Annotated in this window: 59 protein-coding genes (2 of these 59 only partly in view); 35 read left to right on the top strand and 24 right to left on the bottom strand. The window is 70.0% G+C overall.

The annotated features are described in order from the left end of the window. The 4 genes from ACRXBZ_RS24850 to ACRXBZ_RS24865 all read right to left on the bottom strand — a co-directional run. Positions 1-262, bottom strand: the 5' portion of a protein-coding gene (locus ACRXBZ_RS24850) for an LppA family lipoprotein (protein ID WP_433881150.1). It extends 176 nt beyond the left edge of the window; 262 of the gene's 438 nt are visible here — the first part of the coding sequence; the start codon lies at positions 260-262; the stop codon falls past the left edge of the window. Between the two features lie 181 nt (positions 263-443). After that, positions 444-974: an LppA family lipoprotein gene (locus ACRXBZ_RS24855; protein ID WP_168586684.1), complete on the bottom strand. Its 531-nt coding sequence runs from the start codon at positions 972-974 to the stop codon at positions 444-446. Further along, entirely contained in the window at positions 971-2,746 is a 1,776-nt protein-coding gene (locus ACRXBZ_RS24860) for an alpha/beta hydrolase (protein WP_433881151.1), read from the bottom strand. The genes ACRXBZ_RS24855 and ACRXBZ_RS24860 overlap by 4 nt, the downstream gene beginning before the upstream one ends. An 8-nt stretch (positions 2,747-2,754) precedes the next feature. Then, the gene (locus tag ACRXBZ_RS24865) at positions 2,755-3,060 is read right to left on the bottom strand and encodes a hypothetical protein (protein WP_433881152.1); all 306 of its coding nucleotides are present in this window, start codon (positions 3,058-3,060) and stop codon (positions 2,755-2,757) included. Positions 3,061-3,265: 205 nt separating this feature from the next. Here ACRXBZ_RS24865 and dapE point away from each other — a divergent pair, with 205 nt between their 5' ends. Beyond that, entirely contained in the window at positions 3,266-4,342 is a 1,077-nt protein-coding gene (dapE, locus tag ACRXBZ_RS24870) for a succinyl-diaminopimelate desuccinylase (RefSeq protein ID WP_433881153.1), read from the top strand. A gap of 58 nt (positions 4,343-4,400) precedes the next feature. Here dapE and ACRXBZ_RS24875 read toward each other — a convergent pair whose 3' ends face one another. Further along, positions 4,401-5,393, bottom strand: a complete 993-nt coding sequence (locus ACRXBZ_RS24875) for a slipin family protein (protein ID WP_433881154.1) — start codon at positions 5,391-5,393, stop codon at positions 4,401-4,403. Between the two features lie 223 nt (positions 5,394-5,616). Between ACRXBZ_RS24875 and ACRXBZ_RS24880 the strand changes: the two genes are divergently transcribed. The 3 genes from ACRXBZ_RS24880 to folP all read left to right on the top strand — a co-directional run bounded on the left by ACRXBZ_RS24880 (position 5,617) and on the right by folP (position 8,148). Further along, positions 5,617-6,402 (top strand): LOG family protein, encoded by a 786-nt coding sequence (locus ACRXBZ_RS24880; protein ID WP_168590115.1) that lies wholly within the window; start codon positions 5,617-5,619, stop codon positions 6,400-6,402. After that, on the top strand, positions 6,399-6,983 hold the full coding sequence (locus ACRXBZ_RS24885) for an LOG family protein (RefSeq protein WP_433881155.1): 585 nt from the start codon (positions 6,399-6,401) through the stop codon (positions 6,981-6,983). Before ACRXBZ_RS24880 ends, ACRXBZ_RS24885 begins: the two co-directional genes overlap by 4 nt. A 325-nt stretch (positions 6,984-7,308) precedes the next feature. After that, positions 7,309-8,148, top strand: coding sequence for a dihydropteroate synthase (gene folP, locus ACRXBZ_RS24890; RefSeq protein ID WP_433883962.1), 840 nt, complete (start codon positions 7,309-7,311; stop codon positions 8,146-8,148). Positions 8,149-8,230: 82 nt separating this feature from the next. Here folP and ACRXBZ_RS24895 read toward each other — a convergent pair whose 3' ends face one another. Continuing rightward, positions 8,231-8,566 (bottom strand): hypothetical protein, encoded by a 336-nt coding sequence (locus ACRXBZ_RS24895; RefSeq protein ID WP_433881156.1) that lies wholly within the window; start codon positions 8,564-8,566, stop codon positions 8,231-8,233. 213 nt (positions 8,567-8,779) lie between these two features. On the opposite strand from ACRXBZ_RS24895, the gene ACRXBZ_RS24900 reads away from it, so the two are divergent. The 4 genes from ACRXBZ_RS24900 to ACRXBZ_RS24915 are packed head-to-tail and all read left to right on the top strand — an operon-like array spanning position 8,780 to position 10,542. Next, positions 8,780-9,112, top strand: a complete 333-nt coding sequence (locus ACRXBZ_RS24900) for a PadR family transcriptional regulator (protein WP_168590117.1) — start codon at positions 8,780-8,782, stop codon at positions 9,110-9,112. Positions 9,113-9,155: 43 nt separating this feature from the next. Continuing rightward, positions 9,156-9,506 carry a DivIVA domain-containing protein gene (locus ACRXBZ_RS24905; protein ID WP_433881157.1) on the top strand — a complete coding sequence of 117 codons (351 nt, stop codon included), beginning with the start codon at positions 9,156-9,158 and terminating at the stop codon, positions 9,504-9,506. Between the two features lie 3 nt (positions 9,507-9,509). Then, a complete protein-coding gene (locus ACRXBZ_RS24910) occupies positions 9,510-9,968 on the top strand; it encodes an SRPBCC family protein (RefSeq protein WP_433881158.1) in 459 nt (152 codons plus the stop codon). Continuing rightward, a complete protein-coding gene (locus tag ACRXBZ_RS24915) occupies positions 9,961-10,542 on the top strand; it encodes a DNA-3-methyladenine glycosylase I (RefSeq protein WP_433881159.1) in 582 nt (193 codons plus the stop codon). The genes ACRXBZ_RS24910 and ACRXBZ_RS24915 overlap by 8 nt, the downstream gene beginning before the upstream one ends. Positions 10,543-10,830: 288 nt before the next feature. Here ACRXBZ_RS24915 and ACRXBZ_RS24920 read toward each other — a convergent pair whose 3' ends face one another. Continuing rightward, positions 10,831-11,619 carry an enoyl-CoA hydratase gene (locus tag ACRXBZ_RS24920; protein ID WP_433881160.1) on the bottom strand — a complete coding sequence of 263 codons (789 nt, stop codon included), beginning with the start codon at positions 11,617-11,619 and terminating at the stop codon, positions 10,831-10,833. 404 nt (positions 11,620-12,023) lie between these two features. On the opposite strand from ACRXBZ_RS24920, the gene ACRXBZ_RS24925 reads away from it, so the two are divergent. Next, positions 12,024-12,191, top strand: coding sequence for a DUF3117 domain-containing protein (locus ACRXBZ_RS24925; RefSeq protein ID WP_009949794.1), 168 nt, complete (start codon positions 12,024-12,026; stop codon positions 12,189-12,191). Positions 12,192-12,540: 349 nt separating this feature from the next. Continuing rightward, positions 12,541-14,121, top strand: coding sequence for a leucyl aminopeptidase (locus ACRXBZ_RS24930; RefSeq protein WP_433881161.1), 1,581 nt, complete (start codon positions 12,541-12,543; stop codon positions 14,119-14,121). Positions 14,122-14,216: 95 nt separating this feature from the next. On the opposite strand, the gene ACRXBZ_RS24935 is transcribed toward ACRXBZ_RS24930, so the two are convergent. Then, positions 14,217-15,167: a LysR family transcriptional regulator gene (locus tag ACRXBZ_RS24935; RefSeq protein ID WP_433881162.1), complete on the bottom strand. Its 951-nt coding sequence runs from the start codon at positions 15,165-15,167 to the stop codon at positions 14,217-14,219. A 66-nt stretch (positions 15,168-15,233) separates the two neighbouring features. Here ACRXBZ_RS24935 and ACRXBZ_RS24940 point away from each other — a divergent pair, with 66 nt between their 5' ends. Beyond that, positions 15,234-16,436: an MFS transporter gene (locus ACRXBZ_RS24940; RefSeq protein ID WP_433881163.1), complete on the top strand. Its 1,203-nt coding sequence runs from the start codon at positions 15,234-15,236 to the stop codon at positions 16,434-16,436. Between the two features lie 34 nt (positions 16,437-16,470). Here the strand turns inward: ACRXBZ_RS24940 and tatB are convergent, their stop codons facing one another. From tatB to sigE, 4 genes are all read right to left on the bottom strand, one after another. Further along, entirely contained in the window at positions 16,471-16,878 is a 408-nt protein-coding gene (gene tatB, locus ACRXBZ_RS24945; RefSeq protein WP_190818494.1) for a Sec-independent protein translocase protein TatB, read from the bottom strand. A 388-nt stretch (positions 16,879-17,266) separates the two neighbouring features. Then, positions 17,267-19,033, bottom strand: a complete 1,767-nt coding sequence (locus ACRXBZ_RS24950) for a S1C family serine protease (protein ID WP_433881164.1) — start codon at positions 19,031-19,033, stop codon at positions 17,267-17,269. 168 nt (positions 19,034-19,201) lie between these two features. Beyond that, complete coding sequence (locus ACRXBZ_RS24955; protein WP_433881165.1) at positions 19,202-19,936, bottom strand: zf-HC2 domain-containing protein; 735 nt, start codon at positions 19,934-19,936, stop codon at positions 19,202-19,204. Positions 19,937-19,939: 3 nt separating this feature from the next. After that, positions 19,940-20,518 carry an RNA polymerase sigma factor SigE gene (gene sigE / locus ACRXBZ_RS24960; protein WP_168590120.1) on the bottom strand — a complete coding sequence of 193 codons (579 nt, stop codon included), beginning with the start codon at positions 20,516-20,518 and terminating at the stop codon, positions 19,940-19,942. Between the two features lie 347 nt (positions 20,519-20,865). Between sigE and ACRXBZ_RS24965 the strand changes: the two genes are divergently transcribed. Then, on the top strand, positions 20,866-21,420 hold the full coding sequence (locus ACRXBZ_RS24965) for an O-methyltransferase (protein WP_433883963.1): 555 nt from the start codon (positions 20,866-20,868) through the stop codon (positions 21,418-21,420). Between the two features lie 98 nt (positions 21,421-21,518). Here the strand turns inward: ACRXBZ_RS24965 and ACRXBZ_RS24970 are convergent, their stop codons facing one another. After that, on the bottom strand, positions 21,519-22,658 hold the full coding sequence (locus ACRXBZ_RS24970) for an Mrp/NBP35 family ATP-binding protein (RefSeq protein WP_433881166.1): 1,140 nt from the start codon (positions 22,656-22,658) through the stop codon (positions 21,519-21,521). A 275-nt stretch (positions 22,659-22,933) separates the two neighbouring features. On the opposite strand from ACRXBZ_RS24970, the gene ACRXBZ_RS24975 reads away from it, so the two are divergent. Both ACRXBZ_RS24975 and ACRXBZ_RS24980 read left to right on the top strand, forming a co-directional pair. Beyond that, entirely contained in the window at positions 22,934-23,380 is a 447-nt protein-coding gene (locus ACRXBZ_RS24975; protein WP_223839536.1) for a MarR family winged helix-turn-helix transcriptional regulator, read from the top strand. A 4-nt stretch (positions 23,381-23,384) separates the two neighbouring features. Continuing rightward, a complete protein-coding gene (locus tag ACRXBZ_RS24980) occupies positions 23,385-23,831 on the top strand; it encodes an NUDIX hydrolase (RefSeq protein ID WP_433881167.1) in 447 nt (148 codons plus the stop codon). 264 nt (positions 23,832-24,095) lie between these two features. On the opposite strand, the gene ACRXBZ_RS24985 is transcribed toward ACRXBZ_RS24980, so the two are convergent. Together ACRXBZ_RS24985 and ACRXBZ_RS24990 are read right to left on the bottom strand one after the other, a co-directional pair. After that, on the bottom strand, positions 24,096-24,623 hold the full coding sequence (locus ACRXBZ_RS24985; RefSeq protein ID WP_433881168.1) for a DUF1003 domain-containing protein: 528 nt from the start codon (positions 24,621-24,623) through the stop codon (positions 24,096-24,098). Continuing rightward, positions 24,623-25,909 (bottom strand): magnesium transporter MgtE N-terminal domain-containing protein, encoded by a 1,287-nt coding sequence (locus ACRXBZ_RS24990; protein WP_168590121.1) that lies wholly within the window; start codon positions 25,907-25,909, stop codon positions 24,623-24,625. Before ACRXBZ_RS24990 ends, ACRXBZ_RS24985 begins: the two co-directional genes overlap by 1 nt. Positions 25,910-26,050: 141 nt before the next feature. On the opposite strand from ACRXBZ_RS24990, the gene ACRXBZ_RS24995 reads away from it, so the two are divergent. The 7 genes from ACRXBZ_RS24995 (at position 26,051) to ACRXBZ_RS25025 (ending at position 36,485) form a co-directional block, all read left to right on the top strand. Beyond that, positions 26,051-27,025 carry an HpcH/HpaI aldolase/citrate lyase family protein gene (locus tag ACRXBZ_RS24995; RefSeq protein WP_433881169.1) on the top strand — a complete coding sequence of 325 codons (975 nt, stop codon included), beginning with the start codon at positions 26,051-26,053 and terminating at the stop codon, positions 27,023-27,025. A 367-nt stretch (positions 27,026-27,392) separates the two neighbouring features. Next, complete coding sequence (locus ACRXBZ_RS25000) at positions 27,393-30,947, top strand: patatin-like protein (protein WP_433881170.1); 3,555 nt, start codon at positions 27,393-27,395, stop codon at positions 30,945-30,947. Between the two features lie 420 nt (positions 30,948-31,367). Next, entirely contained in the window at positions 31,368-31,889 is a 522-nt protein-coding gene (locus ACRXBZ_RS25005; protein WP_010694064.1) for a YflT domain-containing protein, read from the top strand. Positions 31,890-32,225: 336 nt separating this feature from the next. After that, complete coding sequence (locus tag ACRXBZ_RS25010) at positions 32,226-33,524, top strand: ABC transporter substrate-binding protein (RefSeq protein ID WP_433883964.1); 1,299 nt, start codon at positions 32,226-32,228, stop codon at positions 33,522-33,524. Then, a complete protein-coding gene (locus ACRXBZ_RS25015; RefSeq protein ID WP_433881171.1) occupies positions 33,524-34,462 on the top strand; it encodes a carbohydrate ABC transporter permease in 939 nt (312 codons plus the stop codon). Before ACRXBZ_RS25010 ends, ACRXBZ_RS25015 begins: the two co-directional genes overlap by 1 nt. Then, positions 34,462-35,307, top strand: coding sequence for a carbohydrate ABC transporter permease (locus ACRXBZ_RS25020; protein WP_190818461.1), 846 nt, complete (start codon positions 34,462-34,464; stop codon positions 35,305-35,307). Before ACRXBZ_RS25015 ends, ACRXBZ_RS25020 begins: the two co-directional genes overlap by 1 nt. 5 nt (positions 35,308-35,312) lie before the next feature. Further along, entirely contained in the window at positions 35,313-36,485 is a 1,173-nt protein-coding gene (locus ACRXBZ_RS25025; protein ID WP_433881172.1) for an ABC transporter ATP-binding protein, read from the top strand. A gap of 148 nt (positions 36,486-36,633) precedes the next feature. Here ACRXBZ_RS25025 and ACRXBZ_RS25030 read toward each other — a convergent pair whose 3' ends face one another. The 4 genes from ACRXBZ_RS25030 to ACRXBZ_RS25045 all read right to left on the bottom strand — a co-directional run bounded on the left by ACRXBZ_RS25030 (position 36,634) and on the right by ACRXBZ_RS25045 (position 39,732). Continuing rightward, positions 36,634-37,113, bottom strand: a complete 480-nt coding sequence (locus tag ACRXBZ_RS25030; RefSeq protein ID WP_433881173.1) for a CAP domain-containing protein — start codon at positions 37,111-37,113, stop codon at positions 36,634-36,636. 331 nt (positions 37,114-37,444) lie between these two features. Beyond that, positions 37,445-37,636, bottom strand: coding sequence for a hypothetical protein (locus ACRXBZ_RS25035; protein ID WP_168586708.1), 192 nt, complete (start codon positions 37,634-37,636; stop codon positions 37,445-37,447). A gap of 143 nt (positions 37,637-37,779) precedes the next feature. Continuing rightward, positions 37,780-38,859 carry a magnesium/cobalt transporter CorA gene (corA, locus tag ACRXBZ_RS25040; RefSeq protein ID WP_190824210.1) on the bottom strand — a complete coding sequence of 360 codons (1,080 nt, stop codon included), beginning with the start codon at positions 38,857-38,859 and terminating at the stop codon, positions 37,780-37,782. Positions 38,860-39,324: 465 nt separating this feature from the next. Beyond that, positions 39,325-39,732, bottom strand: coding sequence for an NUDIX hydrolase (locus ACRXBZ_RS25045; RefSeq protein WP_433883965.1), 408 nt, complete (start codon positions 39,730-39,732; stop codon positions 39,325-39,327). Positions 39,733-39,897: 165 nt separating this feature from the next. Between ACRXBZ_RS25045 and ACRXBZ_RS25050 the strand changes: the two genes are divergently transcribed. From ACRXBZ_RS25050 to ACRXBZ_RS25070, 5 genes are all read left to right on the top strand, one after another. Beyond that, positions 39,898-40,059, top strand: a complete 162-nt coding sequence (locus ACRXBZ_RS25050) for a hypothetical protein (RefSeq protein ID WP_010694016.1) — start codon at positions 39,898-39,900, stop codon at positions 40,057-40,059. A 26-nt stretch (positions 40,060-40,085) separates the two neighbouring features. Further along, positions 40,086-40,658, top strand: coding sequence for a PH domain-containing protein (locus ACRXBZ_RS25055; RefSeq protein ID WP_168586709.1), 573 nt, complete (start codon positions 40,086-40,088; stop codon positions 40,656-40,658). Between the two features lie 85 nt (positions 40,659-40,743). Continuing rightward, on the top strand, positions 40,744-41,625 hold the full coding sequence (locus tag ACRXBZ_RS25060; RefSeq protein ID WP_433883966.1) for a PHP domain-containing protein: 882 nt from the start codon (positions 40,744-40,746) through the stop codon (positions 41,623-41,625). A 46-nt stretch (positions 41,626-41,671) separates the two neighbouring features. After that, positions 41,672-42,505 (top strand): RecB family exonuclease, encoded by an 834-nt coding sequence (locus ACRXBZ_RS25065; protein ID WP_433881174.1) that lies wholly within the window; start codon positions 41,672-41,674, stop codon positions 42,503-42,505. A 25-nt stretch (positions 42,506-42,530) separates the two neighbouring features. Next, positions 42,531-42,923 carry a hypothetical protein gene (locus ACRXBZ_RS25070; RefSeq protein ID WP_433881175.1) on the top strand — a complete coding sequence of 131 codons (393 nt, stop codon included), beginning with the start codon at positions 42,531-42,533 and terminating at the stop codon, positions 42,921-42,923. A gap of 58 nt (positions 42,924-42,981) precedes the next feature. Here the strand turns inward: ACRXBZ_RS25070 and ACRXBZ_RS25075 are convergent, their stop codons facing one another. Continuing rightward, the gene (locus tag ACRXBZ_RS25075; RefSeq protein ID WP_433881176.1) at positions 42,982-44,184 is read right to left on the bottom strand and encodes an Rv3212 family protein; all 1,203 of its coding nucleotides are present in this window, start codon (positions 44,182-44,184) and stop codon (positions 42,982-42,984) included. A gap of 196 nt (positions 44,185-44,380) precedes the next feature. After that, positions 44,381-45,946 carry a DEAD/DEAH box helicase gene (locus ACRXBZ_RS25080; protein ID WP_433883967.1) on the bottom strand — a complete coding sequence of 522 codons (1,566 nt, stop codon included), beginning with the start codon at positions 45,944-45,946 and terminating at the stop codon, positions 44,381-44,383. Here ACRXBZ_RS25080 and ACRXBZ_RS25085 point away from each other — a divergent pair. From ACRXBZ_RS25085 to ACRXBZ_RS25095, 3 genes are all read left to right on the top strand, one after another. After that, the gene (locus tag ACRXBZ_RS25085) at positions 45,887-46,432 is read left to right on the top strand and encodes a hypothetical protein (RefSeq protein WP_433881177.1); all 546 of its coding nucleotides are present in this window, start codon (positions 45,887-45,889) and stop codon (positions 46,430-46,432) included. The two genes, ACRXBZ_RS25080 and ACRXBZ_RS25085, sit on opposite strands and share 60 nt — an antisense overlap. A 72-nt stretch (positions 46,433-46,504) precedes the next feature. Beyond that, positions 46,505-47,191 carry a ferritin-like fold-containing protein gene (locus ACRXBZ_RS25090; RefSeq protein ID WP_168586712.1) on the top strand — a complete coding sequence of 229 codons (687 nt, stop codon included), beginning with the start codon at positions 46,505-46,507 and terminating at the stop codon, positions 47,189-47,191. Positions 47,192-47,414: 223 nt separating this feature from the next. Next, on the top strand, positions 47,415-47,642 hold the full coding sequence (locus ACRXBZ_RS25095) for a DUF3107 domain-containing protein (RefSeq protein WP_010693996.1): 228 nt from the start codon (positions 47,415-47,417) through the stop codon (positions 47,640-47,642). A 296-nt stretch (positions 47,643-47,938) separates the two neighbouring features. Here ACRXBZ_RS25095 and ACRXBZ_RS25100 read toward each other — a convergent pair whose 3' ends face one another. After that, positions 47,939-48,559: a TetR/AcrR family transcriptional regulator gene (locus ACRXBZ_RS25100; RefSeq protein ID WP_168586714.1), complete on the bottom strand. Its 621-nt coding sequence runs from the start codon at positions 48,557-48,559 to the stop codon at positions 47,939-47,941. Between the two features lie 195 nt (positions 48,560-48,754). Between ACRXBZ_RS25100 and ACRXBZ_RS25105 the strand changes: the two genes are divergently transcribed. The 5 genes from ACRXBZ_RS25105 (at position 48,755) to ACRXBZ_RS25125 (ending at position 54,039) form a co-directional block, all read left to right on the top strand. Next, entirely contained in the window at positions 48,755-49,705 is a 951-nt protein-coding gene (locus ACRXBZ_RS25105; RefSeq protein ID WP_433883968.1) for an alpha/beta fold hydrolase, read from the top strand. 100 nt (positions 49,706-49,805) lie between these two features. After that, positions 49,806-50,894: a DUF3152 domain-containing protein gene (locus ACRXBZ_RS25110; protein WP_433881178.1), complete on the top strand. Its 1,089-nt coding sequence runs from the start codon at positions 49,806-49,808 to the stop codon at positions 50,892-50,894. Positions 50,895-51,070: 176 nt separating this feature from the next. Further along, positions 51,071-52,243: an adenylyltransferase/sulfurtransferase MoeZ gene (gene moeZ, locus ACRXBZ_RS25115; protein ID WP_433881179.1), complete on the top strand. Its 1,173-nt coding sequence runs from the start codon at positions 51,071-51,073 to the stop codon at positions 52,241-52,243. Between the two features lie 140 nt (positions 52,244-52,383). Beyond that, positions 52,384-53,181 (top strand): TIGR02569 family protein, encoded by a 798-nt coding sequence (locus ACRXBZ_RS25120; RefSeq protein WP_433881180.1) that lies wholly within the window; start codon positions 52,384-52,386, stop codon positions 53,179-53,181. Between the two features lie 36 nt (positions 53,182-53,217). Then, positions 53,218-54,039 carry a uroporphyrinogen-III synthase gene (locus ACRXBZ_RS25125; RefSeq protein ID WP_433881181.1) on the top strand — a complete coding sequence of 274 codons (822 nt, stop codon included), beginning with the start codon at positions 53,218-53,220 and terminating at the stop codon, positions 54,037-54,039. 39 nt (positions 54,040-54,078) lie between these two features. Here ACRXBZ_RS25125 and ACRXBZ_RS25130 read toward each other — a convergent pair whose 3' ends face one another. Then, positions 54,079-54,366 (bottom strand): MGMT family protein, encoded by a 288-nt coding sequence (locus tag ACRXBZ_RS25130; RefSeq protein ID WP_168590132.1) that lies wholly within the window; start codon positions 54,364-54,366, stop codon positions 54,079-54,081. 205 nt (positions 54,367-54,571) lie between these two features. Continuing rightward, positions 54,572-55,555 carry a chitinase gene (locus tag ACRXBZ_RS25135; RefSeq protein ID WP_433881182.1) on the bottom strand — a complete coding sequence of 328 codons (984 nt, stop codon included), beginning with the start codon at positions 55,553-55,555 and terminating at the stop codon, positions 54,572-54,574. A gap of 199 nt (positions 55,556-55,754) precedes the next feature. Here ACRXBZ_RS25135 and ACRXBZ_RS25140 point away from each other — a divergent pair, with 199 nt between their 5' ends. Continuing rightward, positions 55,755-56,013: the beginning of an ATP-dependent helicase gene (locus ACRXBZ_RS25140; RefSeq protein WP_433881183.1), read on the top strand. It continues 2,912 nt past the right edge of the window; only the first 259 of its 3,171 coding nucleotides appear in the window; it begins with the start codon at positions 55,755-55,757; its stop codon lies off the right edge, out of view.

The following is a 56,013-nucleotide window of genomic DNA, read 5'->3' on the forward strand; positions in this document are numbered from 1 at the left end:
GGACGATCTCCACGGCCAGTGGCCAATCCGCGTCCGGCAGGTTGCCGGGCGCCCGCCACGACTCCAGCACCCGGCTCTCCGCGTCGAAGACGTCCGGGAACTCGGTGCAGACGGCCCGGCTGACCGGGTCCGACACCGCCCACGACAGCGGCCCGACCTCGGTGTTGAGGCGGTCCAGCAGTCGCTGCTGCATCTGTTCGTAGCGCTCGCTGATCTCCTCGATGCTGGGGCGCTGGCGGAGCAGGCTGCGCGGGTCTTTCACGATTCCCCCGTCGGGTCCGGTGCTGGCGGCGGTCGCCTCAGGAGATGATGCCGGAGATCATGTCGCCGATGTCGCGGCCATTGTCCTTGACCGCCCGATCCGGCACTCCGGCCACCACTGCGCTCACGTTGTACTGGCCGCAGCAACCCGAAGGACTCACGGCCGGCGGCCGCTACCAGCGTCAGCCCTTGGCGGACTGGAGCAGGTGACAGCCGGTGCGGAGGCTCAAGATCGTGTTCACCTTGGTGCCGAACTGCAGCTTCGCGCCGAAGTCGTCCCGCATCTCGACCTTGTGGTCGCCAGGCCGGTTCACCACGATCTCCAGCTCCTTGAAGCCGTACTCCTTGGTGACGTCGATGGCGATCTGCTGAGCCCGGTCCCACTGGCCGTCCGGGATGTTGCCCTCGTAGACCCAGGTGTCCAGGCTGTGCTCTTCGGCGCCGTCGACGTGCGAGAGCTCTTCGCCCTGGCAGGCAGCCTGACCGGGGTCGCCCTTGTTGATCCACGGCGCCGCGAGGCCGGGATCGGCGGACAGCCGATCCCGCAGCTTCTGCTGCATCTCCTCGTAGCGCGCGGTGATCTCTTCCATGGATGGTCGCTGCCGCAACATGCTGAGAGCGTCTGACACGTTTCCCCCGTCGGACGGTTCGGGCCCGCTCGCGCACCCGGTGGCGAGCAGACCGCAGAGGACGAACAGGATGAGTTTTCTCATGAGAAGAAGTCCTTGATGCCGGATAACGTCTTCTCGCCCAGGTCCTTGGCGCCGGATACCGTCTTCTCGCCGAAGTCGTAGACCGCGGAGCCTGCTTCCTGGGCCTGGTGCGGTACGTAGGAGATCACATCGCCGACGCCGTCGGTCTTGCCCTCCACGGTGTTGTCCGGCAAGCCCGCGACCACTGAAGCCATGTTGTGCTGGCTGGTGGTGTCGGGATCCAGGTAATCGCTGTGGCCCTCGACGCCCTTGCCCTCGGCCGATTTCTCGGTGGACAGGTCCATGAACCCATCCATGTGGGACGGGTCGCCGCCGAACCGGGCGAAGTCCGCGACCGGGTCGTCCTTGGCTTCCAGCCGGTAGGCGTGCCCGTCCGGGACGTGCAGGTCCTCGATGTCGTTGGTGCCGACGCCGGGGGAGCCGAAGATGATCGCGTCATCGACGCCGTGGCCGCCGCCCTGCAGGGCGTAGCCGGTGGTGGTGGAGCCGTAGGAGTGCCCGATCGCGGTCAGGTGCGGGTCGGTGTCGCGGGACTCGTTGATGCCTTTGTAGAAGTTGTTCAGCTTCTCCCCGCCTTCCTGCGCGGAGTTGGAGCTGACCACCGAATCGCCGAAAACGTCCGTGTCCTCGGACTTCTGCGGGGCCTCGTAGCCCAGCCAGGCCACCGCGGCGACGCTGTCGTCCTTGCCGTTCCGGTTGAGTTCGGCCTTCGATTCCTTGACCAGTTCCTGCATCTTCGAGTCGTAGTCGCCGAGGCTGCCCTGGACCGTCGTCGTGTAGCCGGGGGTGAACACCGAGACGTGGTCGGCGGTGTCCACATCGCCCACCGCCACGGCTGCCTTCATCCGCTCGCCGCTGCTGTCGAGCACCAGCAACTGGCGCGGCGGGTTCTCCTTGGCGATGGTCTTCTCGACCTCGTCGAGGGACTTGAGCTTGTCGTTGACCTGCTGGAGCTTTTCCTTCTCGTCCTCGGAAACGCCGCCCTGCTCCAGCCGCGCCTTCTCCGCCTGCAGGTCGCCGCGCATGTCGTCGATCCGGCCGCGGTTGGCCTCGTCGCGGACCTCCGCGGGGAGGCCGTCGCGGTTGCCCAGCCATTCGGGCGGGTTCTCGCGCAGCGCCGCGCGCTGCTCGTCGGACAGCGACTTCCACCACTCCGCCGCGGCTTTCGGCGAGTCGCCCGCCGGTTTCCCGGCGGACTCCGCGAGGGCCTTGATGTCGTCGGTGTTCGCGGCGTCGGCCAGGGAATTGCCCTTGCCGGGTGTGATCTCGTCCTTCTCCGCCGAGGTCAGCGCCTTGGCGAGTTCGGCGTCGGTGCGTTCGGCCTCGTCGAGGATCTTCTCGATCGTCTCGACCAGCTTGTCGCGGACCTGGATCCGCTGCTGCTTGACCTGCTCCAGCTGGTCTTCCGGCACGTCCTGCGGCGGCTTGACGTCCTTGACGCCGCCCTCTTCGGTGATCTCGAAGCCGTTGGCCTGTGCCTCGTGGTCGGCCTGCTGGATCTGCTGCTTGATCCTGGCGACGTCGTCGGCCGCCGCGGCGACCGCGACCCGCATGGTGGCGACCTCGGCCACCAGCGAGCGCATGTCCGACGTCAGCTTCTCGTGCTGCTTGGCCGAGCCATCGGCGGCTTTTCCGGTCCAGCCCTCGGGGTTCTTGGCGCCGTCCAGCTCGTCCTGCAGGTTGATCAGGTCGTCGCGGCGCTTGCCGAGGTCGTTGTGGACGGCGTCGAGGCCCTCCGGTTTCCAGCGACGCACATCGGCGAAGGACACCATCTCGCTGCCTACCTTCCGGCCGGTGCTTCGAGGCGGCCAATGCCGACCGCGCTGGACTCGTCGGATTTCTGGTACTCGTCGGCGGTCGCGTTCAGCGAATCGCCGTGCTGGATGGCGGCCTCGCTCCAGGACTTGATCGCCTTCTCCCAGCTCTGCGCGACCTGTTTCGCCGCGCCCTCGGACTTGCCGCCGGGCATCGCCTCGGCGATGTCCTCGGTCGGGGGTCCGAGCTTGACCTGCCCGGCCTGCTCGCCGACCGATTTCGCGCTCGCCCCAGCCTTCCTGAGCGCGTCGGGATTTGCGGTGTAATCCATGCCCACCTCCAGCGGCGGCTGCCTAGCGTGATGATCACGCGTTGGACGGTGGTTGCGCGGATCCGGTTCCCATCCGTTCCCGACTCCTGGCGAACTCCGTTTCTGCTGGTCAGGTCCCGTGAGTGCTTTCCGGTGCGATAGCGCCCAAAAGCGCTCACGGGCCGCTACCAGCGCAAACGGAGCCCTCCCGGGTAGCCTCCGGGGCGTGACTGCGTTGTTCGATATCACCGCTGACCCCGTCGAGCTCACCGCCGCGCTGGTGGACATCCCCAGCGTTTCCGGCAAGGAGAAAGCCATCGCCGATGCGGTGGAGCAGGCGTTGCGCGCCCAAGCGCCGCACCTCGAAGTGGTGCGCAACGGCGACGCGGTGCTGGCGCGGACGAACCTCGGCCGGGACTCGCGGGTGGTGCTGGCCGGACACCTGGACACCGTGCCGATCAACGACAACCTCCCGCTGCGGCGCACCGGGTCGGGCGCCGACGAGGTACTGCACGGCTGCGGCACGGTCGACATGAAGGGCGGCGACGCGGTCATGCTGCACCTTGCCGCGACCCTTACCGAACCGCGCCACGACCTGACTTTCGTGTTCTACGACTGCGAGGAAGTGGAAGCCGAGCGCAACGGCCTGAACCGCATCGAGCGGGAGCTGCCGGACTGGCTGGCCGGCGACCTCGCGGTGGTGTGCGAGCCGTCGAACGCCGCGATCGAGGCGGGCTGTCAGGGCACCATGCGTGTGGAGGTCCGTACCACGGGCACCCGCGCACACACGGCTCGCGCGTGGATGGGGGTCAACGCGATCCACGCGGCGCACCCGGTGCTGCAGCGGCTGGTCGACTACACGCCGCGCAACCCGATGATCGACGGCCTGCAATTCCGGGAGGGCCTGCAGGCGGTGCGGATCGACGGCGGTGTCGCGGGGAACGTGGTGCCGGACGAGTGCGTGGTGTCGGTCAACCACCGGTTCGCCCCGGACAAGTCGCCGGCCGAAGCCGAAGCGCACCTGCGCGAGGTATTCGACGACTTCGAGGTCGCGGTGGTCGACGGGGCCCCGGGCGCGCTGCCCGGCCTGACCGCCCCGGCGGCGGCGCAGCTCGTCGAGGCCTCCGGCGCGCAGCCGGTCGCGAAGCTCGGCTGGACCGACGTGGCCCGCTTCGCGGCCCGCGGCCTCCCGGCGGTGAACTTCGGCCCGGGCTCGCCGACCCTGGCCCATACCAAGCAGGAGCACGTGGCGACGGCGGAGATCCGCCACTGCGCCGAGGTCCTCCACCGCTTCCTCTCGTGATGCTGAGGGGCGCCCGTGATTAATTCACGGGTGCCCCCACTCCGCCCAACGCGCGGGATCAGGCGATGCCGAGCATCGACTCCTCGCCGCTCCCCGAGCTCCCCGAGCTCCCCGAGCTCTCTGCCGGCTTCGCCGTGCTCGCGCTCCGGCCGTCGGTTTCTTCGCGTTGCTGCGGCAGATCCGCTGCCTCCGGCCCCGCCGCGGGCAGCTCCGCCACCTCCCGGTCCGCGTCGGTGAGCTCCACCGGCTGCTCTGCGGGCTCCTCGCTCGCGGCTGCGCCGCCGCTCATCGCGGCGCCGGCGTGCTTCGCGGTGTCGACGAACTGCAGGAGCTCGACCGGGAAGGGCAGCACCAGCGTGGAGTTCTTCTCCGCGGCCACTTCGACGACCGTTTCCAGCAGGCGCAGTTGGAGCGCGGCCGGGGTGTCGGCCATGACGTGCGCCGCGTCGGCGAGCCTGCGGGAGGCCTGGAACTCGCCGTCCGCCGAGATGACTCGCGAACGCCTTTCGCGTTCTGCTTCGGCCTGGCGGGCGATCGAGCGCTTCATGGACTCCGGCAGCGAGACGTCCTTGATCTCCACCCGGTCGATGTGCACGCCCCAGCCCAGCGCCGGGTTGTCGATCATCAGCTCCAGACCCTGGTTGAGCCGTTCGCGGTTGGACAGCAGGTCGTCCAAGTCGCTCTTGCCGATGATCGAGCGCAGCGAAGTCTGCGCGACCTGTCCGACGGCGAACAGGTAGTCCTCGACGTTGACTATCGCGCGCGCCGGGTCCTCGACCTTGAAGTACACGACCGCGTCCACCCGGACGGTCACGTTGTCGCGGGTGATGCCCTCCTGGGCCGGCACCGGCATGGTGACGATCTGCAGGTTGACCTTCCGCATCCGGTCCATCACCGGGACGATCGTCGTCAGCCCTGGTCCGCGGGTGAGCTCCTGCAGGCGACCGAAGCGGAACACCACGCCGCGCTCGTACTGCTTGATGACCTTGACGCTGGCGGCTACGTAGATAACACCCAGGGCGATGATGAGGATCAGCAGTTCGATGAGCATGGCTGGCTCCCGGGCTCGATTCCGGTCGTGCCCGGCGACCCGCTCCGGCGCCTGCGTAGATCGAGGCGGATCTGCGTGGTGTGCGCGGCCGGCGTCGCCGGCGCCACTAGATCTTTTCTTCGTATCGTACGCCGCTGCACGCTCGTGTGAATCCCTCGTGAACAGGCATTTCTCGGGGCAGGCAGGCGTCGGCCGCCGATCGCCCGTGCGTACTCTCGACCGCATGACAATCGAAGGCGTGTGGGGAGAGCCGAACGGCTCGGAACGCCCCCAGGAGAAGCAACGCGGACCCGTGGTGCTGCGCCGGGCGAGGTTGAGCGAGCCCACCACCACCGACCAGCGGCTGCTGGACTCGCGCGGCCCGTCGGACTGGGTGCACACCGATCCGTGGCGGGTGATGCGTATCCAGTCCGAGTTCGTGGAGGGCTTCGGCGCGCTCGCCGAGGTGCCGCGCGCGGTGACCGTGTTCGGTTCTGCGCGGACCCCCCGGGAACACCCGGAGTACGCCGTCGGCGTCGAGCTCGGCGCTGCGCTGGCCAGGACCGGTTGCGCGGTGATCACCGGCGGCGGACCGGGGGCGATGGAGGCCGTCAACCGCGGCGCGTCGGAGGCCGGCGGGCTGTCCATCGGGCTCGGCATCGAGCTGCCGTTCGAGCAGGGGCTCAACCCGTGGGTGGACCTCGGCGTCAACTTCCGCTACTTCTTCGTCCGCAAGACGATGTTCATCAAGTACGCGCAAGCCTTCGTCTGCCTGCCCGGCGGCTTCGGCACCATGGACGAGCTGTTCGAGTCGCTGACCCTGGTGCAGACGAAGAAGGTCACGAAGTTCCCGGTGGTGCTGTTCGGCAAGTCCTACTGGCAGGGCTTGTACGACTGGATCCGGGACAGCATGCACGGCGCGGGTAAGATCGGCGACAAGGACCTCGCGCTGCTGCACCTCACCGACGACATCGACGACGCGGTCGGCATCGTGCAGGAGGCGTACGAGGCGTGGGAGGCCACTCATTGAGCAGCGCTGAACCCGGACTGGGGGAAATCGCCGGGGAGGCCACTGTGGACGTTGCGGTCTGCGTCTACTGCGCGTCGCGCCCGGTGCCGCAGCACCACCTGGACCTGGCCGCCGAGGTGGGCACCAAGATCGCCAAGCGCGGCTGGACGCTGGTCTCCGGGGGCGGCCGGGTGTCGATGATGGGCGAGGTCGCCCGGGCGACGCGGGCCGGAGGCGGCCGGACCGTCGGCGTCATCCCGCGCGCCTTGGTGGACCGCGAGGTCGCCGACACCGATGCCGACGAGCTGCTGGTCGTGGACACGATGCGGGAGCGCAAGGGCCTGATGGACGCGCACTCGACGGCATTCCTCGCGCTGCCCGGCGGCATCGGCACCTGCGAGGAGCTCTTCGAGATCTGGACAGCCCGCTACATCGGCATGCACGCCAAGCCGGTCGTGCTGCTGGACCCCGACGGGCACTACCGCGGGCTGATGGACTGGCTGCACGACCTGGTGGACACCGGTTTCGCGACCCAGCACTCGCTGGACGTGCTCACGGTGGCCACCAACGTCGACGAAGCCTTGGACGCCTGCGCCCCATGACCCTCCCGGACCAAAGCCAGGGGCGGCGCGGCGCACGGAACTGCCCGTGGGCGTCAGGCAAGCGGCGTTAGCCGCTTTTTCTTTCGCCATGTAAGCAACTTGCGCCGCCGCGGCTTCTCAGCGGTGCCTTGCGGGGACACCCGCACCCCGAGCTTCTCGCGAGGACAGCCCCGATGCCGCGTATCGGTCATGCACGAGTCGGGTCGAGGCGGCCGCTGGTGTTCCGCTGCCTGCATCGCTGCGCAAGCCGATCCACATACCGCTCGGTCCTGGCCACGTGCCAGGATCTGCAGTTGTGCAGCCACTCCGGTTCCGCGACAAGGACATGCCCCAGGACCGACCGCTGGTGATGGCGATCGTCAACCGCACCCGCGACTCGTTCTTCGACCGGGGTCGCACCTTCGAGACCGACGCGGCCACCGCCGCCGTGGACCGGGCCGTCGCCGACGGCGCGGACATCGTCGACATCGGCGGGGTCCGCGCCGGGGCCCAGGGCGAGGTGGTGGACGCCGGCGAGGAGGTCCGGCGGGTGGTGCCGTTCGTCGCCGCGGTCCGGGAACGCCACCCGAACCTGGTGATCAGCGTCGACACCTGGCGCCACGACGTGGCCCGCCAGGTGTGCGAGGCGGGGGCGGATCTGCTCAACGACACCTGGGCGGGCGCCGACCCGAAGCTCGCCGAGGTGGCCGCCGAGTTCGGCGTCGGCGTCGTGTGCTCGCACACCGGCGGCCTGCCGCCGCGCACCGATCCGTACCGGCCCCGCTTCGCCGACGTGGTCGCCGAGGTGACCGCCGAACTCGTCGAGCGGGCCGAACGGATGGTGCGCCTTGGAGTGCCCGCGCACGGCGTGCTGATCGACCCGACCCACGACTTCGGCAAGAACACCTGGCACGGCCTGGCGCTGCTGCGGCGGGTCGGCGAGCTGGTGGCGACCGGTTGGCCGGTGCTGATGGCGTTGTCGAACAAGGACTTCATCGGCGAGACCCTGGGCGCGGAGGTCACGGAGCGGCTGGAGGGCACGCTGGCGGCCACCGCGATCGCGACCTGGGGCGGCGCCCGGGTCTTCCGCGCGCACCACGTGGTGGAAACCCGCCGGACGGTGGAGATGGTCGCGGCCATAGCTGGCACCCATCCGCCGGAACGGGTCCTGCGAGCCCTGGCCTGAGCCCTCGCGCAGTTTCGATTGAAACTTTTCACCACCGGGTGCTGACCGCGGTTTCAGCTGACCGCAGTTTCAATTGAAACTGTCAGAGGTGCCCGATGGACTGCTTCACGAGCTGGGTGAGGATCGCTACCGGCACGTCTGGTCGCACCTCGCTGAGCACCGGTGCCAGGCGCAGCCACCGGGACTCGACCCGCGGCGCGCTCGGGGGCGTTCGGGCCAGCTCCTCGACGAGCTCCTCCAGGCGCCACTGCGCCTCGTCGCGCTCCAAGGTCGCCTCCGGGTGCTGCTCGATCACGTCGATGAGCACCACGAGGTAGGAGCGCAGCTGGTCGAGAGCCTCCTGCCGCGGAGTGAAGGTCGTCGCGGCGTCGAGTCGCGAGGAACCGGTGGTCGCGGCCTGGGAACTGTCCTTGGGCACGGCAGACGACTCCTGATCACTGGCCCGGCACATCCGACTCCGCAGTGTGACGGATCTCGGCGGTGTCAACGGGTTTTCGGCTTTGCGCCACCCGAACGGTGCACTCTCCGGTGGTGTGATGGACATCATCGGGGGTCCGGATCGCGAAAGGACTTAGGTCCTCTTGTGCAATCCCGGTGACAGTGGTCGCAAATGACCGTAGAGTCGCTACTTGTGAAGGCTGATGCGCTCCGCGGCCACCTGGACGCCCTGCTGCTGGCCACGCTCGACGGCAGGGCCCTGCATGGTTACGCGATCATCGAGGCGCTGCAGGAACGCAGTGGCGGCGCCCTTGATCTCCCCACCGGGACCGTGTATCCGGCGCTGCGCAGATTGGAGCGCGCCGGGTACGTGCAGAGCACGTGGAGCACCGTCGGCGGCCGGCAGCGCCGCACCTACCGCTTGACCCAGACGGGTGTGCAGACGCTGCACGCCGAGCGCCGCGCGTGGCGCGAGTTCACGTCCGCCATCGAGGGCGTGCTCGAAGCGGCGCCCGCCAAGACGTGACCGTGGCCGCGGCGGTTCGCCGTTCGTGCCACGATTGACGACCGTGGCTAGTGCGCTCATCTACCTGTTCGTGGTGCTCGCGGTCGCTGCGGTGATCTACCTGCTGGCCTCGCTGGTCTTCGGACGCGGCGAGCAGCTCGCACCGCTGCCGCCGGGCTCGACCCCGACCCGCCTGCCCCCGGCCGACGTCGAGGGCTCCGACGTGCGCGCGCTGCGCTTCCAGCAAGTCCTCCGCGGCTACAAGGCGTCGGAGGTGGACTGGGCGTTGGAGCGCCTCGCCGGGGAGCTCGACGAACTGCACGGCCGGATCGCGGTGCTGGAGCGGCAGCTCGACGCGGCCGGCGAGCAGCTGCGGGAAGCCCGCGCCGGGCGTCCCGGCGAGCCGGAGGACTGACCGGTGCGCCCGGTCGAGCTGCGGTTGAGCGTGCCGGTCGAGGCGCCGCCCGAGGTTGTGTGGGCTGCGGCGACGGACTGGGCGCGGCAGGGCGAGTGGATGCTGGGCACCGAGGTGCACGCGCTCGGCGGCCCCGACGGGCCGGGGGCGCAGCTGGTGGCGGTGACCGGGTACCGCGGGGCCGGCGTCGTGGACCGGATGGAGATCGTTGAATGGCGGCCGCCGGAGAGCTGCCGGGTGCGTCACCACGGGCAGCTGATCGTCGGGGATGGCGGGTTCGACGTGGTCCGCTGCGGGAACGAGGCATCGGAGTTCCTGTGGTGGGAACGGCTGACCTTGCCGCTCGGGGGCGCGCTGGTCTGGCCGGTGGTGCGACCGCTCTTCGTCTGGGGCATGCGCCGTTCGCTGAGCGCCTTCGCGGCGTTCTGCCGCGACTACGCGGGAGGTGGGGAGCGTGGCTGAGTCCGGTGCGGTCGTCGGCGCGGACGGCCGGGCGCGTTGCCCGTGGGGCGCGGGGCCCGCGGACTACACCGAGTACCACGACCGCGAGTGGGGAGTCCCGCTGCGGGGCGTTCCGGAGCTGTTCGAGCGGATCACCCTGGAGGCGTTCCAGTCCGGGCTTTCCTGGCTGACGATCCTGCGCAAGCGGGCGGCGTTCCGGCTGGCGTTCGCCGGGTTCGACCCGGAGCGGGTGGCGGCCTTCGGCGAAGCCGACCGGCAGCGGTTGCTGGCCGACGCGGGCATCGTCCGGAACCAGGCGAAGATCGACGCGGCGATCCGCAACGCCGGCGCGGTGCTCCGCCTGGACCGTTCGCTGGACGAGCTGCTCTGGTCGTTCGCCCCCGAACGCCGCGAGCGGCGCCCGGCCACGGCCGGCGACATCCCGGGAACCACCCCGGAGTCGACGGCGATGGCGAAGGAGCTCAAGCGCCGCGGCTTCGCCTTCGTAGGCCCCACCACGTGCTATGCGCTGATGCAGGCCACGGGCATGGTCGACGACCACTTGGCCGACTGCTGGCGCGCGAACTGCAATTAGTGTCCGTGGTCTTTTTGCGTGGCGCTGCGGGTGGCGGAACCTCAGGGGCCTTCTCGCTGTGGGATCCCCGACATCATGATGCCCATTCACCACGCCGGGGCTGTCCTCGCGAGATAGCTCGGGGTGTGGGCGTCCCCGCATAGCACTGTTGTGAACCCGCGGCGGTGCCGGTTGCTTGAGTGGGCTAAGCGGCGGCGCCGCTTCAAAGATGAAGACAAAGCACCTTCGCCAACAGTCACTTAACCCACCCAACGTACTCACGGGCCCTGGCCTGCGGAAATGGCTGGATCAGCGGCCAGTGAAGTGCGGGGTGCGCTTCTCGACGAAGGCCGCGACCGCCTCCCGGTGGTCGGCCGTCGCCCCGGCCTCCGCCTGCGCGCCGGCCTCCACCGCCAGCGCCTCGGCCAGGCCTTCGGCCGCCGCCGCCAGCATCGCCTCCTTGATGCGGGCGTAGGCGCTGGTCGGCCCGGCTGCCATCCGGGTGGCCAGCTCGGTGGCCGCCGCAACGGTTTCGCCGGCGTCGACGACCCGGTTCACCATGCCGATTCGCAGCGCGTCCTCGGCGGCCACCGGCTCGGCCAGGAGCAGCATCTCCATCGCCCGGCCGTAGCCGATCAACCGCGGCAGCGTCCAGGACGCGCCTGAGTCGGTGGACAGCCCGACGTTGGTGAAGGCCATCAGGAACTTCGCGTTCGTCGCGGCCACCCGCAGGTCGCACGCGTAGGCCAGCGATGCGCCCGCCCCGGCAGCCGTGCCGTTGACCGCGGCGATCACCGGCTTCGGCATGCTCGTCACGGCCCGGATGATCGGGTTGTAGTGCTCCTCGACCGTGTTCAGCGGCGCCGGGTCGCCGGAGTTCAGCAGCGCGACGTGCTCCTTGAGGTCCTGCCCCGCGCAGAACGCCTTCCCCGCACCGGTGATCACCACCGCCCGCACCGAGTCGTCGGCGGCCGCCTCCCGCAGCGCGGCGATCAGCGCCTGCTTGAGGGCGACGTCGAGCGAGTTGAACGACTCCGGCCGGTTCAGCGTGAGCAGGCGCACACCATTGGTGTCCTGGGTCAGCAGTACGTCGGTCACTTTGCACTCCTTGTCTTGGGGTCCGTTGTGGCGGGCCGCCGGACCGCTACTCGATGTTTCCAAAGTGGACGCCGCGGATCTCGCGAAGTCCCGAGTAGACAGTGTTCTGGCTGGTCGTCCGGGTTGTGGTCGAGCGCCACCGGGACCGGTCGGCGACCACGGAGGGCCCGCCGATCCTGGCCCGCCGCGGGGCCGCTGCCGGGTCGTCGGCGGTCGCGCCGGAACGCACCGAAACAGCCCGTACGGGCGGTGAGTCTGCCAGCCCTCGCGGGCATTCGACCAGCGCACGGGCGACACGAGTTGATCGGCTCGGTTTCGTCCATGCCTCGGGATAGGGGAGAATGGGGAGGACCCGAGCTGGTTGTGGCGATCAGCGGGGGATGAGTTCACGGAGGGAGCACGCTATGGCGGCCATGAAGCCCCGGACCGGTGACGGTCCCCTCGAGGTGACTAAGGAGGGACGCGGCATCGTGATGCGCGTCCCGCTTGAGGGTGGTGGGCGGCTCGTCGTCGAGATGTCGGTCGAGGAGGCCAAGAACCTGGGCGACGCCCTGGAGTCGGCCACCGGCTGAGGCCGCCGGCTGGCGATCGGGGAAGCGCCGCGAGCCGGTGCACCCAGCGCCCGAGGCGACAACGCAATCAAGTCGACGGCGAGTGGCGAGCGTTCTTCGCCGCGGTCGGGCCCCGGTGCCGTGGTGGCGCCGGGGCCGTCGTCGGCAATAGGTAAGTCCTTGGGCCGCCCCGTGATCACCCGGCATGCCGCCCCTGCGGCCCGGACCGGGTGCGCATCGTGCCCGGGCCTGCGAGAACGGTAGCTTCGGAGCTGTCGTTGAACCCGTTCTGCGGGCCGCCCGAGCCGCCCCGCCGTTTTAAAGACAGACAGTCGAGTGCGCGCGGCGAGCCGTGCAGGAAGGTCTTCTCGTGTCCGGTGCTTCAGTATTCCGTTCCGCCCAGCCGGCCCGCGACGCGGACCCGGCACTGCCCGTGATCCCGACGTCACTGGTCGAAGTGGACGTCGTGCAGCGGTGGCAGGACGGCGTGCCCGGCGCGGTTCCCGTCTTCGACGGCGAGGCGGGGCCGGACCTGGCCGCCGCGGCCGAACCGTTCGATGTGGACATCGCGGTGCTGCAGGCCGTCAATGCGACGGCCGCCGCCGGTGACGTCCGCGCGCTTCCGCTGCCGACGGGCGGCGTCGGCTGGGTCGTGGGCGTCGGCTCCGGGGAGCCCGTGAAGTGGCGCAGCGCCGGGGCGGCGCTGGCGCGCGCGTTGCGCGAGAGGCTGGGCGAGGCAGCGGAGTCCGAGGACGAGATCGGCGACTTCGGGGACGCCTCCGACGCGGACTACCTCCAGATCCGGCTGCCCGACAACGTCGACGGCGACGTGGTGTCGGCGCTGACGCTGGGGCTGGCGCTGGGCGGATACCGGTTCCGGGTAACCGCCAAACCGACGCCGCCGCGCCTGCGGAAGATCTTGCTCGTGGCGCCAGAGAATGCCGACCAGGCTGCGCTGGGCGAGCAGGTCCGGCGGACCCGCGAGCTGGCGGCGGCCACCGCGCTGGCCCGCGACCTCGCCAACGCGCCCTCCAACATCAAGGACCCGGCCTGGTTCACCGGAGTCGCCGCCGAACTGGTCGCCGACGTCGAGAACCTGACCGCCGCGGTGCACGACGAGAAGTGGCTCGCCGACAACGGTTTCGGCGGGATCCTCGCGGTCGGCGGCGGCTCGTCGCGGCCACCCAGGCTGCTGGAGCTGACCTACCGGCCCCAGGACGCCCGAGGCCCGCACCTGGTGCTGGTGGGCAAGGGCATCACCTTCGACACCGGCGGCATCTCGATCAAGCCCGCCGAGGGCATGCACCTGATGCGCACCGACATGTCCGGCGGGGCCGCGGTGATCAGCGCGCTGCTGACCATCGCGCGGCTGGGGTTGCCGGTCCGGGTGACCGGCCTGGTGCCATCGGCGGAGAACCACGTGTCCGGCAGCGCCTACCGGCCCGGCGACGTCGTCCGGCACTACGGCGGCACCACCACGGAGGTCAGCAACACCGATGCCGAAGGCCGGATGGTGCTCGCCGACGCGATGGCCTACGCCGTGGACCGGCTCGAACCCGACCTGTTGGTGGATGTCGCGACGCTGACCGGGGCGATGAAGGTCGCCCTGGGGCTGCGCACCGGGGGGCTGTTCGCCACGGACGACGAGCTGGCCGACCGTATCCGCGAGGCCGGGGAGCGGGTCGGGGAAGCCTGGTGGCGGATGCCGCTGCTGGAGGACCACGCCGAGGACGTGAAGGGCCAGCTGGCCGATGTGAAGCAGACCCCGCCTGGGCCCGGCGGAATCACCGCTGCGCTGTTCCTGCGCGAGTTCACCGGTGGTCTGCGGTGGGCGCACCTGGACATCGCGGGCCCGGCCCGGGCCGACAAGGACTACGCCGAGGTGGTGTCGGGCGGGACCGGTTTCGCGGCCCGCAGCCTCGTCGAGCTGGCCGCGAACCTCTCGGAGTGACTCCGGCGAGTTGAGGCGCAATTTCAATGGAAATTGCGGGAACGTCGGCGTGTCGAGCCGCGACACGCCGACGGCTGTGGACGACTTCTTCAATTTCAATGGAAATCGGATCTTCGATTTCCATTGAAATTGCGTCGGGCCAGGGTGAAGTCGCGGAACGTGCGGACCGCTGGGGGCAGGGTTCGGCCGGCCGGCCAGGCGAGCCCGATCGTGCGGTGCGCTGGCGGTTCCAGCGGCACCTCGACGGTGCCCGGTGCCGGGCCGTTGTCGCCCGGCGGCAGCAGCGCCACGCCGAGCCCGGCGGCGACCAAGCCCCGCACCGTGTCGACCTCTTCGCTCTCGAAGGCCAGCCGCGGCTCGAAGCCGGCGCGCTCGGCCAGGCCCGCGAAGATCTGCCGCAAGCCGTAGCCCGGGCGGGTCGCGACGAAGTCTTCCCCGGCGAGTTCGGCCAGCCGCAGCTTGCTCCGCCGGGCCAGCCGGTGCCGCGTGAACAGCACCGAGACCAGCGGTTCCTCCCACAGCGGTGCGGTTTCCCAGCGCGGATCGCGATCCGGTAGCGGAGAGATGAGGCAGAGGTCGACCTCGCCCGCCCAGGCCCGCGCGAGCATGGCGTCCCGCGGCCCCTGCACGAGCCCGAACCGCACATGCGGGTGCTCGTCGCGGAAGCCGCGCAGCAGCGGCGGCACCAGGGTGCTGCCCATCGTGTGCTGGAACCCGAAGGTGACGTGCCCGCGATCGGGGTCGACCTCTTCGATCACGGCGCGGCAGCCCGCCTCCAGCCCGCGCATCGCGTCTTCGGCGGCCTCCGCGAGTAGCGCGCCGGCGCGGGTCAGGTGGATGCCGCGACCCTGCCGCACGATCACCGGGGTGCCGAGTCGCTCTCCCAGCTTCGCCAGCATGCGGCTGACCGTCGGCTGCGGGACGCCCAGGGACTCGGCCGCTCGTGTGAGATGGCCCTCGGTGGCGACCGCCCGCAGCAGGGCGAGCGCCGGGGCGAGATGGGCCGCGAGCTCCGGCGCGTCGTCCGGCACGGCTGATTGATTCATCATCGCATCAATGATGCTGCAAAGCTGAATTGGACGCATTAATTAGGCCTGCTTACGTTCGAGCTCGTGAACCCCGTCGATCCGGCCCGAATCCGCAAGATCCGCATCGCCCTGCTGCTCGGCGCACTGGCGATGTTCGCCCTGCTCTACGCGCCGCAACCGGTGCTGCCGCAGCTGGCCGACGTCTTCGCGCTGGACCCGGGCACGGCGGCCCTGCTGGTTTCGGCGAGCACGCTCGGGCTGGCGGTCGCGGCGATCCCGCTCGGCACGCTGTCGGAAGCGGTCGGCCGCCGCCGCACCATGATCGTGGCGCTGCTGATCGCCGAAGTCCTGGGCCTGCTGCTGCCATGGGTGCCGTTCTTCCCCGTGTTGGTGGCCGTCCGGCTGGTCCAGGGAGCGGCGATCGCGGGCCTGGCCGCGGTAGCGGTCGCCTACCTGGCCGACGAGACCGGCGGTCAGCACCTGGGCACGACGATGGGCCTCTACGTCGCTGGCACCACCGTCGGCGGCATGTCCGGTCGGCTGTTGGGCGGAGTGGTCGGCGACTTCGCCGGCTGGCACGGCGGGATGTTCGCGGTGGCGCTCCTCGCCGGGGTGTGCACGGTGCTGTTCGTGGTGCTGCTCCCCGCCGAACGCAACCACCACCGGCAGCCGTTGCGCTGGCGACCGCTGCTCGGCGGCTTGCGCGCCGCGCTCAGCGACCCGGTGCTCTACGTGCCGTACCTGGTCGCTGCGCTCGGCATGGGCGCCTTCGTCACCGTCTACAACGTGCTCGGCTTCCGCCTCACCGCTCCGCCGCTGCTAGTGCCTCCGGCGCTCGCTGCGCACGCGTTCCTCTCCTATGCGGCCGGAACGGTCACCTCGACGATCGCCGGTCGCGCCGCGGATCGCTGGGGACGCACGCAGGCGCTGTTCACCAGCTTGGCGGTGACTGCGGTGGGATTGCTGCTGATGCTCGCCGGCAACCTGCTCGTGATCGTGGTGGGCCTCGTCGTGTTCACCGGCGGGTTCTTCGCCGCGCACTCGGTGGCCAGCGGCTGGGTCGGGGCGCGGGCATCGGCGTCGGCCCGGGGCCAGGCGTCCGCGCTGTACCAGTTCGCCTACTACGGCGGCAGCAGCGTGGGAGGCGTGGTGGGCGGCGCCGCCTACGGCGCGTGGGGCTGGTCTGGCATGACGGTCTTGCTGTGCTGCTGGCTGGCGGTGGCCGCGCTCGCCGTCGGCCTCGCGGTTCCCGCGCGCGGGCGCGTCGCCGTCGCGCAGGCTTCGTGACGCCACGACCGGCGAAACGCGAAGGGCTGCCCGGTCAGGTCGCGTCGGAGTCGTACGGGGGGCGCTCGCCTGGGGCGAGCGGGCGCTGCTCGGGCTTCGGCGGGTCCGCCGGCTTCGGCTGGTAGCCGTTGCCGTTCGTGCTGCCGTTGGTGTTGGTGATGCCGTCGAGCGGGTTCTCCCCGTCGAAGAGGTGCTTGGTCACCGCCGTGCGCGGGTTGAAGTTGCGGATGCCGCGCAGGTCCTCCAGCGGCTTGCGCAGCTCGTCGAACTCCGGGCCGAGCTCGGACTTGATCTGCTCGCGTGCGCCGGTCGCGTACTCCTTGACCTGGCGAACCGTCTTGCCCAGCCACGCCGCGCCCTGCGGCAGGCGCTCCGGGCCGAGGATGAACAGCCCGACCACGACGAGAACCAGGAGTTCGGGCCAGCCGATGCTATCGAACACCTCTCGACTACCTCCGGGGCTTCGCGGCTCGCGGACCAGCATCGCATGAGCTGGCAACGCCCCCAGAGTACCGACCGGGTGATAGCCGCAGGAGGGGGAAGTAACCCAGCACGTGGCCTTCACGAACTGTTAGCTGCGCGTTCGGCGGGAAACCAGCGTCGGAGGCCGGCACCTCGGAGGTCGTCCAGCCTGCGGTATTCGCCTCGAGGGTGGCCCCCGTCCGGGACCCGCGGCGGTGGCAGGGGCGCGGGTGTGGCGATTTCGCGCGAAATCGCCGTTTTCCACGCCTGGCGGGTGGCGATTTCGCGCGAAATCGCCACCTGGCGCCCAACTTGCGCGCGGGTCCCGTGCGCCGGGCGCCCATCCGGGAACCGGGCGACCCGTGTGCTCACTTCAGGGTCACGGCCAGGACCAGTTCGCGGCCCTGCCGGACCACGGTCACCGGCACGCGCTCGCCGACCGGGTGCCGGTCGACGGCAACGATCAGGTCGTCGGCGCTGGCTACCTTGCGCTCGCCGATCTTGATGATCACGTCGCCTTCGGCGATCCCGGCCGCCGCCGCGGCGCTGCCGTCCTGCACGTTCTGCACCTGGGCGCCGTCGGCCAGCCCGTCGCTGACCGACTTGGCGTTGACGCCGAGGTTGGCGTGCTGCACGTTGCCGGTGCGGATCAGCTCCTGGGCGATGCGCCGGACGTCGTCGATCGGGATCGCGAAGCCCAGCCCGATCGAACCGCCCGCACCGCCGGCACCGAGGGTGCGGATCGCGCTGTTGATGCCGACCACCGCGCCGTTGCCGTCGACCAGGGCACCGCCGGAGTTGCCGGGGTTGATCGCGGCATCGGTCTGGATCGCGTCGATGACCGCGTTGGTGTCGGTGCCCTCACCGGCCAGCCGCATCGGGCGGTGCACCGAGCTGACGATGCCGGTGGTCACGGTGCCTGCCAGGCCCAGCGGCGAGCCGATGGCGATTACCTCGTCGCCGACCGCCAGCCCGTCGGAGCTGCCGAGCTGGGCGACCGTCGGGTTGGACACCTCTACCTTGATCACCGCCAGGTCGGTCTTCACGTCCCGTCCGACGATCCGCGCCGGGGCCCGGGTGCCGTCGTGGAAGACCGTGGAGACCTGCGCGTTCGGGGTGTCGGCGGCCATCGAGATGACGTGGTTGTTGGTGACCACGTAGCCGTTGCCGTCGATGACCACCCCGGATCCGCTGCCGCCCTGCGCGCCGACGCGTACCTCGATCGACACGACGGCCGGGACGACGCGTTGCGCGACCGCGGCGACGGTGCCCTTCGGCCGGTCCTTGCCCTGCTCCACCTCGGCGAGGGTGACGTCGGGGTTGGTGAGCGGGTTGCCCTCCTCGGCGGTGATCCGGCCGAGGAGCCCGCCGGCCACGCCGACGAGCAGGGCGACCGCAGCGAGGATCGCAAGCGCGCGCGGGTGAACCCGGCGGCCGAACAGGATCTCGCGGGCGCTCAGCAGCGGACCGGTTTCGGTGCGGTCAGGCTTCTCCTCGGGTTCTTCGACAAGGGCGGGCGGGCCGATCATCGCGGCCGCGGCCGGGTCACGCCACGGATCGCGCTCGCCGGAGTTCCACAGCGCCGGCTCGTCGGCCGGCTCGGGTGTCATCGGCTCCTCGCCCGGCGCCCGCTGGAGGCGTTCGCCGCTGCGTGGCGGGCGGCTGAACGCCTGGGCCAGGGCTTCCGGCGGGTGCGGGGTCTGCTCGATGCCGCGCACCGGCAGGTCGCGCCGGTTCGAGTCGAAGCTGCCGGTCACGCCCTTCGGACGGCCGAACACCGAGCTCTGCGACGGGTCGACCGGGGGTCGGCGCAGCGGGCGCGGGGCGAGGCGGGGTGGGGAGGCGTGCTGCGCTGGATGCGGTGGTTCGGCCGGCCTGCCGTGCACGGCGGTGCTGTCCGGGTCGGCTTGCGCGCCGTGAGCGGCGTGGGGTGGTTCGGCCTGCCCGTTCTGCGCGGCTGGGGGCGGGGTGACCGGTCCGGCGGGCACTCCCTGGGTGGGGTTCGCCGCGCCCTGCCACGGATGCACGGGTTGGGCGGGTCGCCCGTTGGGCTCCTGCTGGTCTGCGTGGGGTCGATCCCGACGTCCCTGGTCGGCGTCGGGGCCCTGCGCGGGCCTTCCTGGCTGGTCGCTCATCGCTCCCCGGGCATGCGGTCGGGACTCGTCCGTTCGAGTGGATCACACGGGCGGTGTGCCCATGCCACCGGCATGTGGGCCCACTGCCGGCACGCCCATTTTGCCGGGCGACCGGTGAAGTTCCTGTGGGAGCGGACGAAGTCTCGCGGTCCTAGCCGGGAGGAACGCTCAGTTTCCCGGTGGGGCGGAAGCCGAGGTCGTCGGTGCGGGGGGCGCGGACGAGGGCGGCTGGCCCGCGGCGACGTGCGGAGATGTCGGATGGCCGACGCTCGGCTCGGCGGGCAGCGATTCGCGCGACGAAGCCGGTACGACGGCATTCGTGAACGCCTCGCCGGGCAGCGGATCCGGTGCGCTCGGGACCGGCCGCCCCTCTTCGTCGGTCGGCAGGTTCATGAAGGCGAGGGCGCCCAGCACCAGGCCGGAGAACACCACGCCGGCGCCTTGCCGGGTGCGGCGGCCGACCCGCCGCGACGGGGCGGCGTCGGCGTCACGTGCAAAAGGGGACACGCTGCCAAAGGGCTGCTGGGTGCCGCCCAACGGCCTGCTGGACCCGAGCGTGGCCCCGTCGCCGAACCGCTTCGCCCGGTCCGGGCGGGCCACGGCGACCAGTTGGCCGTCGGCGGTCAGCGCCAAGCCGTCCGGCTGGCTCGGCAGGTCCGCGTGCGCGGGAATGGCCTGCAAGGCCTGCAGGAGCCTCGGTGAGATCGACGGCGTCTGGGCCGCCTGGACCGCGGCGCGGGCCTGCCGCTGGGCGGCGGCGTCCGCGGTGCACGCGGGGCAGTGGGCCAAATGGGCTACGGCGCGATCCTGGGCGCTCGGGCGGAGCTCCCCATCTACCAATGCGACGATCGCGTCCAGCGCGAGGTGCTGCTCCGGCAGCCCCCACCCACGCAAAACCGTCATTCGTCAAACCTCCCGGGGATGCTCGCGGCGAGCTTCCAAGGTGGCCTTCAACATCTGGCGCCCGCGGTGGATCCTGCTTCGCACAGTACCCAGCTTCACGCCCAAGGTGGCGCCGATCTCCTCGTAGGAGAGCCCCTCGACGTCGCAGAGCACGACCGCCGCCCGGAACTCCGGCGGCAGCTCGTCCAGCGCCGCCTGCAGGTCGGGATCGAGGTGGGTGTCGTTGAAGACCTGCTCCGGACTCGGGCCACCGCCGGGCAGCCGGTCGGTGTCCTCGGGCAGGCCCTCCATGCGCAGGCGGGACCTGCGGCGGGCCATGTCCAGGAACAGGTTCGTGGTGATCCGGTGCAGCCACCCCTCGAACGTTCCCGGCTTGTACGACGCGAGCGACCGGAACACCCGGATGAAGGTCTCCTGGGTCAGGTCTTCGGCGTCGTGCTGGTTGCCGGTCAGGCGGTACGCCAGCCGGTAGACCCGGTCGGCGTGCTGCCGGACCACCTCGTCCCACGTCGGCGGGGCCCAGGCGACCTCTTCCGCGGCGGGCGAGACGGTGCTGTGTTGGACACTGGGGGCCACACTCATCGGCTGTGTTGCCATCGGGCGAAAAGCCACCTCCTGTGCGCTTTCATCTCCAAGAACGGACATGTCGCCTCCGTTGTTCCCGGCGTTGTCGTCTAGGAGACGCCGATGGGGTCGGTTATGACGTGCTTACTCTCGTATGCCCTGGTGAGGTAGCGATTAAAGGCGCCTGAGAACTGGCTGAGAACCTGATGTGATCCGGGTCTCATCTCGGCCCGCCGGAAACGGCCCACTAACGAATTCGGGCGCGCGGAACACCGACGTGGGCAACGCCGATAACCTTTCGCGTTGTGATACCCGAGACGCCGGTGGGTGCCGGGCCCGTGGGCCGCGAGCAGGCGCGATACCGCTTGTCCGGCGCGCCGACCGGCGGTCCGACGGACACCTCGGTCGGGGCGTCGCCGCTGCACGTGCTGCGGTTCCTGGCGGCGGCGTTGCGGGCCAAGGCCGTGGTGGAGGTCGGCACCGGGTCGGGCGAGAGCGCGTTGTGGCTGCTCCAGGGCATGCTCCCGGACGGCGTGCTGACCTCGATCGACGCCGACGGGGCGGCCCAGCGAGCGGCCCGCGCCACGCTACGGGAGGCGGGCGTGCCGACGGGCCGGACCCGGCTGATCGCCGGCCGGGCGGTCGATCTGATGCCGCGGCTGACCGAAGGCGGCTACGACCTGGTGTCGGTGGGCATCGCGACCACGGACTACCCGAGGTACCTGGAGCTCGGCGTCCGGCTGCTGCGCCCGGGCGGGGTGATCGTGTTCGCGGGTGTTCAGCTGGCGAGCCCGGACACCCGGAGCGCCCTGGCCCTGGCCCTGCGGGACCTGGTCCGGGCCATCCAGGAGGACGAAAACCTGGTGCCCGTCACCCTCCCGACCGGCCCGGGTCTCCTCGCAGTCGCGAAGCACACGTGATTTTTTCGAGGTGAGGGGCACCCTTGAGATTGAGCGGCGGTGCCAACGGCTGTGCCAACAAAATGGTGCCCCTCACCTCTCACCCGGAAGCGTGGTGATCAGGCGGGGGAGACGCTGAGGAGCTTGCCCGCGAGGCCGCGCGCTCGGGTAGACAGGCGCTTTGCGATGTCGTTGAGGACCACCGCCGCCGGCGAGTCCGGGGCCTCCAGTACCAGCGGGGTGCCGTTGTCGCCAGCTTCGCGCAGCCGCAGGTCCAGCGGCACCTGGCCGAGCAGCGGCACGTCCGAGCCCATCGAGCGGCTCAGCGACTCCGCCACCCGCTGGCCGCCGCCCGAGCCGAAGACCTCCATCCGCTGGCCGTCCGGCAACTCCATCCAGGACATGTTCTCCACCACGCCGGCCAGCCGCTGCCTGGTCTGCATGGCGATTGCCCCAGCCCGCTCCGCGACCTCGGCCGCCGCCTGTTGCGGGGTCGTGACCACCAGGATCTCCGCGTTCGGGATGAGCTGGGCGGTGGACAGCGCCACGTCGCCGGTGCCGGGCGGCAGGTCGAGCAGCAGGACGTCGAGGTCGCCCCAGAAGACGTCGGACAGGAACTGCTGCAGCGCCCGGTGCAGCATCGGCCCGCGCCAGACCACCGGCGTGTTGCCGGGGGTGAACATGCCGATGGAGATGACCTTCACCCCGTGCGCCTGCGGCGGCATGATCATCTTCTCCACCTGGGTGGGCTTGCCGCCCGCACCCAGCATCCGCGGCACCGAGTGGCCATAGATGTCGGCGTCGACCACGCCGACCGACAGGCCGCGCTTGGCCATCGCGGCCGCGAGGTTGACCGTCACGCTGGACTTGCCGACCCCACCCTTGCCCGAGGCCACGCAGTACACCCGGGTCATCGAGCCGGGCTCGGCGAACGGGATGCGCGGTTCCTCGGCGCTGCCGCGCAGCATCTTGCGCAGCTCGGTGCGCTGCTCGTCGCTCATCACGTCGAGCTCGACCTGGACCGAGCTGACGCCCTCGACGGTGGACACGGCGCTGGTGACCCGCTGCGTGATCGTCTCCCGCATCGGGCAGCCCTGGACCGTCAGGTACACCTCGACCGTCACGGCGCCGGCGGTGCCGATGGACACGCTCTTGACCATGCCCAGGTCGGTGATCGGCCGGCGGATCTCCGGGTCCTCGACCTGGCTGAGGGCCTTCCGGACGGCGTCCTCGGTGGGCGCGGACTGCGTACTGGTCACGGTTACCTCGGTAAGCTGGAGTAGCGGACGTGGTCGGTGGTCGCTTCGGACGACGCCGTGCGCCGACCTCGAAGGTTCTCACACCGCGCGGTGGGCACTCCCAATGCTACGGACCGGTAGCCCGCCGGGAACAGGGTTGCCCGCGCTGGTCGGCGGGACTCGCCGAGCAGAACGCGATTCTTGTTCGGGGGCGCTGCGCAGTCGAGTGAACGCGTTCCGTAATATCAATCTTCGTGGCCGAGACGGCTCTTGATCGATTACCGACTCGAAGTGAATTGCTGGCGTACCGCAGTTTCCTCCGCGCGCACGCCAGGGTTACGCGCTGCCTGGAAGGCGACCTGATCGCCGAGCAACGGCTCACGCTCGCCGCCTACGACGTCCTCGAGGCGCTGGCAGAAGCCCCCGAACAGCGGCTGAGGATGACCGAACTCGCGGACGTCGTGCTGCTGTCCCGTTCCGGGGTGACCCGGTTGGTCGACCGCCTCGAACGGCTCGGGCTGGTGCGCCGGGTCCGGGTGGATTCGGACGGGCGCGGTGTGCAGGCCGTGATCACCGAACGTGGCGAAGCGCGGTTGCAGCTCGCGGCGTCGACACACCGCACCGGGGTGGCGCGGTACTTCCTGTCCGCGACCGCGGGCGAGCTGGAGGCGCTGATGCGCACCTGCGAGCGGCTGGCCGACGGGGGTGTGCCGTCGCCGCCGGGGCAGCGTGCGCAAGCATGAGGTCGTGCACGATGCGAACTCCACCGCTCCCGAACAGCTGATCCGGGCAGTCGGCCTGGTCCGGTTTGTGGACCGGCGATTGCTGCTGGTCCGCGCCGGCTACCAGGCCGCGTTCTACCTGCCCGGCGGCAAGATCGACCCCGGCGAGACCGAGGTGCAGGCCCTGCACCGGGAAGTGCGGGAGGAGCTCGGCGTCGGGCTGGTGGGGGCGGACTTCTTCGGCCGCTACGTCACCGACGCCGTCGGTCAGGGAGACGGCGTGCAGGTCGAGCTCAGCTGCTACACGGGCGAACTCGACGGGGCCCCCGAGCCGGCCGCCGAGATCGCCGAACTCGCCTGGTGCACCCGCGAGGAGTACGTGGCCCACGAGGTCACGGCCCCGGCGATCATCGCCCTCTTCGCCGACGTCGACGGCGGTTCCAATCGAGAACAGCGCGCTGGTTCCCATTAAGCGTTTTCCAACCTCTTCTTGCGTTGCGGTGCGGGGAAACCTCAGCGGCCTTCTCGACTCCGGGTTACCAACCGACGGTGCACGCTGCGACGGTGGGCCGAGGCGGCTATGCCGCTTGCGGCAGCCTGCTGGGACTTCCAGCGTCGCGGCTGCGATCGGCCAGGACGAAAAACGCTCAATCGAAATTGCACTGGGTTCGAAATTGCACTGGGTTCAGAATCGCGCTGGGTTCAGAATCGCGCTGGGTTCGAAATCGCACTGGGTTCAGATGTCGTCGGCGTCTCGGAAGCTGGTGCGGATTCGCCGTTTCTCCACTTCGCTCCGCAGGCCGGGGACTTCCTCGCGCAGCCGATCCAACTCGGTGCGCAGGTAGTCGCGGGTGGTGACCTCGCCGATCGCCAGCCGCAGCGCGGCGAGTTCGCGGGCGAGGTAGTCCGTGTCCGCCTTGGTCTGCGCCGCCCGCGCTCGGTCCTCTTCCAGCGATACCCGGTCCCGGTCGTCCTGCCGGTTCTGCGCGAGCAGGATCAGCGGGGCGGCGTAGGAGGCCTGGGTGGAGAAGGCAAGGTTGAGCAAGATGAACGGGTAGGGGTCCCACTGCAGGCTGACCGCGAACAGGTTGACCGCGATCCAGACGACCACGAACACCGTCATCCAGAACAGGAACTTGCCGGTGCCGAGGAACCTGGCGATCCGCTCCGAGATCTGCCCGAACAGCTCCGGGTCGAACGAGACGGTGAACCGGTGCGGCGGGCGGGGTTGGTCGAGTCGGCGGTGGGTCAGCAGTTCGGGCATCAGAGAGCCTCCTGGTCCGTCGGGCCGGTCTCCGGTTCGGGAAGTCCGCTCTCCCGCCAGTTCTCCGGCAGCAGGTGGTCGAGCACGTCGTCGACGGTGACCGCGCCGATGAGGTGCTCCTCGTCGTCGAGCACCGGCCCGCACACCAGGTTGTAGGCGGCGAAGTAGCGGGTGACGTCGGCCAGCGACGCCCCGGCCGGGAGGCTCGCGAGATCGGTGTCCAGCGCGCCGGCGACCAAAGTGGACGGTGGTTCGCGGAGCAGCCGCTGGATGTGTACGCAACCCAGGTAGCGGCCGGTCGGGGTGGCCGACGGCGGGCGGCAGACGAACACCAGGCTGGCCAGCGCCACCGGCAGGTCCGGGTTGCGCACCATCGCCAGCGCCTCGGCGATGGTCGCGTCCGGTCCGACCACGATCGGTTCCGGTGTCATCAGGCCGCCTGCGGTGTCGAAGGAGTACGCCATCAGCCGCTTGACCGGTGCCGATTCCTCCGGCGCCATCAGCCCGAGCAGCCGTTCCTTGTCCACTTCGGACAGCTCGGCGAGCAGGTCGGCCGCGTCGTCGGGGTTCATCGCCTCCAGCACGTCCGCCGCTCGCTCGTCGTCCAAGTACGCCAGCAGGTCCTTCTGGTCCTCGTCGGGCAGTTCCTCGACGACGTCGGCGAGCCGCTCGTCGTCCAGCGCCTCCGCGACTTCGTAGCGGCGCTTGGTCGGCAGCTCGTGCAGGGTGCTCGCGACGTCGACCGCGCGCATCGTGTCGAACATGGCGAGCAGCTGCTGCACGCCCTGCGGCTGACCGGTCAGCTCCGCGACCGCCAGCCCGGTGACCTGGTCCCAGTCCAGCACCTGGGTCGGGCCGCGGCGGCCGAGCCGTCCGGTGCGCTCCCGAACCGCGAGCTTGGCCAGCTGCCAGTCGCGGGTGCGGATCTGCTCCATTGCGACGTCGACCAGGACCGCGGGCGCCCCGGTGGAGTCGATGACGACCCGGGCGTCGAGCAGTTGGCCGAGCACCAGCAGTTCGTTGGGGCGCTGGTGGAAATGGCGGAGGTTCACCGTGCCGGTCGCCAGCGTCACGGCGCTGGATTCGATTCGGGTGACCCGCAGCATCGGCACGAAGATCCGGCGCCGGGTTGGCAGCTCGACGACCAGGCCGAGGACGCGCGGCGGCTGCCGCCGGACGCTGAGCCCGGCGACGACGTCGCGCACCCGACCGATCGATTCGCCGTCCGGCCCGAACACCGACAGGCCGGCCATCCGGGCCGCGAAAACCCTGGTCGCGGCTGCCACGGGGATCAGGCTATGCACTCTCCGTGCCATCCGCTGCCCGGGCGGAACGGCGCGGCGCCGCCGCTCGGGAACGGGACTGTGCCGCCGGGCACTTGTCCGGCCCAAGCGGCGGCGTGCGTGGTACACACGCAGCGACTCGCGATGCCAGAGGAGGACAACGTGGACGGTCGACGTGCCCGGCGGAGCTGCCTGGCGGTGCCGGGTTCCAGCGCGAAGATGATCGACAAGGCGCGCGGGCTGGCCGTCGACCAGTTCTTCCTGGACCTGGAGGACGCGGTGGCGCCGCTGGCGAAGGCCGAGGCTCGCGACCGGATCGTCGGCGCCCTCAACGAGGGCGGCTGGGGCGAGAAGATCCGCTCGGTTCGGGTCAACGCGCTGGACACCGAGTGGACCTACCGGGACGTGGTGACCGTCGTGGAGGGCGCGGGCGCCGAGCTCGACACGGTCATCCTGCCGAAGGTGAGCACCCCCGAGCACGTGCGCTGGCTGGACCTGACGCTGACCCAGATCGAGCGGGCCATCGGGCTGGAGGCCGGCCGGATCGGCATCGAGCCGCAGATCGAGGACGCCCGCGGCCTGGTCGAGGCGGACGCCATCGCCGCCGCTTCGCCGCGGGTGGCGGCGCTGGTCTACGGGCCCGCCGACTTCATGGCCTCGATCAACATGCGGTCGCTGGTCGTCGGGCACCAGCCGCCGGGCTACGACGTTGGCGACGCCTACCACTACATCCTGATGCGCATCCTGACCGCGGCCCGCGCGGCCGGGGTGCAGGCGATCGACGGGCCGTACCTGCAGATCAAGGACGTCGAGGGACTGCGCCGGGTGGGTGGCCGGTCGGCGGCGCTGGGCTTCGACGGCAAGTGGGTGCTGCACCCGGCGCAGGTGGACGCGGTCAACGAGCTCTTCTCGCCGCGCCAGGAGGATTACGACCACGCGGAGAACATCCTGGACGCCTACGAGTGGCACACCTCGGCGGCCGGTGGCAAGCGGGGTGCGGCGATGCTCGGCGACGAGATGATCGACGAGGCGTCCCGCAAGATGGCGCTGGTGATCGCGGGCAAGGGCCGCGCGGCGGGCATGACCAGAACGGACCGCTGGACCCCACCGGAATCCTGAGCCGGTTTCCAGGCTCGTTCTGCGCGGCGGTTCTGGTGGCTTCCCCCAACGGGAGCGGCCTGGTTCCGCCTCGCCAACCGGTGTGGGGCGAACGGCCTGTTCGTGTCGGTAGGCGGCGCGAATGGTCCGTTCGCTCTACACCTGCAGCACCCTCCCAACCAGCTTCTACTCCGCCCGCAAACACTCACGGCCTTGTGCCTGCGGAAACAGAGTTCCCGGTGCGGCCGTTCGCGTGTTGGCGTTGCACCGTCGGGGTTCGCTTCGGTGGCGGAAGGGTTGAGTTCACCCTGTTGCGGCTCGGTACCGCCGATCCGCGCGGTAGGTTTCGGATGATCCTCAGACGTCGATCGAGAGGGCGGGCTCCGAGGTGGCCACCGCGGCAGGAGCGGAGAACGAGCAGGAACTGCGCTTGGCGCTGGCGATGCGCGGCGGCGCGAGCATGGCAGTGTGGATCGGCGGCGCGGTCGCCGAGATCAACCGGGTCCGCGAGGCGGTGGCGGACTCCCGGGCGCCGGCGGACGGCGATTCGACTGGTACCCATCCGTGGGCGGCGCTGGCGAAGCTGTCCGGCTACGACTCCGTCGCGGTCGATGTGCTGGCCGGGGCCTCGGCCGGTGGCCTCAACGCGACGCTGCTGTCGGCGACGCTGGTCTACGGCATGCCCTTCGACCGGATGCGCGAGGTGTGGGTGCGGCTGGGTGACGTGGAGGCCATGTCCCGGCCGGTCCCGAAGTTCTGGCAGCGCCGCCCGCCGTCGCTGCTGGAGGGCGATCGCTACTTCCGCGCCGAGCTCGCCGACGTCATCACCGACAACGTGCCGGTGGCGGCGGAGCGCCCCGGCAACCAAGCCGACCTGCTGCTGACCGCCACGCTGCTGGACCCGATTCTGGAGCAGCGCTTCGACGGCCGCTCCGGGCCGATGCTGCAGGAGCGGCGCACGGCGTCGTTCCGGTTCCACCATCGGGGGAAAGCCGGTGATCCGCTGTCGGATTTCGGCGCGGGCGACGACTTCGCGGCCACGGTGCTGCGGCTCGCCCACGCCGCCCGCTCGACGTCGTCGTTCCCGTTCGCCTTCGAGCCCGCGCAGGTGCGCTCGTCGCTCGGCGAGCCGCCGGACGGTGAGCCGAACATGGTCGGGCTGTTCTCCGAAACCGTCGCCGATCCGAAGCTCCCGCCGTTCCGGGTCATCGACGGCGGCGTGCTGGACAACATCCCGGTGACGGCGGCGATCGATGCGATCACGGCCGCGCCCGCGGACCGGCCGACGCACCGGTGGCTGCTCTACCTGAACCCGGACCCCGTCGCCTCGCACGGCCAACGCCGCGAGCCCGGGCTGGCCGTGCCGGTGACCGCGACGGCTCTGAAGGCCCGGCTGTCCCAGGAATCGTTGCTCGCCGACCTCGACGCGCTGGACGAGCACAACCGCGTAGTCGAGCGAACAGCTTTGCGGCGCAAGGCGTTGTTCGCCCCGTTGCGCGCCGCGCCGGACGACGAGCGGGCGTCGGTGCTGGCGCAGCACGTCGACGCGGTTGCGCCGGACAACGCGGTGGTGCGCGCGGAACTGGACGCCCAGGCGGTGTACCGGCTGCTCACCGAGCCCGCGGGCACCGAGGACGGCAAGCTGCTCCCGCCGGTGGTCGGCGATCCCCTCGCGGAGTGGTCGGCGCAGGCGAGGACGCAGCTCGCGCGACGCCTTTCGGCGGGGCTCGGCAGCGGTGCCACCGCGCGCGTCTTCGACGACGCGCGCGGCCTGCTCACCGCGGTCCAGGAATGCCTCGGCTGGGCGTGGGACATCGAACGCTGGGCGCCGGAAAGCCGCGAGATCGGGCGCTGCAAGTCCGTGCTGTACCGGCTGCGGAGCTTCGGCGAGGTGCTGGAGGCGCACGCCGACCGGTACTGGATCAACGGCGCGAAGCTGGAACCACTCGTCGAGACCGCCGAACTCGACGAGTGGGTGCAGCGCGTGCTGCTCCGCCGGGCCAGGCTGCAGCACCGGTTGCCGTCCCCGATCCAGCCGCTGCTGGGCGCGCTCCTGCGCGCCGTCGAGGAAGGCGAGGACTTCCAGCGGGAACTCGCCGAGTTCGCGGGCGAGCTGATGTCCATCGTCGAATCTTCGGGCGCGGACGCGGTGCCGGATGACGCCGGGGTGGACGCGGTCGCCCAGGCTCGAGCGGTGCTGCACCGGGTCGCGGACCGGCTGGCCGCCGCGGCACCGCCGCGCGAGCACGTCCACGAACCCCAGCAGATCGGCTACTCGCTGCTGGAGCGCAGCGACCGGCGACCGGCAACGTTGCGGCAGCTGGTGGTCCTCACCGCTCCGCTAGACGTCGGTCGGGTCCCGGGAACGCGGATCAACCTGCTGCGCGTGGTCAGCGACGAGCAGAGCCCGCTGCCGTTCACCGCGCTCCGGCGCGACGAAGCTGCGCCGCTGCGGATCGCGGACAAGATCCGCGGCCTGGACGTGGGCAACTTCGGCGCGTTCCTGTCCGCGAAGTGGCGGGCGAACGACTGGATGTGGGGGCGGATGGACTCCGCCGCCGCGCTGGTCCGGTTGCTCGCCGACCCGACGCGGTTGGCGCAGCGCCACGGCGGCTCGGAGGAGCTCGGCGACGCGCTGCAGGCGATCGTCTCCCGCCCGACGGTGGCGGAACTCGGGGAGCTTGGCGAGGAGCAGGCCAAGCACTGGCGTGGGTTCCTGGCCGAGGTGTGGGCGAGGCACGCGGAGGAGGTGCGCGCCGAACTCGACGCGCTGTTCGCCAACCCGGACGACGAGCACGGGCTGACCGAGACCCGGCGGCTGCTCACCGAGCGTCTGCAGTGGACGATCGCCGCAGCGGAAGTCCCTTTCGTGGCAAGTGTTTCGCCCGGGGCCGACCCGGACGGCGGTCGTAAGCCGCCGTTGCCCGCGCCTGCGCAGCTGTCCAGCCAGGTGGAGCGCTACGACGTCGGCCGCCAGCGGTTCGCCGACCTCGGCGAGCCGCGGGCGCTGTCGATGGCGACGCGCTTCGGACTGCTCGCCTACCGCGCCGCCCGCCCCTCCGGGCGCGGCGTGCTGCCGTGGTTCGGGCGTCGGGCGATGACGCTGATCAAGCCGCTGCTGATGGCGATCTTGTACGCCTTCGCCGCCCCGCGCCGCGCGGCGCTGCTGGGCTTCCTGGCGGCGAGCGCCGTGACGTTCACCGGCATCGGGCTGGGGTCGCTGCCCGGGACGCAGATCCTTTCCGCCGAGCAGCACGAGTCGGCGTTCCAGAGCTCGTTCGTCGTATCAGCCGGTCCGTTCGCGCCAGGTGCGGCGGATGCGCCGATGCTCGCCCCGGCCGTCGCCTGTCCGGAATACGGCACCGGCTCGGATGTCGCGTGCGCGGACAGCTTCGGTTGGTTCGGCGGAGTGCCCGGGAACTGGCTGGTCGTGGCCGACTTCTCCGGTACATCCTTCGGCGCCGGCGCACTGCTGGCGATGCTGTTCACCGTGGTCTTCGCTGTGTGGTCGGGGTGGCGCCTGGCGCACCGCTTCGGCCGCGGCTTGGCGCGCTGGCTGCCCTCGGCGTTCATCGCGGCGGCGTTGCTGGTGGCCGAGTTCTGGCTGTTCACCACCGGATTCCGGCTCGGCCCCCTCGGGCTGGCGCTGGTCGCAGCGCTGCTGACCTGGCCCGCAGCGGTGGCCTACCGCAGCGCCGCGCGCGTCGGTGCATCGGTGCTGACGCTGCTGGTGTTCGTCGGCGTCCTGTGGCTGTGCGAGCCGAACGCCTTCAGTGGCGGGGGCTGGATCGTCCTGGCGACGGGCTTCACTGCCTACGCCCACATGGTCCTGGTCGGCACCGTCGACGTCCTCGCGCCGCGGCCCAGGCGACGTGCCGATTTCGCGCCGAAGGCGCCGCCACGGACGATTACGCCCAAAGCGGAGCTTTCCGATCTCGCCTGAGTGCCTGTTTCCGGGCTCCGTTGCCGCAGGACGCGCCGCGGCGAAGGTCGCCACCTGGCCGTGAGTGATTTTGGGTGCCATAGCACCGGAAAACGCTCACGGGCGTTGGGCTGGGCGGATCCGCGAGGCCTGCAAGTTGTGCAGGAGACGGTCACCGGCGTGTCCACGATGGATCGCGGTTCGGCGGCGATGCGGGACGCCGTCGCCCCCTCCGCTGCGCGGCGCTGACGTTCGCAGTCGTCCGCCGGGAAGCGGCCGAGTGACCTCCCGGACTTCGGATGCGCGCGATCGCGCGGACGGACATGATCTCCGGGCGAACCCACGGGGTAGCCTGATGGGGTAGGGGACAATATGCCGGAATCGGGCTCGCCCGCCTCCCCACGGTCCCCGCCATGACAGCAATCAACGGAGGTGTCAGCGGTGTCCAATCCGTTCACCGGCTCCGGCCGGCAGGCGCCGGGTACACCCAACCTGCCCACCCCGCCGAGCGGCTGGCCGATCGGCTCCTACGGCACCTACGAAGAGGCGCAGCGCGCGGTCGACCACCTGGCGGACAGTGACTTCCCGGTCCAGGAGGTGACCATCGTCGGCGTCGACCTGATGCTCGTCGAACGGGTGACCGGACGGCTCACCTGGAGCAGGGTGCTAGGTGGCGGCGCGGCGTCCGGGGCCTGGTTCGGCCTGTTCGTGGGCCTGATCCTGGGGCTGTTCACTCCGCAGGGCAACTGGTTCGGCCCGGTGCTGGTGGGCCTGGGCGCTGGCATCGTGTTCGGCCTGGTCTTCGCGGCGGTCGGCTACGCCTCCACCCGCGGTCGCCGGGACTTCTCCTCGGCCAGCCAGCTGGTCGCGGGCCGCTACGACGTGCTGGCCCAACCCCGCCACGCCGAACAGGGCAGGGACCTGCTCGCCAAACTGGCCATGCGCCCGCCGCCTGCGCAGTGAGCCGACGACCGAGATGCGGACCCGGGAACCAGCAGGAGCCCGGGTCCGCTTCGCGTTTCCCGGAATTCGCGCTGCCGGGGTCCGCGCGTCGGAAAGGCGCGTCGACCAGTCGGAAGGACGCGTCGACCAGTCGGAAGGACGCGTCGACCAGGCGATATGCGGCGATCGGCGCAGCGCGGTGGGGCTTTCGGCGGAGCTCGCGGACGTCCGGTTTGACCCACATTCACGTGTTTGCAACAAGGGGCGCACCGGCCTTGCCTTGACTGATCAAGAGGCCTAGCTTTCCACCACCGGCTCACCGCCGGTGGTGGCAGGCGACGAAGCGTGGGCACCCCAATGCTTGGTCGTGGCTGTGACCAGCAATTGGGAGGACCGACCGTGAGAGTTCGCCGCACTCGTAGCGCGGCAGTGCTGGGCGCGTCGCTGATGTGCGCGTCCGTGCTGACCGCCTGCGCACCGGCCTCCGGCGCGAACACCGTGAACCTCTACAGCGCGCCCGAGGAGAATCTGCAGCAGAACGTGGACCGCTGCAACGCCCAGGTAGGTGGGCGGTACCAGATCGTCTACCACAAGCTGCCCCGCGACGCCGACGGCCAGCGGGAGCAGATGGTGCGCAGACTGGCCGCCGGGGACACCGGCATGGACATCCTCTACCTGGACGTCACCTGGACGGGCGAGTTCGCAGAGGCGAACTGGATCCGGGAGTGGACGGGGGAGAACAAGGCCGAGGCGGAGCGGGGCACCCTGCAGGGACCGCTCGAAACGGCCACCTGGCAGGGCAAGCTCTACGCCGCGCCGAAGAACACCAACGTGCAGCTGCTGTGGTACCGCAAGGACCTGGTGCCCGAGCCGCCGAAGACCTGGGCCGAGATGATCTCGACCGCCCAGCGGCTCAAGCAGGAAGGCAAGCCGCACTGGATCTCGTTCACCGGCGCGCAGTACGAGGGCCTGTACGTGCACTTCAACACGCTCGTGCAGTCGGCGGGCGGGCAGCTAATCTCCGGTGACGGCAAGCGCGCGGTGGTCGACGCCAGCGCGGTGCGGGCGCTGCAGGCGTTGCGTGACCTCGGCACGGCGGGCGTCACCAGCGCGTCGATGAACAACGCCAAGGAGGACGACGCCCGGCAGGAGTTCGAGACCGGGCAGTCCGCGTTCGAGCTGAACTGGCCGTTCGTCTACCCGTCGATGCAGGAGAAGAAGCCCGACCTCGCCCGCAACGTCGGCTGGGCGCGGCTGCCCGGCCTGCTGACGGGGGTGCCGAGCAAGTCCACCATCGGCGGCGCCAACTACGCGATCAGCAGTTATTCGACCAAGCCGGACCTGGCCTTCGACGCGGCCAAATGCCTGCGCAGCCCGGAGAACCAGAAGTTCTCCGCCATCAAGGACGGCGTGCCGCCCACGATCGAGTCCGTCTACTCGGATCCCGAGGTCGCCGCCGAGTACCCGATGCGGGACACCATCCTGGAAGCGCTCAAGGACCCGGGCGTGCGATCGGTGACGCCGGCCGCGCAGAACGTCTCCACGGTGCTGTCCAACATGTTGTCCCCGATCGCGGAGATCGACCCGCAGCGAACTGCGGATTGGATGCGCACCGAGGTGCAGAACGCCTTGGACTCCAAGGGAGTGATGCCGTGATGGTGCAGACGAGCCAAGCGGAACCGGTAGCGGTGTCCGACGGCAAGGGGGCGATCAGCGAGGGCAAGAAGGCCGAACGCAAGCTCGGCTGGCTGCTGTGCGCCCCGGCCGCGCTGGTGATGATCGCCGTCACCGGCTGGCCGATCCTCTACGCGCTGTGGCTGTCGTTCCAGCGTTTCGACCTGAAGTACCCGGACCAGCGCGAGTTCGTCGGGCTGGACAACTACCTCACCGTCCTGGGCAACGGCTACTGGTGGAGCGCGTTCTGGGTGACGGTGCTGGTCACCGTGGTCTCCGTGGCGATCGAGTTCGCACTCGGCATGGGGCTGGCGCTGATCATGCACCGGGCGCTGGTCGGCCGCGGCCTCGTGCGCACCGTCAGCCTGATCCCGTACGGCATCGTCACCGTCGTCGCGGCTTTCAGCTGGCGCTACGCCTGGACGCCGGACACCGGCTACCTGGCCAACGTGATCACCCCGGACGGCGCGCCGCTGACCGAGCACGCCAGCGCGCTGGCCATCGTGATCGTGGCCGAGATCTGGAAGACGACGCCGTTCATGGCGCTGCTGCTGATGGCGGGCCTGGCGCTGGTGCCCGACGACCTGCTCAAGGCGGCGGCGATGGACGGCGCCGGACCGTGGCAGCGCTTCGTGAAGGTGATGCTGCCGATGATGAAGCCGGCCATCCTCGTCGCGCTGCTGTTCCGCACCCTCGACGCGTTCCGCGTCTTCGACAACATCGTGGTGCTCACCTCCGGCGCGCAGGACACCTCGTCGGTGTCCGTGCTCGCCTACAACAACCTGATCAAGGGACTGAACCTCGGCATCGGCTCGACCATGTCGGTGCTGATCTTCATCGCGGTCGCGCTCATCGCGTGGATTTTCGTCAAGCTCTTCGGCGCGGCCGCACCCGGTAGCGATGACAAGGGGAGGCGCTGATGGCCGGCGTCGGCGGGGCGGAGACCCCCGCGCGGAAGACCAAGTGGGCGCTGCTCAACATCATCGTGATGGTGTACGCGCTGGTGCCCGTGCTGTGGATCCTGTCGCTGTCGTTCAAGAGCCCGGCGACGCTCTCGGACGGCAACCTGATCCCGCGCGAATGGACTCTGGAGAACTACGCGGCGATCTTCCGCACCACCGAGTTCACCCGCGCGCTGCTGAACTCGATCGGCATCGCGCTGATCGCCACCGCGATCGCCGTGGTGCTGGGCACCATGGCCGCCTACGCGATCGCCCGGTTGGACTTCCCCGGCAAGCGGCTGCTGGTCGGCGCATCGCTGCTGATCGCCATGTTCCCGCAGGTGTCGCTGGTGTCCCCGCTGTTCGAGATCGAGCGGACGCTGGGCCTGTTCGACACCTGGCCCGGGCTGATCCTGCCGTACATCACCTTCTCGCTGCCGCTGGCGATCTACACGCTGTCGGCGTTCTTCCGGGAGATCCCGTGGGAACTGGAGAAGGCGGCCAAGATGGACGGCGCCACGCCCGGGCAGGCCTTCGCGAAGGTGATCGCGCCGCTGGCCGCGCCGGGCGTGTTCACCACCGCCATCCTGGTGTTCATCTTCTGCTGGAACGACTTCCTGTTCGCGATCTCGCTGACCTCGACGGAGAACTCCCGCACCGTGCCGGTGGCGCTGCAGTTCTTCACCGGCGACTCCCAGTTCGAGGACCCGACGGGATCGATCTCCGCGGCCGCGGTGGTGATTACCATTCCGATCATCCTGTTCGTGCTGTTCTTCCAGCGACGCATCGTGTCCGGACTGACCTCCGGCGCAGTGAAGGGGTAACCGAAGTGGCCGAGATCGTGCTGGACAAGGTGACCAAGCGATACCCGGACGGGGCGCTGGCGGTCAACGAGGTGAACCTGGAGATCGCGGACGGCGAGTTCGTGATCCTGGTCGGCCCTTCCGGCTGCGGGAAGTCCACCACGCTGAACATGATCGCGGGGCTGGAGGACATCAGCGGCGGCGAGCTGCGCATCGGCGGGGAGCGGATGAACGAGCGCGCGCCCAAGGACCGCGACATCGCGATGGTGTTCCAGTCCTACGCGCTGTACCCGCATATGACGGTGTTCGAGAACATAGCTTTCCCGCTGCGGCTGGCCAAGGTCGATCCTACGACGGTGAAGTCGAAGGTCGAGGAGGCGGCGAAGATCCTCGACCTCTCGCAGCACCTGGACCGCAAGCCCGCCAACCTCTCCGGCGGGCAGCGGCAGCGGGTGGCGATGGGGCGGGCGATCGTCCGCAGTCCCAAGGCGTTCCTGATGGACGAGCCGCTGTCCAATTTGGACGCAAAACTGCGGGTGCAGATGCGGACCTCGGTGTCGAAGCTGCAGAATCGGCTGGGTACCACGACGGTCTACGTCACGCACGACCAGACCGAGGCGATGACCCTCGGCGACCGCGTGGTGGTCCTGCGCGGTGGGGTGGTGCAGCAGGTCGGCGCCCCGCAGCACCTCTACGAGCACCCGGCGAACCTGTTCGTCGCGGGCTTCATCGGTTCGCCGGCGATGAACTTCGTCCCGGTCGAGGTCGCCGACGGCGCCCTGCGCAGCGCGCTGGGCGACGTGCCGCTGGGCGACCGGATCCGCACCGCGCTGGAGTCGGCGGATGCACCGCGCGAACTGGTGCTCGGCATCCGCCCGGAGCACTTCGAGGACGCGGCGCTGCTCGACGACACCGCCCGCGCGGCGGGCGCGACGTTCACCGGCGAGGTGGACGTGGTGGAGGAGATGGGCTCGGACAAGTACGTGTACTTCACCCTCCACGGTGGACGGGCGAGCACGGCGGAACTAGACGAGCTCGCGGCCGACAGCGGCAGCGCGGAGGTCCCGACCGACGAGGGCCAGGTCGTCACCCGCCTCTCGGTCGAATCGGCGGCCCGCGAGAACCAGTCCCTCACGGTCTGGTTCGACCCGGACAAGATCCACCTCTTCGACCCCACCACCGGCCGAACCCTCACCTGACCGACCTGGGCAGCGATCCAGGTATCCAGCTCCTCACCCGACAACCCCGCGATCCGATACTGATCGATCGAGGTGAAGGGCACCTCGGCTCGGCCCAGTCGGTTCTTCAGTCGGTCGGAGGTGCCCTTCACCCGAAACCCGAAGGGGATCAGGGGCGGCCGAGCTCCTGGGTCCAGTAGTGGCGGTAGTGGCTGTGCGGGGTGGCCGCGTGCCCGACGCCGAGGTCCGTGAAGGCGCAGTCGAGGATGTTGTCCCGGTGCGGCTCCGCTGCCATCCACTGGCGAAACGTTTCGTCGGCGGTTTTGCCGCCCGCAGCGATGTTCTCACCGACGTAGTCGCTCGGGAATCCCGCAGACCGGGCGCGCTCCGCGGGGGTGCGACCATCGCTTCCGCTGTGCTCGAAGAAGTCCTGGTGCGCCATGTCCGCGCTGTGCCCGGCGGCCGCCTCGCTCAGGTCACCGTTGAGGCGCAACGCCGGGCATCCCAGGCGGGCGCGTTCGGCATTGGTCAGTTCGAGTATCCGCTGCTCCGGCGAAGGCTTCTGGGCCGCCAGGAGCGGCGACCCAGCGCAGAGCAGAGCCAGCGGGACGGCCATACCGCACAACATCATCCGTTCGGCAAGCGACATCTATGATCACTTCCCAGCATCGCGACGATTGGCTGGGGAGTTTGTAACGGCGTCGCGTCGGCGACACACGGCGGCGTCGCCGGAACCGGTTACCGGCCAGGCGTACCGGATTCAGCCGAAGTGGACGGTTCGGAAACGGCGGCGTTCCGAGTCAGATCTGGTTCGCGATGAGCACGAACAGGGTGACGATCCACCCCATGATCAGCGCGACGAGCAGGGTGTGCTTGTTGGCGGCCAAGCGAGTCATGGCGGTGCCTCCCAACGTGAAAGAAACGAAGATCTAAGAGAGATTCGCTTTCACGACGTGGCCCGCGGTGCTTCCCGGCAGGCGTCAGCGCGCGACGGCGCGCGGCGCGGCGGGAACCGCGTCCCACATCGCGCCGGGTTTTCGCTGCACCCACGCAGTGTGCCGGAACAACTGCTCGGCGATCTCCCGGCGCGTCACGGGACTTTGCCGCGGGAAGGCCGGACCGGTGAGGAGCCGATGCCGGATCCGCCCCTGGTGCTGCGGAAGACGGTGCATGACAACCTCCTCACACGCTCGCGCCGCCCGAAGGGAAAGGGCGGTGGTCGATGACAAGTGGAATGGCGCCCGGCTGACGGCCGGGTGCGAAGCAACCCCGGACGGCATATCGCCGACTGCGCGGGAATCGTTACAGCGCGCGATCACAGCCATTTGTTCCGCCGGAAGATCTTGAACAGGACGATGCAGGCACCGAGCATCACCATGAGGGCCAGGGGATACCCGAAGGTCCAATCCAACTCGGGCATGTGCTTGAAGTTCATGCCGTAGATCCCGGCGATCATGGTCGGCGTCGAGACGATCGCGACCCACGCCGAGATCTTGCGCATGTCGGTGTTCTGCTGGAGCGTGATCTTGGCCAGCGTGGCGTCCACCAGCGTGGTCAGCAGCTCGTCGAAGGAGCCGACCATTTCGGCGACCTTTGCCAGGTGGTCCTCGACGTTGCGGAAGTAGGACCGAACCTCGTCGGCCACCATCGGCGTGTAGCCCTCCGCGAGCCGCTGCATCGGCTTGTGCAGCGGCAGCACCGCCCGCCGCAGCTCCATGACCTCGCGCTTCATCAGGTAGATCTGCTCGGCGTCGATCTTGGTGCGCGGCTCGAAGACCTCGGCCTCGATCTCGTCGATGTCGTCCTGGATGGCCTCGGTGACCTCCAGGTAGGTGTCCACCACGTGGTCGGCGACGCCGTGCAGCACCGCCGACGGTCCCAGCGCGAGCTGCTCCGGGTCGGTCTCCAGCTGGCTGCGCACATCTCCCAGTCCCGCGTGCTTCCCGTGCCGCACCGTGATGACGAAGTCGCGCCCGAGGAACACCATCAGCTCTCCGGTGTCGACGATCTCGCTGGTCGCCGACCGCGTCTCGGTATCGGTGTAGCGGACCGTCTTCAGCACCATGAACAGCGTGTTGTCGTAGCGCTCTAGCTTCGGGCGCTGGTGCGCGTGCACGGCGTCCTCGACGGCCAGCTCGTGCAGGCCGAAGGTGTCGGCGATGCCGTTGATCTGCTTCTCGGTGGGTTCGTGCAGCCCGATCCAGACGAAGCCGGAGCCGCGCCGCCGCACCTCTTCGATGGCGTCGACGTGGTTCCACGAGCCTTCGACGCGGTGCCCGTCGACGTAGATGGCGCAGTCGACTACGTACGCGGAAACCGGTGCCGGGGTGTGGCTGGCCGGTCGCGGCCCGCGACCGTTCCGGTTGCGCAGGCCGAGCGAGGGCAGGTTGGGCACGGCGACCTCCAAGGTCCTGGGCGCAGCACCCCGGGGGTGGAAGATCCGGGTGAACGCCGCGCGGATGGCGTGCTGAGCGGACTTTGCTCGCTGCTCGCGCATCCCGGCCGGGCCTGGCGGACGGTGCCTAGCGGCTGGCCCTTCCGGCGGGGATGCGGTTGGTACTGCACGGAAGCGCGCTATCGGCACTGCTGTCCACGATCCCTCACCTCCCGAAGGTCATCCACCGATGTGGTGGTCCTTGAGTCAGCCAACCCGAAACGATACTCCGTCCGAGTGGATCGTTGGCAACGGCTCGCATTCGACGTCACAACCCGACGGAACATGCTGCATGAATTGGGCGAATTGGGCGAATTGGCCGAATCGAGTCGGGATTCGCGTTCGGCTCGGACCGGGCATCCGAACGGGGCCCGGTCAAGCCGTCGACCGGGTCTTGACAGATTGTCCCGAGCGCTTTTTTCGCCGTCACTCGTTGCGGGGTAAACTACCCCAGGAGCGCAAGGTCTCCGCCAAGCCTTCGGTCAGCGCGCCATTTCGCTCAAGTGTGGCGAAAGTCGCATGATCGGCCCAGATTGCGTCCGTAGCGTCGTCACCAGCGGAAAGATTCTGTTCAGTACTCCGACAGGAGTAATCCAGGATCTCGTAGGTGCCGAGCGGTGCGGGGCGGAAGAGGCGGCCGACGAGGGCGCCGACGGTGACGGAGAGTCCCGTTTCTTCGCGCACTTCGCGTTGTACCGCCGAATGGTCGGTCTCGCCGGGCTCGACCCGGCCACCCGGTAGGGACCACTTCCCCTTTCCGGGTTCATGTGCGCGTTTGACCAGTAGCAACCGGCCACTGGGGTCGTGAATTATCGCGCCGACGCAGCGGATCACGGGATTCTCCGATACGATCACCGACACGGAGGGTAGTTGATCCGGGGCTGCCCGGAAACGACTGACCCAAGTGCGGTACAAAGCTGCCGTAAAGCGGCGGAGTGCGGTACAACGGATCAGCAGGCGCCTGCGCTACTCAAGGGCATTTGGACGGGGTGCGTCACAGTGAACATGAAGAAAATCCTCACGTGGGCCGGGGTTGCGTTCCTCCTGTTCTTCCTGTTTTCCGCGCCAGTGGAAGCCAGCGGTGTCATCAACGGCATCCTGGAGAGTCTGCGCGGAGCAGCCGAGGCCGTCATCACCTTCATGCAGAACCTCTTCCAGTAAAGCGCGAGCCGCGGGAGGCGGGTGCCTTGTTTGCTCCGAGGGATCCCGATGAGTACTTGCTGGACACCGAACGCCGGGTGATCCGCGTTCGGCGGCACTGGGCGACCCTGGTGTGGGACCTCTTCGAGGCGACCGGCTTGCTCGTGGGTCTGGTGATGGTGTCCTACCTGGTGCCCGAGGGCGCCGGTGGGCTGGTCCAGAACATCCTCTGGTACGCGGGGCTGATCATCCTGATCCGCTTCGCCTACCAGGTCCTGGACTGGTACGTGGAACGCGTCGTCGTGACCGACAAGCGGTTCCTGATCACCTCCGGCATCTTCACCACCAACGTGGCGATGATGCCGATCACCAAGGTCACGGACCTGACGTTCGCCCGCACGATGATGGGCCGCATCTTCGGGTACGGCACCCTCGTGGTCGAGTCGGCTGGACAGATCCAGGCGCTCAACCGCATCGAGTACGTGCCGAACCCGACCGAGGTCGAGGACGCGATCTCGGCGCTCGTCTTCGGGGACAAGAAGGGGCAGCAGCAGGACCGCTTCTCGATGCTCAAGGCGCGGCGCGCCGCGGTGGGCAAGAGGAAGGCCGCCAAGCTCTGATCGGACTGGTCGGCCCGGGTGTGCAGGCGTACCCGGGCAGACCGGTCGGGTGTTGCTTCGGCCCGGTTCCGGACCATCGGTCACACTGGTGGGTGTGCGAATCGACCTGCACACGCATTCCAACGAGTCCGACGGGACCGACACACCGGCCGAACTGGTGGCGACCGCGGTCGCGGCCGGCCTGGACGCGATAGCGATCACGGATCACGACACCACCGCTGGATGGGCGGCGGCCGAGCGGGCCGTGCACGATCTCGCGGAGCCTGGTCGGTTCCGGCTGGTGCCGGGCGCGGAGCTGTCCTGCGCGTGCCCGGACGGCAACGGCCGGAACATCACCGTGCACCTGCTGGCGTACCTCTTCGACCCCAACTCCGCCGCCCTCGCGCAGGAGCAGTCACGGCTGCGCGCGGAGCGGCGGGAGCGGCTCTACGAGATGGCGCGACACATGGCCGCGGACGGGTTCCCGGTCGACCCGGACCAGATCATGGTGGGACTGCCGCCGGATTCGCCCGGCGGTCGTCCGCACCTGGCCCGCGCGCTCGTCAACGCCGGCACGGTGGTCAGCGTCGACGAGGCGTTCGCCAGGTACCTCGGTGGCAGCGGTCGCTACTACCTGCCGCGCACCGACACTCCCGTCCGCCGTGCGATCGACATGATCACCGAGGCCGGTGGTGCGACCGTGCTGGCGCACCCCTTCGCGACCGCGCGCGGCCCGGTGGTCACCGCCGACGTCGTCGCCGAGCTCACCGGGCACGGGCTGGCCGGGATCGAGATCGACCATCCCGACCACGACCCGGCGACACGGGTGCGGTTGCGCGGGCTGGCCGCGGAACTGGACCTGATCCCCACCGGCAGCAGCGACTACCACGGCACCAACAAGACGATCCGGATCGGCCAGGAAACCACCCCTCCCGATTCGCTGGATCGCCTGATGGCGCGGTGCAGCGGCAGCAAGGTCATCGGCTGACGGGGCGGATCATCTTGGCAACGGGAAAACTGCGTACTGTAGGGGCGTGCAGGGGCAGCTCGGTCTAGAAGGTATTCCCAGCAAGCTGGTGAGGGTCACTCCGGCCAGACTCGCGACCTGGGCGCAGTGCCCCCGGAAGTACCGCATGACGTACCTGGACCGGCCGGCACCGACGCGCGGTGGTGCCTGGGCGAACGCCACCTTGGGCGCCGTGGTGCACAACGCGCTGCGCGCGTACTTCGAGTTGCGAGCCGGTCAGCGCACCTCGGAACGCGCTGCCGCGTTGGTGCGGGAGTGCTGGAAGGCAGACGGTTTCGCGAGTCCGGAGCAGGCCGGTGACTACCGGCGCCGGGCGCAGGAGTGGGTGGGCTCTTACGTCGAGCAGTTGGCGCCCGACGTCGTGCCGCTCGCCGTCGAGCGGTGGGTGTCGGCGCCGATGGGATCGATCATCGCCGAAGGGCGGGTGGACCGGATCGACGAACGGCACGGCGAACTCATCGTCGTCGACTACAAGACCGGGCGGCACGGACTGCGCGTGGACGATGCGCGGCAGTCCCTGGCGCTCGGGCTGTACGCGTTGGCAGTGCGCAAGCACCTGCGTCGGCCGTGTCGTCGGGTCGAGCTGCACCACCTGCCGACCGGGACGGTCGCGGGCTGGGACCACACCGCGGAATCGCTTGCGGAGCTGCAGGATCGCGCCGAGCAGCTCGCCGGGGACCTCCAGGCCGCGACGGACGCGTTCGACCTCGGGGCCGATCCGCAGGCGACGTTCCCGACGAGGACCGGGCGGCACTGCTCGTGGTGCGACTTCCGGGCTCACTGCGAAGAAGGCCGGCAGGCCGCGCCGAGCCTGCCGCCTTGGGCCTTGCTGGGAGAGTGACGACATGCGACCGGAGGACAGGCCGATGCGCACGCCCGCTTCGCAACGAGCGCGGCCACCCCGCACGCGGCGGCTGCCGGCAGCGGGTGATCTTCCGCGGCAGCGGAGCCGCCGTCACGTGCTGAGCCGGCCGAAGCCGGCCAGCCAGGCCGGATCCGCTTTCCGGGGCCTCACCGGCGCTTTGGCGGTCGGCTTGCTGCTGCTCGCGCTCGGACTGGTGGCCGTGCAGTTCTGGGCGACGGGCCAGGGGCAGCAAGGCCCCGGGCTGGCGGCGGTGATCGCTCAGCTGGTGGCGTCGCTGGTGGCCCTGGCACTGCAGTCGGTCGCGGACCGCCGCCGCGACGCGCGGGGAGGCCTGGCGGCCTTGGGTGCGTTCGTGGTCGTGATCGGCTCATTGTGGTTCTGGTGGTGGGCCTGATCCACGAGTTCTCGGCTGGAACCGGGAATTCGCGTCGAGACCTGCTGGTTCCGGGGTTTCAGCGGAGGGCGACCAGGGTGTCGCCGCGTTGCTCCAGGAGCATCGGGCCGACCGTCGCGAGCTGGATCGGGCCGGTGTAGCCGCCGCGGTCCACCGGGATCACCCGCTCGGGGCTCCCGGTGACGGCATCCAGGACCGCGAGGCCGCCCGGCACCGGCACCAGCAGCTTCCCGCCGAAACCGACGCCCGGGCCGAGCGTGTCCGCTGCGGTCCACAGTGGAGTGAGAGTGCCCGGGTCCAGCGCGATCGTGTCGACGCCGGTGTGCCAGTAGGTGTGGCGGCCCTTCGCGGTCGACTCGACCTGCACGTTCGCCCGGAGGTCGGGGGTGCCGACGCGCACCGGGAAGGTGGTCACCACCGAGCCGTTGTTGTTGTAGACCACGACCTGTGAGCGGTCTCGGAGAACCACGGCGACGTGCTTGTCGTTGACCGCGACGATCCCGGCGGACGTGCTGCCGAGGATCACGCTGAAGACCTCCTCGGGCTTCTCGTCGTCCTCGGGGCGGGTCTTCAGTACGGTGATCCGGCCCTGCTCGCCAGGGCAGGACTCGACGGCCCCGATCCGCTCGTCGCCGACCCCGATCGAGGAGTAGGTGCATTCCGGGCGGGTCAGGTTGTTGCCCGGGTTCTTCACCGCGGGCGGCATGCCGAACTGCTGGGTGCGCACCAGGTCCGAGCGCCAGGACTCGAAGGAGCGCCCTCCGGTGGCCGTCACGTAGGTGCCGTCGGCGAGCAGCTGTGTGCCGAACTCGGCGTCCGAATTGCGCTGCGGCCCGCGGACTCCGGTCGGCCCGCGCAGCGAGGTGACCTCGCTGCAGTTCTCCGTCTTGCGGAAGACCGCGATCGCGCGACCCCACTCCGCGCCGACCGTGCACAGCGGAATGTCGCGGGCGTAGCGCCAGGCGACCTGGCCGGTCAGCGGGTCGTGGCCGAGCACCTCGTTGCCGGATCCGGTGACCACGGCGGGCCCGGCGACCACCGGGATCGGGGTGGCGGGGCTGGTAGCGCGCCAAGCCTCGGTCAGCGTCGGCGGAACCCCGGTGGCCGCGGGAGGTTCCGGGATCGGCTGGGCAGCCGTTTCGGAAACGGTCGCGCGCGCATCGCTGTTGAACCAGAGCACGGCACTTCCGGCGAGCACGGCCACGGCGATCAACGCCACCACGGCGAGGTCGGTTCTCGTGCGCCGCTCCGGCCGGACCAAAAGTACTCCTCGATCGCCTGGCTGTTACTGCGCCGAGCCTAGAGGCTGTTCCCAAGCTCGTCGTGCGTGGCGGTGCGGGTGGCGGAACCTCAGACGTCGCTGGTTCTGCGCCGCTTCGAGGGCTTCCGCTCAAAGCTCGACCCGCGAGCCGTCGGAGCGCTTCGCGCCTCATCCGGCTCACGGGTCTCGACTCGCGCTACGCGGCGCCGCCCTCGGCGTTGCCACTGCGCGCGGCGTTGCCGGCTTCGCCGGTCGTCTCGCCCGGGCGGCGCCTGCGGCGCCTGCGGCGGGGGCGTTCGCCGGCGTCGGCTTCGCCTCCTGGGGCGGGCGCTTCCGCCGGCTGCGGGTCGGCACCGCTGCGGGTGCGGCGTCGCTGCCGCCGCCGGGCGGGCCGGGTTTCGGCGTCGCTGTCCTGGCGGGCACCCGTTTCGGCGTCGCCGGTGCGCTGGTCCGCTCCGCCGCGGGTGCGGCGCCGGGTGCGGCGGGGCCGCTTGGCTTCGCCCTGCGTTTCGGGTTCGGCGTCCAGGCCCGCGCGGGTGCGCTTGGCCAGCGGCAGTCGGCCGGTGACGTCCGCCGGGATGTCGAGGTCGCTGAACAGGTGCGGCGAGGTCGAGTAGGTCTCGACGGGCTCGGGCTTGTCGAGGCCGAGCGTGTCGCTGATCAGCTTCCAGCGGGGCTCGTCGTCCCAGTCGACCAGCGTGATCGCGACGCCTTCGCGCCCGGCGCGGCCGGTGCGGCCGATGCGGTGCACGTAGGTCTTCTCGTCGTCCGGGCACTGCAGGTTGATCACGTGGGTCACGCCGGCGACGTCGATGCCGCGGGCCGCGACGTCGGTGGCCACCAGGATGTCGACCTTGCCGGAGCGGAACGCGCGCAGTGCCTTCTCGCGCGCGGCCTGCCCGAGGTCGCCGTGCACCGCGCCGGCCGCGAAGCCGCGCTCGGTGAGTTCGTCGGCGAGCTTCTGGGCGGTCCGCTTGGTCCGGCTGAAGATCATCGCCAGGCCGCGATCGGTGGCCTGCAGGGCCTTCGCGATCAGCTCGGTCTTGTCCATGGCGTGCGCCCGGTAGATGAACTGCCGGGTGCGCTCGTGCACCGCGCTCTCGTCGGCCTGCTCGGCCCGGATGTGCGTGGGCTGCGTCATGAACGTGCGGGCCAGGGTCAGGATCGGGCCCGGCATGGTGGCCGAGAACAGCATCGTCTGCCGCTGATCGGGGACCATGCGCAGGATGCGCTCGATGTCCGGCAGGAACCCGAGGTCGAGCATCTCGTCGGCCTCGTCGAGCACCAGTCCGCGGACCTTGCCGAGCACCAGGTGGCGCTGTTCGGCCAGGTCGAGCAGGCGGCCCGGGGTGCCGACGACCACGTCGACGCCCTTGCGCAGCGCGGAGGTCTGCTCCTCGTAGGGGCGGCCGCCGTAGACGGCGACGGTGCGCACGCCCAGGTGCTTGCCAGCGTCGGTGAGGTCGCGGGTGACCTGCAGGCAAAGCTCGCGGGTCGGCACCACGATGAGCGCCTGCGGGGTGCCGTCGCCGGGCAGCTGCAGGCGGTGCAGCAGCGGGACGCCGAAGCCCAGGGTCTTGCCGGTGCCCGTGCGGGCCTGGCCGATCAGGTCTTCGCCCTGCATCGCCAGCGGCAGGGTCAGCTCCTGGATGGCGAAGGTTCGCTCGATGCCGGCTTCGCGCAGCGCGCGGACGATGTCCGGGTGCACGTCCAGCTCGGCGAAGGTCGGGGCGTCAGGGTCGCCGACGGTGCCGGCCTTCAGGGGTGCGGCATCCCCGGCTTCGGGGGCACCGGACTCGCGGTGCTCGAGGTCTGTGATGTCGGGGCTGCCGCCCCCGCTGTGATCTTCGAGGCCGTCGGGGGCCTGGCTGTTGGTGAACGTCAGAATGATCGCCTCTCTCGGTACCTGCGCGCACGCGTCCCGGTCCGGGCCGATCCGTGGCGACGTCCTCCCGGCACGGCGGCTCGCTGGTCGCGGCCGCTCTTCGTGCTCGTGGTCACCGACGTGATGGTGCGCGCCCCTGTTCGCTCAGCGGTTGATCCGCTGTTGGTTCGTTTCTCTCGGCGTCGCATGCGCGCCAAAGCCGACGAGCGGATCGCTCGGGCCGCGTTCGCGCCGGCAGTGGTCCGGGGGCCGTCCCGCTCGGGCGAGAGTCGCCCAGATCGTGACGTTCGGGGAGCCAGCCCCACGGTGTACGACCAGATCGTCGACCGCGCCGCCGGACGCCGAAGCTCCTCCGAGACTTGAGGATACCTGTTCGCGAGCCGTTCTCGCCGTGGTGCGTATTACTCGGGCGTGCCGCCGGTTAGGCTCGCAGCCATGAATGAGGCTGACCAGCGCGCCACGTTGCACGGTGAAAGTGACGAGCGTTACGAGGAAGGCGTCGTGGATCTGCTCGCGGCGCTGGCCTACGGAGAGCTGTCGGCCTTCGACCGCCTTGCCGAGGACGCACGCACCGCGCCCACGCTGACCGGCCGCGCGGCGCTGGCCAGCATGGCCGCCGCGGAGATCGGCCACTACCGGCTGCTCGAAGAGCACCTGGCCGGGCGCGGCGTCGCGATCGACGAGGTGATGCAGCCGTTCGCGGCGCCGTTCGAGGCGTTCAACGAGTCGACCGCGCCGCATTCGTGGTTGGAATCACTGGTCAAGGCCTACGTCGGGGACGGCTTGGCGGCCGATTTCTACCGGGAGGTCGCGGAGTGGCTGGACCCGACCTCGCGGGGGCTGGTGCTGACGGTGCTCGCCGACACCGGTCACTCGGCGTTCGCCGAGCGCGAGGTTCAGGCGGCCTGCGAGGAGGACCGCAAGCTGCGGGACAAGCTGACCCTGTGGGGGCGGCGGCTGCTGGGCGAGGCCATGACACAGGCGCAGCGGGTGGTCGCGGAGCGCGACGCGCTGGCTGAGCTGATCATCAAGGGATCCGGGGACCTCACGGGCATAGCGGCGATGTTCCGGCGGTTGCAGAACAACCACACCAAGCGGATGGCTCGGCTCGGCCTGGGCTGACGAACCCCGCTTCCAGGCTCGCCTTGCGTGGCGTGCGGGTGACGGAACCCCGGACGCCGTCTGTTCTCCGGGATCCCCGGGATCAGTACGCGGCTTCGGGGCTGTCCTCGCCAGACGCCGCCAGCGGAATATCTGCTCGCCGGGCTTCGTTGCCCGATCGCGATGGGACCTGGGATAGCCTTGCCGCATCCCATTGGATACGAGTGCTCAACGGAGGTTCGGCGTGGAGGTCAAGATCGGCGTCGTGGACAGCCCGCGCGAGCTGACGGTCGCCAGCGGACAGTCCCAGGAAGAGGTCGAGTCGCTGGTCGCCGACGCGCTGAAGAACGCTGACGGCGTGCTGGCGCTGACCGATGAGAAGGGGCGTCGCATCATCGTCCCGTCTACCAAGGTCGCCTACGTCGAGATCGGCCCGGCGGCGCTGCCGCGCGTCGGCTTCGGCGTCAGCTGACCTGGTTCTTTCCGCGTGCGGGCTCCTCGGTCGAGGGTGCCCGCACGCTTCACCTGACCGGCGGTGGAGGGCATCTTCGGGCGGCGTAGTCGCTCAAAGATGCCCTTCGCCGTTCAGTCCAGTTCGGTCGGGATCCGGCCGCGCGACGGTTACCAGACGGCATCGCCGAACTCGTCAACCCGCACGCTCCGCTGACCCGCGTGTCGGGCCACGACACGCCGGTGGCTGTGGACAACTTCTTCGATTTCAATGGAAATCGAACCTCTGATTTCCATTGAAATTGCGGCCCGCCGGGGTCAGGGGTTCTGCAGGGGGAAGCCCGCCAGGCCCTTCCAGGCGAGGGTGGACATCAGGTTCACCGCTTCGTCGCGGGAGATCGTCTCCCTCGCGTCCAGCCAGTAGCGCGCGGTCACCTGGCTGAGGCCGACCAGGCCCACCGCCAGCAGCCGCGCGCGCTCCGCGTCCAGCCCCGCGTCCGCCGTGACCGCCTCGGTGATCGCGTTAATGCACCCGGACAGGGCGCCCTCCACGGCCTTCTCCACGGCCGGTTCGCCGCGCAGGTCCGATTCGAAGACCAGCCGGAACGCCTGCCCCTCGCCGGCCACGAACTCGTACAGCGCACCGATCGCGGCCCGCACCCGCAGCTTGTTGTCCGGGGTGGACTCGATGGCCTCGCGGACCCGGCGCACCAGCTCGTTGCCGTGCGTCTCCAATAGCGCGAGATAGAGCTCCAGCTTGCCCGGGAAGTGCTGGTAGAGGACCGGCTTGCTGACCCCCGCGCGCTCCGCGATATCGTCCATCGCCGCCGCGTGGTAGCCGTTGTGCACGAAAACGTACTGAGCCGCTTCGAGCAGCTGTGCCCGGCGTGCGTCACGGGGCAACCGGACGCCTCGGCTCGGCTGCGCGGTCTCGGTCATCCTCGCCTCCACCCGATTCCTTCCACTCGCTAGGCGGCCTTCCGGCCACCCAGTGGGGCCTGACTCTACTCGCCGGTAGAGGTAGGTAGCGCAATCCGGGCTCGGGCGGACCGCCATGCTGTAGGTGTGACCACGACAACACCGGCCGCCTGGCCGCACCGGCGAGCCCTTTCGGACCGGTACGACCTGACGAGGGTGCCGCTGGTGGCGGACGGCATCCCGCCGAACGACCTAACGGCGATGCCGCCACCCGGTCGGCACGTTGAACTGTGCACTCGCTGGGGGCCGATGCGCGTGCACCTGCGCGAGACGCCGGGGCCGTCGCCGACGGCCGCGACCGCCGTGCACCTGCACGGGCTGGCCGGGTCGTCGACGAACTGGACCGATCTGGCCGGTCTGCTCGCCGGGCACCTGCGCAGCATCGCCCTGGACCTGCCGGGCTTCGGGCGTTCCGAGCCGCCGCCCGGGTTCGGCTTCACCCGGCAGGCCAACGCCGATGTGGTGATCTCCGTCCTGGAACAGCTCGACGCCGCGCCGGTGCACCTGTCCGGGAACTCCTTCGGCGCCGCGGTGGCCATCGAGGTGGCGGCGCTGCGCCCGGACTTGATCGCGTCGCTGACGCTGATCTCGCCTGCCATGCCGGACCTACGGCTGAACCCGCGGCGGCTTTCCGATCCGCGGATCGCGGTGGCCATGGTGCCGGTCCTCGGGGCCCGCACGCGGCGGGGGCTGGCGGCGGTGCCGCCGGCCGCCCGGGCCGAGCAGCTGCTCCGGTTGTGCTTCGCCGAGCCGGACGCGGTGCCGTCGCACCGGCTCGCCGCGGCGGTCGCGGAGTTCGAGGAACGCAGCCGGCTGCCATGGTCCGGTCCGGCGCTGGGGCGGACCACGACGGAGTTGGTGCGTTCCTGGCTCGTCCCGCCCGCGCGCTCGCTGTGGCGCCGGCTTCCGGAGATCGCCGCGCCGTCCCTGGTCGTGTGGGGCAGCGAAGACCGGGTGGTGACGGTCCGCAAGGCGCCGCGCACCGCGATGCTGCTGCCGCGCGGCCGACTGCTCGTGCTGCCCCGAACGGGGCACGTTGCCCAGATGGAAAGGCCACGGGTGGTCGCCCGGGCGCTGCTCGGACTGGTCCAGGCCGACACCTGGTAGTGACTGGTTTGCGTCACTTCGTGTGGTCCTCGGTGCTTCGGTCACCCGGAGTGGCCAGTGGTGGCCTAGGGTGCCGTGGGTCCTATGGCACGCTTAGGGCGTGAACCGCCCGCCGCTGCGATCTCCTGCGTCTGCGTCTGCGTCTGCGTCTGACCGCCGACCGGCGGGGCGGACGAGTGCCCGCGCAGGCTCCGGAGATCGCCGCCGAGGCGAGCCGCTGGCCGCGTCGTGGCACCCGGTTTCCGAGTCGCCGGAGCCCGAGCACGTCGGCGATGCCGCGGAATCCCGCGAGGAGGTCGAGGCCTGGCCGCGTCGGCGCCGGGGGGCGCACTACCGCTACGGCTGGCGGATCTATGCGGTGCCTCTGCTGATCGTGGTCAGCGCACTCGCCGTCTTCCAGACCCTTCGCCCCTCCGAGCGCAGCTCGGCCAGCGGACTCCTCGACCCGATCGCCTCGGACGCCCCGGAGGAGCCGATCGTCACCGAGGCGCCGCCCGGGCAGACCTTCGGGCCCGCGCTCTTCTCCGCCGACCTGCCGCCCGGTGGGCAGATCCCGGAGACCGGCGCGCGCACCTACCAGGTGCTGCCCGGCACCTCCCCGGTGATCGGCTCCGGACAGCTGTACCGGTACACCGTCGAGGTCGAGGTCGGGATCGAGGCCCAGATCGGAAACCCGAACACCGAGTTCGGCAACCTCGTGCAGGCCACGCTGTCCGATCCGCGCAGCTGGACGAACCCGCAGGCCGGCGGGATCTCGCTGCAGCGGGTGGACGCCAGCGGCCCGCGCCCGGACTTCCGGGTCATCCTGGTCAGCCAGCAGACCGCCCGCGAAGCCTGCGACTACCGCAACGGCGTGCCCTACGACAGCTCGTGCCGCAAGGGCGACATGGTCTACCTGAACGGGGCCCGCTGGGTTCGCGGCGCGGTGTCGTTCCAAGGTGACATCGGCAACTACCAGCGCTACGCGATCAACCACGAGGTCGGGCACGTCTTCGGCAACAAGCACGTCGGCTGCCCCTCGCAGGGCGGGCTGGCGCCGGTGATGATGCAGCAGTCCTTCAGCGTGTCGAACAACGAGCTGCACGAGCTGAACAAGATCGCCGACCAGGGGACCGAGATCCCGGCCGATGGCTTCGTCTGCAAGTACAACGCCTGGCCGTTCCCCACGGCCGGGGCCGGCGGCTCGTGATTTCGAGGCGCCTCTCCGTCCCGGATCGTGGGAGTAGTTTGGGTTGCGGAAGCCCATCGGGGAGTCTTGCGTTGCAGATTCCGTGAGGTCCCGTTCGGGTGTCCTCCGGGGACGCTTGAGGTGCCGCTGCCACGCTCCGAGCGCAGCCGGCACCGACCATTGAGGAGGAGCTGGGCATGTCCGGCGCATCGTCGCTGCCGCCGCTGGTCGAACCGGCGTCGGAGCTGACCAAGGAAGAGGTCGCGCGCTACAGCCGCCACCTGATCATCCCGGATGTCGGGATGGAGGGGCAGAAGCGGCTGAAGAACGCCAAGGTGCTGGTGGTCGGCGCGGGCGGGCTCGGCAGCCCGGCGCTGCTGTACCTGGCCGCGGCCGGGGTGGGCACGCTCGGCATCGTGGAGTTCGACGAGGTCGACGAGTCCAACCTGCACCGCCAGGTCATCCACGGCCAGTCCGACCTTGGGCGGCCCAAGGCGGAATCGGCCCGCGACTCCATCGCCGAGGTCAACCCGTTCGTCAAGGTCAACCTGCACCAGACGCACCTGACCTCGGAGAACGCGCTCGACATCTTCCGCGACTACGACCTGATCCTGGACGGCACGGACAACTTCGCCACCCGGTACCTGGTGAACGACGCCGCGGTGCTGCTCGGCAAGCCGTACGTGTGGGGCTCGATCTTCCGCTTCGAGGGCCAGGCCAGCGTCTTCTGGGAGCAGCACGGACCGAACTACCGCGACCTGTACCCGGAGCCGCCGCCGCCCGGCATGGTGCCATCCTGCGCCGAGGGCGGCGTCCTGGGCGTGCTGTGCGCGTCGATCGGTTCGATCATGGTCAACGAGGCCATCAAGCTGATCACCGGCATCGGGGAGACCCTGCTCGGCCGCCTGATGATCTACGACGCGCTGGAGATGACCTACCGCACGGTCAAGATCCGCAAGGACCCGAACCCGACGCCGATCACCGAGCTGATCGACTACGAGGCGTTCTGCGGCGTGGTCTCCGACGAAGCCCAGCAGGCGGCGGTGAACAGCACGATCACCCCGCGCGAGCTGAAGGAGATGTTCGACCGGGGCGAGAAGTTCGAGCTCATCGACGTCCGGGAGCCGCACGAGTACGAGATCGTCAAGATCGAGGGCTCCAAGCTGATCCCGAAGGACCGCATCCTCTCCGGCGAGGCGCTGGCCGAGTTGCCGCAGGACCGCAAGATCGTCCTGCACTGCAAGTCCGGTGGCCGTTCCGCGGAGGCGCTGGCGGCGCTGCACCGGGCGGGCTTCGCCGACGCGGTGCACGTCGGCGGCGGCGTCCTGGGCTGGGCCAACCAGGTCGACCCGAGCCTGCCGACGTACTGATCTCCGGTCGTTGACCGGGTTTTCGCGGGCCGGCGGGCGGTGTTTCCGCCCACCGGCCCGTGGCATGCCGGCATGTCGTGTTCGCGGCGCACGGAGTGGCCTGCTGCGGAAGTCGCGATCATCGAGGTAGCGTTTCGCTCGTGAGTCATACGCCGGAGCCGCCACCGCCGCACGTGCGCGCGGCATTCGGCGCGCGCGTCGAAGAACCCGAGCCGCTGGATGGTGCGGTCGCCTGGCGGTGCGGCGAGATCGTGCTCAAGTCCGCCGCCAATACGGCCGAGGCCGCATGGGTGGCGCAGACGCTGGACCTGCTGGAGCCCGACGAGGTGCGGGTGTCCCGCCCGGTGCGGTCCACCGACGGGCGCTGGGTGGTGTCCGGCTGGTCGGCCAGCCGGAACCTCGCAGGGCAGGCGGAGCCCCGGCACGACGACGTGGTGGCTATGTCGCTGCGGCTGCACTCGGCGAGCCGGTTCCTGGCCCGGCCGCGGTTCCTGCAGGCGCGGCAGGACATCTACGCCTTGGCCGACCGGATGGCCTGGGGCGAAGAGGAATACGCGCTGCCGCAGGAGAAGGGCGGCCGGCTCTACGACGTGCTCGCCGGGTCTCGGCGGGAGGTCCAGCTACGGCCGCAGGTGGTGCATGGGGACCTGTTCGGCAACGTGCTGTTCACAGAGGACGCGCCGCCCGGCATCATCGACTTCAACCCGTACTGGCGGTCCGCCGAGTGGGCCGCGGCGGTGGTGGTGATCGACGCCTTGGCGTGGGGTGGTGCCGACCCGGCCATAGTGGAGCGCTGGTCGCACCTCTCCGATTGGCCGCAGGCGCTGCTGCGCGCCCTGCTGTTCCGGCTCGCGGTGCACGCCCTGCACCCGCGCTCGTCCTCGCAGACCCTCACCGGGCTCGAGCGTGCTTCCCAGATGGTTCTCGAAGTTCTCTGACCCCCGGCTCTTCTCGCGCTGTGTGAGTATTAGGGCGTGCAGGGAGTGTTGAGCGGCTTCACCGTCGGCGTGACGGCGGAGCGCAAGGCCGCTGAGATCGGAGCGTTGTTCACCCGGCGCGGTGCCTGCGTGCTCTTCGGGGCGGCGATGCACACGGTGCCGTTGCCTGAGGACGGCGAGTTGGCCGCGGCGACCGAGGAAGTCCTGGCCGCGCCGGTCGATCACGTCGTCGCGGTCACCGGGGTCGGGTTCCGGGGCTGGATCGAGGCGGCGCAGGCCAACGGCGTCGGTGACCGGTTGTTGGCTCAGCTGCGCTCGGCCGAGATCCTGGCGCGTGGTGCGAAGGCGCGGGGCGCGGTTCGCGGCGCAGGTTTGGTGGAGTCGTGGACCTCGCCGTCGGAGGGGTCGGCCGAGGTCTTGGAGCACTTGCTGGCACGCGATCTCAGCGGGAAGCGGGTTGTGCTCCAGGTGCACGGCGATCCGATGTTGCGGTTCCGCGATGCCTTGCGGGCGGCCGGCGCCGAGGTGGTGCCGGTGACCGTCTACCGGTGGACGGATCCGGTGGATCTGCCCGCGCTGGACCGGTTGATCGACGCGGTGGTGCGGGGCGAGGTGGATGCGCTGCCGTTCACCAGCGCTCCGGCCGCGACGAACCTGCTGGCACGTGCGGATCGCACCGGGCGGGGCGAGCCGTTCCGAGATGCGTTGCGCAACAAGGTGTTCATCGCCTGCGTCGGACCGGTCACGGCGGCGCCGATCGACGCCGCGGGCCTGCCGTACACGATGCCGGACCGCGCCCGCACTGCGTCCCTGGTGCGGCTAGTGGCCGACGAATTGCCGAAGCACAAGGGGAAGTAGTTCGTCCAATAAGGACAGTTCTGTGCTTGTCGTTCGGGGTCAGGCGCCCCAGCGGTAGTGGCGCATGTCGATGCGGGCTCCGTCGGCGAGAACGCCTTCGGCTCGCAGGAGTTCCAGCTGGCGGCGGCGCAGGTGGTCGGCGACCGTGCCGTTGGAGCGCAGGACGCGGTGCCATGGCAGATCGCCGCCGTCCTCGGCGAGGATGCGGCCCACCAGTCGCGCCGACCGCAGGCCCGAGAGCTCGGCCACGTCGCCGTAGGACAGCACCGATCCGGGCGGGATCGACGCCACCACGGCCCGCACCTGCTCCACCGTCTCCTCGTCCACGAGCCCGAAGGTACTCCAGCGGCGGGGGTGCGGGACAAGCCGCACTTGCCCTGCGAAGACGGCGTTTGTGCAGGTGGGTGCCCGTGAGCACTTTGCGGTGCTATAGCACCCAGAAACACTCACGGGCCCTGACCTGGCCCTGACCTGGCCCTGACCTGGCCCTGACCAGGCCCTGACCAGTGGGAACGTCGGTCCTCAAAGGCGATCAGCCCTGGAAGCCCGCCACGATCTTGGTGAACTCCCACGGCTGCTGGTCGACGCCGCTGCAGGAGTCCGCGCCGCCCCCGTCGCACGGGCGGTCCCGGTTGAGCGACCAGAAGGTGAAGCGGCCGAGGCCCTTCTCCTTGGCGTAGTCGGCCATCTTCTGGAACGCGGCGTGGTCGATGGTCTCGCCGGCGTCGGTCTTGCCGTTCATCGACGAGATGCCCGCGTGCGAGTAGGCCTCCGCGTCGCGGTAGCCGAAGGTGCTCTTGAGCACCGCCTTCAGGCCTTCGGTGGCGTTGATCGTGTCGGCCGCCATGTCCGAACCGCCGAAGTTGAACGGCATCTGCGTCCACACGTCGACGTTCGAGCCGATCTCGTTGGCCCTGCTGATCATCCGCTTGCCCACGTCGTTCGGGCCGGTGTTCAGCGTCGGGAAGGTGACCACGGTCTGCAGGCCCGGGTTGGCCTCCTTGGCGATCTTCAGCGCCTCCAGCACCCGGTCCTGCACGGCCGGCGTCTCGAACTCGCTGGCCTCGATGTCGATGTCGATGGCCTTGAGCCCGTGGGCGTCGATGACCTTCTGGTAGGCGCCGGCCAGCGACTGCGGGTCCTGGCAGAACTCGCCAAGCTTGTTGCCGGCCCACCCGCCGATGGACGGGATGACGTCGCCGCCGCCGGCGCGGATCTCGTCGATGACAGCCTTGTCGGCGTCCAGCGGACGGGTGCCGTCCCAGGCCGGGTTGCAGCCGCCGTCGGAGAGGATGAAGGCCAGGGTGAAGTCCTTGATGCCGGTGGCGCTCATCACCTCGCCGGGCTTGGGCGGGTTGCCCCAGCCGTTGTAGAGGTACGGGGACGCGGCGACCGGTGACGCCGTAGTGTTCGAGGCCGGGGCCGGGGTCTCCGCGCTGAGTGCGGGCACCGCGCCGATGGTCAACGCACCGGCGACCGCGGCGCAGCCGAGCAGGCTTTTGCGGACCTTGCTCACAGTTCCTCCATTCGGGGGTTCGATCGCGCCCGAGGCACGATTCCGCTGGTCACAGCCGGAGAAACGATGTGACGATCATCACATTGCCAGAGGGGAAAATTGGTTTGTACCACCAAAAGGTTCAGTTAATTTCCCGTTGAGCGGGAGCTATCCGCGAGCCCTGCGCGACCTTGTCGTCGGCGCGTGATTCCATCGATGCGTGCCATCCCCAACCACGCCCGTCCTCGTTCGCCGAGCTGAAACCACTCGTCGGCGGACGAACTGGGACGCAGCCGGGCAGCGGGCGTTGGCGCATCGCTACGGCCTCCTCCGGCTCCTCGGTGGACCAGGCACCGGCAAGAGCACGCTGATCGCGCAGCTGGCCGCCGACCGCATCCGCAACCACGAGGTGTCGCCGGAGAACGTCCTGGTCCTGACCGGGAGCCGGCGCGCTGCTGCCTGGATGCGCACCGAGATCA

Origin of the sequence: Saccharopolyspora hattusasensis (genome assembly GCF_050972075.1) — a bacterium.
GTDB classification, from domain to species: domain Bacteria; phylum Actinomycetota; class Actinomycetes; order Mycobacteriales; family Pseudonocardiaceae; genus Saccharopolyspora; species Saccharopolyspora hattusasensis.

Excerpts from the sequence above, each read along its gene's own strand:
- ACRXBZ_RS24855 (WP_168586684.1), bottom strand. The coding sequence starts at position 974 with ATGAGAAAACTCATCCTGTTCGTCCTCTGCGGTCTGCTCGCCACCGGG.
- ACRXBZ_RS24860 (WP_433881151.1), bottom strand. The coding sequence starts at position 2,746 with ATGGTGTCCTTCGCCGATGTGCGTCGCTGGAAACCGGAGGGCCTCGAC.
- ACRXBZ_RS24865 (WP_433881152.1), bottom strand. The coding sequence starts at position 3,060 with ATGGATTACACCGCAAATCCCGACGCGCTCAGGAAGGCTGGGGCGAGC.
- ACRXBZ_RS24875 (WP_433881154.1), bottom strand. The coding sequence starts at position 5,393 with ATGCTCATCGAACTGCTGATCCTCATCATCGCCCTGGGTGTTATCTAC.
- ACRXBZ_RS24880 (WP_168590115.1), top strand. The coding sequence starts at position 5,617 with ATGACAATCGAAGGCGTGTGGGGAGAGCCGAACGGCTCGGAACGCCCC.
- folP (WP_433883962.1), top strand. The coding sequence starts at position 7,309 with ATGCCCCAGGACCGACCGCTGGTGATGGCGATCGTCAACCGCACCCGC.
- ACRXBZ_RS24925 (WP_009949794.1), top strand. The coding sequence starts at position 12,024 with ATGGCGGCCATGAAGCCCCGGACCGGTGACGGTCCCCTCGAGGTGACT.
- ACRXBZ_RS24935 (WP_433881162.1), bottom strand. The coding sequence starts at position 15,167 with ATGAATCAATCAGCCGTGCCGGACGACGCGCCGGAGCTCGCGGCCCAT.
- ACRXBZ_RS24950 (WP_433881164.1), bottom strand. The coding sequence starts at position 19,033 with ATGAGCGACCAGCCAGGAAGGCCCGCGCAGGGCCCCGACGCCGACCAG.
- ACRXBZ_RS24955 (WP_433881165.1), bottom strand. The coding sequence starts at position 19,936 with ATGACGGTTTTGCGTGGGTGGGGGCTGCCGGAGCAGCACCTCGCGCTG.
- sigE (WP_168590120.1), bottom strand. The coding sequence starts at position 20,518 with ATGAGTGTGGCCCCCAGTGTCCAACACAGCACCGTCTCGCCCGCCGCG.
- ACRXBZ_RS24985 (WP_433881168.1), bottom strand. The coding sequence starts at position 24,623 with ATGCCCGAACTGCTGACCCACCGCCGACTCGACCAACCCCGCCCGCCG.
- ACRXBZ_RS24995 (WP_433881169.1), top strand. The coding sequence starts at position 26,051 with ATGCCAGAGGAGGACAACGTGGACGGTCGACGTGCCCGGCGGAGCTGC.
- ACRXBZ_RS25010 (WP_433883964.1), top strand. The coding sequence starts at position 32,226 with ATGCTTGGTCGTGGCTGTGACCAGCAATTGGGAGGACCGACCGTGAGA.
- ACRXBZ_RS25015 (WP_433881171.1), top strand. The coding sequence starts at position 33,524 with ATGGTGCAGACGAGCCAAGCGGAACCGGTAGCGGTGTCCGACGGCAAG.
- ACRXBZ_RS25020 (WP_190818461.1), top strand. The coding sequence starts at position 34,462 with ATGGCCGGCGTCGGCGGGGCGGAGACCCCCGCGCGGAAGACCAAGTGG.
- ACRXBZ_RS25030 (WP_433881173.1), bottom strand. The coding sequence starts at position 37,113 with ATGTCGCTTGCCGAACGGATGATGTTGTGCGGTATGGCCGTCCCGCTG.
- ACRXBZ_RS25035 (WP_168586708.1), bottom strand. The coding sequence starts at position 37,636 with ATGCACCGTCTTCCGCAGCACCAGGGGCGGATCCGGCATCGGCTCCTC.
- ACRXBZ_RS25070 (WP_433881175.1), top strand. The coding sequence starts at position 42,531 with ATGCGCACGCCCGCTTCGCAACGAGCGCGGCCACCCCGCACGCGGCGG.
- ACRXBZ_RS25090 (WP_168586712.1), top strand. The coding sequence starts at position 46,505 with ATGAATGAGGCTGACCAGCGCGCCACGTTGCACGGTGAAAGTGACGAG.
- ACRXBZ_RS25100 (WP_168586714.1), bottom strand. The coding sequence starts at position 48,559 with ATGACCGAGACCGCGCAGCCGAGCCGAGGCGTCCGGTTGCCCCGTGAC.
- moeZ (WP_433881179.1), top strand. The coding sequence starts at position 51,071 with ATGTCCGGCGCATCGTCGCTGCCGCCGCTGGTCGAACCGGCGTCGGAG.